Below are 49,457 nucleotides of genomic sequence, written 5' to 3'. Positions count from 1 at the left end.
ATTCTCTTCTTATTTATTTAAGTAATAAACCCTTGCATCTAAAGATGTGAGGGTTTTTTTTGCCTTTGCCCCAGCAGAAAGCAAGGAAAAAATGGCCAGGAAAGCTAAACCAAAAGAGGAAGGCATAAAAAAAGCGGCTAAGGCCGCTTTAGGTTAATCAATCAAATTTTTAGCTAAACATTTCCAACCACAACAGTCGTTAAATCTTGCTGTAAATATTTTTTCGCTAATTGCTGTAACTCCTCTGCAGTGACTTCATTGATGTCTTTAATAAAGGCATCGTAATACTCCAGACCTAGCTGATGAAGATAGACGCTCTTGTAGCGGTCTGCCAGGGCAAAAGGGGTGTTAAGGCTGGAAAGGAAAGAGCCGAGCATATAATTTTTCACCGTTTCTAACTCCTCAGCATCTATAAGCTCATTTCTTAAAAGAGCCATCTGGTGATAAATTTCGTCAAGTGTTTGTTCGGTAAACTCTCCAACCACATCAGCTCCTATTACTAAATACCCTGCGCTTTTCATGGGAACTACGCTGGAATAGATACCATAGGTATATCCTTTTTCCTCTCTGATACTCTTCATTAGCCTGGAGCCAAAATAACCGCCAAAAATAGTATTGAGGACACTGAAGCGGTTAAAATCCGGGTGATTAAGGGTAAAAAGAGGTTTGCCGGCACGGATAGAAGATTGGAGGCTGCCCTTCTTTGGAATATTCTCCCTCTCAGGTGCCGGAAAAGAAACTTCTTTGGCACTTTCTTCCTGGATTCCCTTAAATGAAATATCAGCAAAAGTTGCTGTAATGACTTCCTCTATGGCCGTATCAACGGCCCCTGCAACCATTACTTCGAAATTATTGCGTAAATGCCTGTTGAAGAATGTCTCCAGGTCAGGAACTGTTATGGCGGCAATATCTTCTTCATTTAAGAAATTGCCATAAGGGTGGTTCTGAAAAAGTTTGCTCCTGAAGAGCTTTGAGGCAACAACCGAGTTCTTATTGTTGTCAACCCGCAGCTTTTGGGTCTTGATATCTTTTAATGAATCCAGTTCTTTTTCCGGGAAAACAGGTTCGGTAATAACAGACTTTAGTACGGGTAGGAGAAGGGGAATATGTTTGGTGAGGGAGTATAAGGAAAGCGTACAAAAGTCAAAGCCAGGGCTTAGATCCAGGTGTACACCATAGCTGTCTAATATATTGGCAATCTCTTTGGCAGAGTATTTCGCAGTACCCTCCGATAACATTTTCGTCGTAAAAAAAGCCTGTGCACTTTTTTCTTCCATCACATTACCCGCCCGAAAAACAATTTCGATACGGATAACTTCCTGTTTGCCTGCATTAATAATGTGCAACGGCACCCCTTTTGGAAGGTGCCGTTGTTTTGCATTTTGTAATTTTATATCAGTTACCTGCTGGTAGGCAGGAGGTGTTCTTCTATCCAACATCTAGTACTTAATCTTTTACTGTGTAACAGAATTTTCCTGTTGCGGTGATTTTTCAAAATTAACTCCTAAGGTAAACCGGAGCGTCTCTGCCAGAGGGTGCTGCTGTTCCTGTGGAACAAGGTAGGCAAAGTCCATAGAGAATAACTGGTAGCGGAGTCCGACCCCGAGGGTAAAGAACTGCCGCCCTCCCTTATCTGCATGCTCAAAGAAGTAACCGGCCCGTCCTGCCACTATTTCATTGTACCAGTATTCCATTCCCACCCCAACGTTAAATTCCTTTAATTCCTCACTAAATCCGTCAGGAGCATCTGCAAAAGAGCCGAAGATGCCCTGTATGGTTGAAGGCTCCTGAATAATATTGCCATCTGAATCGAACTCGTACAGAGTGCCGAATGGTGTCGGTACCATCAGTTTGTTAAGGTCCACCGCAAATGTAAGACTGTTGTATGGGTCCAGCTGAGTAGTATAAGCAGTTCCTAGTCGAAGGTTAGTAGGAACAAAGCTTTCCGTTTCATCATTTAAGTAGGTAATCTGGTTACCAATATTGGAGATAACGGCTGCCAGGGCTAAGCGGGACTCCTGTCCGTTCACCGCTAGTTCTGAGTTAAAATACAGACCAAGATCTGCCGCGACACTTCTTCCGGGGCGGGAAGGTATTCCATTAGGTCCATAGCCCCCCGTAAGGTTGGAGTGGATATATTTGGCTGTAACACCAAGCCCCAGTTTTTGAGATAATTTCCGGGAATAGCTAAGGGCAGCAGAATATTCCTGAGGGTTGTGTGTACCAATGATATCTGCAAACTCATTGGTAAAACTGATATTTCCTAAATCGAAATAACGTAAAGAGGCAGATACGGCCTGCTCATTATCTATTTTGTAATAGCCGGTTAAATAAACAATCGCCATATCATTGAATATCTTTCCTAACCATGGAGTGTAAGACAAACTGGCTCCATAGTCCTGGTCTATAAAAGCAAGCTTTCCGATGTTCCAGTGGGTGGCTACAGCATCAGGTTCAAGGGCCGCTCCAACGTCGCCCATGGCACCGCTTCGTGCATCGGGAGCAATTAACAAAAATGGAACTGCAGGGGTAATGGCCCTGCGGGTACTGTCCTGGCCAAACAATGTTTGGGCACAAAGAGAGCCAGTTGAAAAAAGCGTGAGCGCTAAAACAATTATACTTCGCATTACACTATTTATAAATAGACAAAATTTACCTCAATTTAGATAATTAATTCAAGATAACTAACTTTTCTGTTTTTTCCGTAGTACTCCCGTCGCTTAAGGAACGTAGCAAAACTTTAAACAGATACACTCCCTGTGGTAATTTTTGACCTCCGTTAATTTTGCCATCCCAATCCGGTAGGCGGATTGCCGGCAAACTATGGGGAACCACCGTCTTCTGACTGAACAACAAAGTTCCCTTCATATCATACACACTCAGTACAGCTTCAATAGACTCTCCGGCCCTGCTATGCTCCGCCACAAATGCGGTTCTGTCGCGGAAGGGGTTTGGATAATTATACAGGCTGTATATATCGAACTCTTCCTGATTGCTTACCACGAATCGAATCTCCGCCTTACTCATGTTATTATAGGTATCCCTACCGGTTATGGTAAGGGTATGCGGTCCGGGTGACAGGGCCTGGAGAGGAAACTGCAGGCTTCCGCGCCGGTAATTACCAGGTTCTGACATATAGTAATCGTTTAACAGGAAAGTTGTTTTACCATCCAGACTGGCTTTTATGCCCTCTCCTGGACCGTTTCGGGTAATATTGATGCCGCTTTCATCTGTAAACCAGGCATGAAGAATACTTTCTTTACCTACCCTGTCCCCATTGCGGAAGCTGCTGTCATTCAGGAAAAGAGTAATTTCAGGTGCTTTCTGATCTGCCTCCGAAGGACTGCTGCTTCCACCGATATAAAAGTTGCTGTACTGGCCACCGGCATCTGTTCCGGAAAGGGAGTCGACTGCATAAAGGCTTACTTTGCCATTGCCAATGGTGTAGCGAATGCTCTTTGGAACGACAAAGCTAAATGAGAAGCGGCCTTCCTCCACCTTTGCCTGCCCCCGGAAAATAATGTCGTTCTGAAGAGAATACTCCATTACAGAACTCTTGCTGTCGATAGTTTCATATAAAAGAGGTTTTTCATACACAACGGCTTCCAGTACACCATTGAAGTTTACATTTCGCAGGCCATTATTGGTATTGGAGATGATTCCACTGACATTTACCTCTTTAAGCGCACTTAAAACCGTATCGGCGGCGGAACCACCGGTTTCGGATAATTCGCTTACCTGAGCAGTATTTCGTGGAAAGGCAAGGGGCATGGACGGATCGCCCAGGAGGATAAAATTACGATTCCAGACTCCGGTGCCGGGCACTCCTTCATTTTTTGTATGGCGGATAATATCTCCCAGCCGTTTGGCCTCCTGCCCTTCTTCCGGAAATACATTCTGGTAAAAGGCACTGTTAATTGTATAATTGGTATGCGAGTATACCGGTCGCGCGGTCGTTAGCAGGGCGATCGCCCCGCCGGTAGGGTGGAGGAGCATGGTTTCCCCGCCGCTCCTGATGGTATTGTCGTGCTGGCCAAACTCACAGGTAGCCGTTACCACTACCGGAAGCCTGTGTTGATTTTTCCAGCCTGCTATGCTTGATTGGGTAATGACATACTCGTTGGTTAGCAGGTTTTCACTGCCGTGGCCAGTATAGTTAAGTAGGAGTACACCCTCTTCTACAGCCTTGTTAATGGCCCCCATTGCTTCAGGGGCTCTTTCACCATTCGGAACCGTCTGCTGGGCAAAGGCACCGAGGTAAATTTTGCTGATGTTTCCGGCAGGCCAGTTTTGCTGCACAATATTCGCTAATTTTTCTGCATCCTGCTGGTGGATATTCCCGTCCTCATCGTCTGCTACGAAAACTATCTTATTGCGCCAGCTGCCAAGGGTGGCGGAGCTGGCCTGGTAATGAATAAGCTTATCGACCAGGGCCCTGGCTTCTGTTGCATTTACCACCGGGAATCGACCAATGCCAATATCAATAGAATGATTACCCGCTTCTGATTCGCTCCACTCTCCTTCATGTTCTTCGAGGAAGCCAAAAAAATCATCTGACACAAAGCTGGCGACCGGATCAGTAAAATTATAGGATTCATAAACCGGCACCAGGTTATACTCATGCTCAGTTCGCTTTTTGTAATCAAAATAGCCACGGCCAAATAAAAGCAGGTATTTTAATGAATTGCCATTGGTATACAGATATCGCATATAGTCGCGAATGGCCGTAATATCCTGTGCGCCCGAAGAGAATTCGTTATATACCTGCCCGGTGGTAACTACTTTTATACGAAGGCCGCTTTGCTGCTGGCGAAAGGCTGCCAGTCTTTGTGCCTCAGCCAAAAGGCTGGGGTGGGTAAGGATGACCATCTCAGGCGACAGGTCGGCCCGTAAGTTTTGGTTGGCAATTTTTCTTACAGAAACCGGCTCCTTTGTGTCGGACAGGCTAAACGCAACAAATTCCTGCAAGCCTGCTACGGTCGAGCCAAAGGAGAGCTTTTCGCCCTGCAATCTAAACTGCTGGAGTGCCGGTGCCTGAGGATTACTGATATTCCAGATAAATAACTCATCGGTTGCTCCGCTTACACTATACCTGACCTCTGGGTGCTCCAGGCTTTCGGTAGAACGGAAAAAGAGCGCCTCCCCCTGGTACCGGAGGTGCGCAGTGGCAGTAACAAAAACATAATCGAGGTAAGCAGAGCCGCTGCCACCGCTATACTCCAACTTCAGCTGTAGCTGATCAAGAGAAGCCAGCTGGTTGGTATTGAGCATACTTTCCTGTTCAACCAGCTTTCCTTTTTCGGCATAAGGATTGGCCTGAGGATCTTTAATGGTAGGAAGGGAGACTTTTTGAGCAAGCGCTCCATTGATAAGCAGCTCGAAAGACGATGGTTTAGTGGAGGCAGATACAAAAGCAGAACGGGTATGAAGAGGAGTGCCTGCAACTACATTATGGATAGGTAATGGGTAGGACTGAGCAGTGCCATTACCAAAGCGTTTGCCTAACCAGCGGCGCCCTGAGTTGAGCAGGTTGTGTTTTTCTTCTTCGAGGGCTGCAACAGCGGTATACTGGCTAATAAGGGGCTGGCTAACGGGCAGGTCGGGCTTTTGTGCCATACGTTTGCCTTTCTCATCATCTACCGTAATAAAATAAAAAACGGTATCAGAATAAAGGTTTTTCTGGTAGCTAAAGCCTGCACTGTCTTGCAGGTATTGGTAATAATCCGGACCCTGCCCGTAGAAAAGGATAAAATCATCGGAGTCGAAACGGCCATCAGCTTCTCCGGGTATATAGAGAGCATTTTCCTGCAGTCCATCAGGTCGGGCAGTGCTGTTGGGCTGTGGAAGCATACCACCACCCTGTCCGTAAATTCGAATATGTTGAGGATTGGTAGAAGAGCTGATAATGCCGTTCTTTTTGAGGAAGCTGGCATCCAGGCGGTAAACCCCCTCCTGTGTTATGCCAATTTTATGCCACTGCCCTTCGGCTAAAGGGGGAGCGGTTTGGGCGTTTGCCTGAGGAAGCAGGAAGAAGGCGTATAAAATAAAAAATAAGCACGCACAGCAGTTCCTGGCAAAACGTGTTAACATAAATTCTGCTTAAGGTGTAATTACAGTCTTTCAACGCTACAACAGCAGGGCTTATTGAAAGTTCCCAAAAACAAATTTAAGCAGAATGGGCTGTAAAATACTACTCCTGAGTTATTTTGTAGGAGTAATCTTCCATTACCAGGTTGGCCAGCAGCCTCTTGCAGGCTTCTTCTACTTTAGCGGCAGCTGCCTCTTCGCTATCCGCTTCCAGTTCCAGTAAAATGTGTTTGCCTATTCTTACATTGCTCACTTCTTTGAGGCCAAGGTTGGTGAGGCCCAGTTTAACGGCTTTGCCCTGTGGGTCCAGTATTTCTTTGACAGGCATTACATCAATTTCTGCTCTGAATTTCATTGCTTTCTGTTAAAAAGGGATACTAAAATATAAAGAATGATGACCAGTGGAATGGCAACAAATTTGAATAAAATTATTAAAACAACCGAAGCTATCAGGAAAATATATTTGAGTTTATTGTCCTGCCAGCGGAAGCTTTTAAACTTCAGGGCAAAGAGCGGAAGCTCTGCCACCAGTAGAAAAGAAAAAATAAAGGAAGTTCCTAACAGGAACCAGGGCTCTGCTATAAAAGCAAGTGGTAAATCGCTTTTAGCCAGTATAAGGGGAAAGGAGCTGAAGAAGAGGGCATTGGCAGGTGTGGGGAGCCCGATGAAATGCTCTGCCTGCCGGGTGTCCACATTAAATTTTGCCAGCCGAAGGGCGGAGAAAACAGCAATAACAAACGCAAGGTAAGGCACCCATGCCGGAAGCCCTGCCTCCTGGAGCATGGCGTAAATAATGGAAGCCGGCAAAAGGCCAAAGGTCACATTGTCGGCCAGCGAATCCAGCTCGCCACCGATAGGGGAACTTACATTCAGCAACCTTGCGGCAAAACCATCAAAAAAATCGAAAATAGCGGCCAGCCACACCAGGTAAGGAGCTAACAACAGGTTGCCATTAAAAACGGCCACAATGCCAATACAGCCACATAAAAGATTACAGCAGGTGAGGGCGTTAGGAATGTGCTTTTTTATGTTCAAGAGTTTTGGATTAGGGATGGAGTAGGAGGTATCAGAGCATATATTATCCGGTACTTCATATCTTACAAAACGGATTGAACTTCTTTTCCTGCCCAATGGTAGTGCTGGGGCCATGTCCGCAGTAGACTACCGTATTATCCGGAAGGCTAAAGAGCTTTTCTTTTATGCTCCGGATGAGGGTATCGAAATCGCCACCCGGCAAATCAGTACGGCCTATGCTTCCGTTAAAAAGGCAGTCGCCATTGATGCAGAACTGCTGGCCGGCATGATAGAAGGCGACATGGCCTGGGGCATGGCCGGGAACAAACAGAACCTCAAGGGCCGAATTTCCGAGGCTGATGTTTTCCCCTTCCTTTAACTGTTCATCGGCCTGAGCGGGAGTATACCTAGCGAAGCCATAAGCAGGCGCATAGGCCTCTACAGATTTAAGGGTAGCTTCATCGGCAGCATGAACATACAGCTTTACCCCGTATCTTTCTTTTACCCAGGCATTGCCCAAAACATGGTCAATATGGCAGTGGGTGTTCAGGAGCTTGCTTACTTTTAAATTGTGGCTGCTGATATACTGGTGCAGTTGTTCCTGTTCAGCCTTTTCGTAGCAGCCCGGATCAATAATGACTGCCTCCAGGCTTTCTGTATCGTGCAGTACATAGGTATTCTCCGCAAAGGGATTAAAAGTAAAAGTTTTGATTTCAATCATGCCAGCGAGCTTTTTGCAAAAATGTGTGTTTATTCTACAATATTCAATATTCTATTGTTTTATTTGGGCGTATGAAAACAGACTATCTGATTATTGGCCATGGCATAGCCGGGGCCGTTCTTTCCTTTCAGTTATTGCAGGCGGGGTTTCAGGTAAAGGTTATTGGTAAAAAAGGAATAACGGTATCGAGTGAGGTGGCAGCAGGGCTTTTTAACCCCGTTACCGGAAGAAAAATGGTAAAAACCTGGCATGCCGACCCGCTCTTTGCGGAAATAGAGCCGGTATACCGGAAAATGGAAGCATTGAGCGGTTCCCGTTTTCTGCACTTTCAGCCAATTTACAGGCCTTTTACCGACAGGGCAGAACAGAACGACTGGGCCAGCCGGCAGGGGGAACCTGCTTATGCCCCTTACATAGCGGAGGTGTTCGATAAGCCGAGGCACCAGCCTTATGTAAAAAATCCTTTTGGCGGCCTCCTCCTGAAGCAATCGGGCTGGCTGGATATTCCCACCATGCTCGCCGCCTGGAAGCAGTACCTGATGGTACAGGATAGTTTTATAGAGGAAGAGTTTAATGAGACTGAGCTGCAGGTAGAGGAAACCTTTATTCGTTATAAAGGCACAGAAGCAAGGGGAATTATATACTGTAATGGTACAGGTATAATGGAAAGCCGTTACTGGCACTGGGTACCCCTGCGGCCGGTGAAAGGGGAGGTGCTTCATTTACACTCCTCCATTCAGCTGGATGAAATAATAAACAGGGGCGTTTTCCTGCTCCCGCAGGGTAATGGGCGTTATAAACTTGGCTCTACCTACGACCAGCGTAACCATGATCTTAATCCTACCGAAGCGGCTCGTAAAGAGATGCTGGAACGTTTAGCTTCTCTTATCGATATGCCTATTAATGTGGAGGGACAGGAGGTTGGAATCCGGCCGGCAACCAAAGATCGGCGGCCGGTAGCGGGACAGCATCCGCAGCATCAAACTTTACTTATTTTTAATGGTTTAGGTACAAAGGGCGTTAGCCTGGCCCCATACTGTGCAGGTATACTGGCAGCTTACCTTCTTCAGCAAAAGGAAATACTGGCTGAAATAAATATTAACAGGTTTTTTTCGTTATATTATTCTTAAAGAAAAAGATTTTTATCCTATGCCCAGCTCGCTCAAAACGCTCCTGCTTGCGCTCTGCCTAGCTATACCCTTACTGGCGCCTGCGCAGATAACTAAAAATGATTTTGGTAAAAACAGGCTACAGTATAAGGTATTCAACTGGCGCTACTACAGTACTAATAATTTCGATATCTACTTTTACGATGACGGGCAGCAGCTGGCAAGGCTTACGGCCGATTTTATGGAAGATGAGTACGACCGCATCACCGACCTGCTGGGTTATGCTCCTTACTCCAAAACCAAAATCTTTCTCTACAACTCCATTGCCGACCTCCAGCAAAGTAATATAGGAGTCAATGAAAATAGTTTTACGGTTGGCGGGCAAACTAACTTTGTAAAATCGCATGTAGAGGTGGCTTTTCCCGGAACCCTGGAGGAATTTAAAGAAGAGTTGGTCTACGAGGTTTCGAACATGCTGATTATGGATATGATGTTTGGCGGCAGCCTTACCGATATTTTTCAGAGCACCTACCTGATGACCCTCCCGGAATGGTTTATTAATGGAGCAGCGCGCTACGTAGCCTATGGCTGGAATGTGGAAATGGACGATTTTATGCGGGACCTGCTGCAGGATGGAAAAATCCCTAAACTGAAAAAGCTGGACGGAGAGGAAGCCGCTCTGGTTGGGCAGTCTATCTGGAATTATATAGCCGAAAAGTACGGGCGCTCCAATATTTCCAGCGTACTCAATTATACCCGCATTATTCGCAATGAGGAAACAGCAATTGCCAACACACTGGGTATCCCGTTTAAGTTCTTCCTGGCAGATTGGAAGAAGTATTACCTGGATATGGTGGAGGCAACGAAAGAAGGATACAGACAGCCCGCAGCAGATGCAATGGTTACAGAGAGTGGAAACGAAAAGGGGATTTATAACAGCCTTGCTCTTAGTCCCGATGGCCGGTACCTCGCCTATGCCGAAAATTACCGTGGCCGCTACAGAATTAAGCTGAAGGACATTGAAACAGGAAATGAGAAAACAGTTTTACGAAAGGGCTACCGGGTAATTGACCAGGAGATAGATGATACCGTTCCGCTCGTGTCTTGGCAGGATAATGGAACTTTGGGTGTTGTAGGGGTGGAGAAGGGCCTGTACACCTTGTATCTCTATAATTTGGAGACGGAAAATACCAGCTCACAGGTCATTGGTAAAATCAGCCAGGTCAATGATTTTTCTTTTTCACCCAACGGAAAAGTAGTGGTCATGTCGGCCGAAAAAGAAGGGCAGAACGATATATACCTCTACAGCATTAGCCGCAATACACTGCGGGCCATTACCAGCGATTTGTACGACGATGTATTCCCTACCTTTATGCCGGGAACCAACGACATCATCTTCAGCTCTAACCGTACCACCGATACCCTCAACACCCGTGGTATTAGCATGAAGGAAATAAGCGACAACTATAACCTTTTCATTTTTAATGTAGACACCACCCGTCAGGTGCTGACCCGGGTTACCAATACCATCAGTAAAGATATAAAGCCAATAGCAGACAGCCTGGGGAATATTTATTTCCTGAGCGATCAGAAGGGAATCTATAATCTTTTCCGCTATAATCTGCACGACAGTTTGTACAACCAGATTACCTCCTATAACACCAGCATCCGGGATTATGATCTTGATACAGACAAAAATTTACTGGCCTTTATTAGCCTTTACGAGGGAAATGAGGAAATCTTTCTTGAAAAAGGGATAGACCTGAATACCAATAATTTTACGATGCCCACCCAGCGTCAGACCACGCGCCAGGCTCGTTATGTTTTCCGGAAAAGGGAAGAAAAAGCGCCAGTGCCGGTTAAGGCCCCGGATACACTTGCTGAAAAGGAGTTACCTGTGCTTGATTTGCCGGACAGCCTACCGCCCGATTCGCTGATAGCAGTAGATACATTGACGGCAGACACTCTCCTTGCAGATACCCTGGTAGCTGACACCCCGTCGCTGGTGGAGGAAGAAGATACACGCCTGATCGATACCGATAACTATGTTTTTGAAGAGGAGGTGGAAGAAGAACTGGAGGTGGAGGAAGAGGTGGTGCAGCCGGCTCAAAAGTCTTTTTTAAGTACCTACCGTAAATTAAGGCGGGAAAACCCGGTTCGAGGGCCCTTTCCGCTGGAGCCCCGCTTTATGCTGAGCAGCCTGGTTACCTCATGGACTATTGATCCGCTCCGTAGCAGTATTGGCGGAAGCGGGGTGGGCTTTATCCTGGAAGGGCAGATGAGCGACATGCTGGAAAACCATAAAATTTATGGAGGCGTGCTGGCCATGACCGATTTGCGAAGCGGGGACCTTTTTCTGGAATATGAATTCCTGAAGTACCTGCTCGACTTTAATGCCCGCTTTGGCAGAAGGGTGATTTTCCAGCCCTTAGGTAATTATGAAAAGCATAAATATGTGCTGAATGAATTGTCTTTTGGGGCTTCCCTGCCTCTCAATGTAAGTACCCGAATAGCGGCAGGGCCTGTTTTTGCCACTTCGCGCTTCCTCGAGGTAACCTATAATTCTCTGGTGAATCCTACTGCAGGAGCGCCGGGCAGCGCCCAAACATTTTATGCAGGGGGCCATGTGGAACTTGTGTATGATAATACGCTGCTCAAAGGCTTTAACCTGTACAATGGTACCATGGGTCGGCTGGAGTACCAGCACCTGTTAGGAATAGGCCAGGCCGAGATGGGCTTTGGTAAACTTTCGGCAGAGCTGAAGAATTATTTTCCCATTAGCCGCGAATTTATCCTGGCCACCAGGGGGTTCTTCGGGAATTTTGTTGGCCACACTCCGCCTAAATTCATCATGGGGGGTATGGACAACTGGATTCTCAATAAAACCGACTCACCCGAAGGTGATGTACTGCTGGAGGCTGCTGAAGGAAGAGATAACCGTAACTTACTATTCCACGAATTTGTAACGCCCATGCGGGGCTTCAACTACAATGCCTTAAACGGACGAAGTGCACTGGTATTTAACGCAGAGCTCCGGTTTCCGCTTATCCGGTATTTTTACAGAGGACCTATTTCTTCTAACTTCTTCCGTAACCTGCTGGCCGTTGGTTTCTACGATATAGGTTCTGCCTGGACAGGGCAGCCTCCTTTCTTTCGGAATAACAGCGTCAATACGGTTGTTAAAGATGATGGGGAAGGGCCGTTTAGGGCAGTTATCCAGAATTATAAAAACCCCTGGCTTACCAGTTTTGGTTTTGGTGTTCGTACGGTACTGCTTGGCTACTACTTAAAGTTTGATGTAGCCTACCCGATGATTGACTACCAGGTAGAGGACCCTAAATTTTACCTGACCTTCGGTTATGACTTTTAAGCCTCCCCTTAGCATTTTCCTATAAGGATTATCAGTAAAAGAAAGAGCCCATGTTTAATGAGAAACATTGGGCTCTTTTAATTTTATACTTAGTGGAAAGCGGCTACGGGAGCTTATACCATCTGGTTAGTAAAATTGAATAAAGATTTAAATATAGCGATGCCATCGGTATTTCCCAGCTGGCGGTCAACTGCCCTCTCGGGGTGAGGCATCATACCAAATACATTCTTTTGTTTGTTACAAATACCGGCAATATTTTCGGCCGAGCCGTTAAAGTTACCTGCCTCATTCCATTCGCCCTTTTCGTCGCAGTATTTAAACAATATCTGGTCATTATCATGGAGCTCTTTTAGTAACTCATCAGAGGCAAAGTAACGGCCTTCGCCATGAGCCACAGGAATTTTAAATACCTGCTCCGTATTTAAACCGGCTGTTAAAGCAGCTGTGCGGGAAACCGGCCGGATGTAGGCATTTTTGCATACAAACTTCTGCGATTTATTATGCAGCAGCGCACCCGGTAAAAGACCCGCCTCCGTTAAGATCTGGAAACCGTTACAGATACCTAATACATAGCCTCCTTTTTGTGCATGCTCCACCACCAGTTCCATTACGGGGGAGAAACGGGCAATGGCGCCAGATCGAAGATAATCTCCGTAGCTAAAGCCACCAGGCAACACAATAAAGTCGCATCCATGCAAATCTTTATCTTTATGCCACAGCTTAACAACATCCTGCTTCATGGCATCTTTTAGTGCATAAAAGATATCTTCGTCGCAGTTAGAACCCGGGAATATTACAACGCCTATTTTCATAGACACAAAATTAGAAAATTAATATTAGTTTTGTGTTAGTGAATTTTAAAATTTTAGCCGTAAGGCCATTTGCTTATGATAAAATCTATGACGGGTTATGGAAAGGCCCAGGCAGAGCGTAACAATACCATTGTAACCGTAGAGGTGAAGACCCTCAACTCTAAATTTCTGGAGGTAAACCTTCGGCTGCCCAAAGCTTTTTCAGAAAAGGAAATAGAAATCAGAAACCAGTTAAGTCAGCAGCTCGAAAGAGGAAAGGCCAGCGTGGCGATAGAGGTGCAGTCGGCCGATGCTACCGAATCCAAAATTGAATATAATAAACCTCTGTTCCTGTCTTACTACCGTCAGCTCCAGGAGCTGGCAGTGGCTGCAGGAGCTCCATCGTTTGATGACCTGTTCCGGATTGCCATGCAGCAGCCCGATGTGGCAAAAGTAGTGAGCAATGAGTTAAGTGAAGATGAGTGGGACCTGGTATCAGAACTTATTGCAGAAGCCATCCGGGCCTGCGATGCATTTCGGGAGCGGGAAGGAGCTGCTCTTCAGGAAAAGCTCAGTTCCTACCTAAGTGAAATAAAAAGCCAGCTGGAGGCTATAGAGCAGAGAGACCCTGCCCGTGCCGAAAATGTGAGGGAAAGGCTAAACAAAAAGCTGGAGGAACTGCAGCAGATAGATAAAATAGACCAGAACAGGCTTGAACAGGAGCTGATTTACTATATCGAGAAACTGGATATTAATGAGGAGAAAGTACGCCTGCTTACGCACCTGAATTACTTTGAGCAGGTGTTGAAATCGCCGGAGTCGAATGGAAAGAAGCTTGGCTTCATTGCCCAGGAAATAGGACGTGAAATCAACACCATCGGCTCAAAAGCCAATGATGCGGAAATTCAGCGTTATGTGGTAAATATGAAAGAGGAGCTGGAAAAAATAAAGGAACAGGTGCTGAATATTATCTGATTTCTTCTGTAAATTTAAATTTATTCATAAAAAGAGAGCAGGTTCCTAACAGGGCCTGCTCTCTTTTTGCTAATTATACTGCTTTTTTACTGCAGATTAAAGCTAAAGGGAATGCTGTGCTGAGTGCGCACCTTCTGGTAACCTTTCTGGGCGGGTATCCATGCCGGTGCTTCTTTCAGGATTCGGATAATTTCTTTTTCCAGCTTTTTATCAAAGCCCTTCAGGATTTCAATGTTGGTGATATTTCCTTTTTCATCAACCACAAAAGAAACCTCTACCCTCCCGCTGATATTGCGTCCCTTCAGGTGTTCCGGGTATTCAATATTCCTGTAAAGATATTGGTAAAAACTCTCCATTCCCTCTTCAGGCACTGCAGGTATAAGGTCATACTCTTTTATCTCATCAGCTTCCTCCACAGGTTCTGCCTCTTCAAAAAGATCTCCTAAGGAGGGGAGGGGGGAAGTTTTTTCGATGTCTACTGGAGCGTCTATAATTTTAGTCTTCGTTGAAAGAGATTCGCTATCGGGTACCTCAATAATTTTTGCTGGCACTTTGGGCCTGGGCGGCACCGGCATTATTACCGGCTGCATATCGGGTACAGTGGTTTTAGTTAACTGCTGAATGGTGATGGGGCTATCGATGCTGGTGGTTCGGAAGCTCCACTCAAATGCGGTGATAACCAGGGTAAGGCTAAGCAGCAGGCCAACACTAAAACGGAATGAGGTGTGTCTTGCCCAAACAGGAGAGGAATTCTTATTTCGCTTGCTCATAGAAAAATGGTTTGGTGATGAAATAATATATAAAAATTTCGTATTAAATAAAAATACCCATTTATTATATCGTTTAATTGGCGTAAAGCAACTTATATTTTAATAAATGACCATATATCAGAATTGTTTAAACTGAGAATAAAAAAAGGCCTGACTTTGCGAAGTCAGGCCTTTGAAGATTTCTATTATGTGAGATTAGTTACTTAATCTAAATAGTACCGGCATTACCATCCGTACCTTTACCGGGCGGCCCCTTTGCATACCAGGGTTCCACTTGGTTTGTTTAATAACCCGAACGGCTTCCTCATCGGCACCGGCACCAATTCCTTTTACTGCCTTTACGTCCGATACATTACCTTTCTCATCCACTACAAACTGAACGAATACACGTCCTTCAACGCCCATTCGCTGAGCCTGGGCAGGATATTCCAGCTCTTCGGCAATGAATTTATAGAATGCCTCCATGCCACCTTCCGGCGTTGGTTGCTGCTCCACTACCTCAAAAATCTGTTCTACAGGCTCTTCCTCAGGGGCTTCTTCAAAAACGATTTCTTCTACTACATCTTCCTCTACTACTTCAAGGTCAATATCGAGTTCAATCTCTTCTTCAATTACCTCTTCATCCGGTACTTCAATAATTTCAGGCTGTTGGATTTTTGGTGGTGGTGGTGGTGGCTGTTCCGTAATCGGAATGTCTATCAGCTCTTCAAAATTATCAGCGGCCACACCCATGTCCACGGCAACCACCTCATCATAGCTTTTCCACTCAAAGGCTACAATAACCAGCATAATGCTGACTACCAGGCCGATGGCAAAAAAGAGATTTGATTTACGCGTCAGGTCGGCTTTAGGATTTTTCTTTGGTTCCATTTTTTGACTCCTTAGTGTAAAAGTGAAAAATACTCTTTCTTTTTTATTACAGAATTTAACAGAATATAGTTGCTACAATTAAGAAAAATATTTCGAAAGTAGCAAATTAATCAAAATTTATAGAGCAGATAAAACAGGCCAAAACCAATAAAACAGCCTGTTGTGTTGGCTAAAAGATCGGCGAGCTCAAAGTGCCTGTCTGGTATTACCATCTGGATGGCTTCGATCAAAAGGCCATAGCCTATACTTACAGAAAGAGAATACACCACTGCTTTTCTTCTGAGGAGTTCATAGGAATACTGCTTAGTGAGTCCTACAATCATCAAAAGTACCAATAGGCTGAAAACAAAAAAGTGGGCTACTTTATCGAAGCTGAGTAACTCATCCCATAAGTCTGTTTCTGGCATGCTCTCTCCCGGACTAAGGGTGAGAAGCAGAATAATAAGAGCCCAGCAAATGGTAAAAGCATTATACCTTAAAAACATGTGGCGGATTTAACTATCTGCTCAGCCCAATTTACTGACCAATTACTTCAGCATATTCATCGGCACTTAAAAGGTTGTCTGCTGCCGATTCATCTGCCACTTCAATTTTTATCATCCAGCCCTGGCCGTAAGGATCAGTATTTACCAGTTCAGGCTCTCCTTCGAGTGCTTCGTTTACTTCGCTGATGGTGCCGCTCAGGGGCATAAAAAGATCAGACACGGTCTTTACCGCTTCCACTGTCCCAAAAACTTCGCCTTCTTCTACCTCGTCACCTTCAGTTTCAATTTCTACATAAACAATATCGCCCAGTTCGCGCTGTGCAAAATCGGTAATACCCACAGTAGCTACATTTCCATCAATGCGCACCCATTCATGATCTTTGGTGTATTTAAGTTCCTTTGGTAGGTTCATAGTGCTTGTATGTTTTAGTTTAAAAATCAAAAATACATCGGTTTTCGGGATTGCAAAAGCTTATTGGGTAATATTAAATCGAATTTGGGTGCCAAAGCGGGTTTGGGTATTTCTGAACGAGGTCAGTACAAGTGGGTCGTTGATGCTGGTACTGTAGTACAGCTGTATGCTTAGGCGCTGGTTAATCAGGTAGTTAATAGTAGGGTTCAGCTGAAAGTTTACACTGCCCATGGTAATATCGTCGGGCTCATCAAACTTGCGCTGCACGGTTTTGCTGCTGCGGAGCGACATACCCATCCGGAAGGTAATATCATTTTTAAGAATAACCTCCCGACCTTTAGAGCGGAAGGGCAGCTTTAAGTTGGAGGTCGTATAACCTACATCCAGCCGTAGCTCCTCATTGCGCTGCTCGGTTACCTGGGTGTTGGACAGGATAAGGGCCAGGTTTCGCTCCCTGTTGTAATTGACCTGGAAGTTAAAACGCGATTTGGTCCGGAGGTTTACTCCAATCAGCGGGGCAAACTGCTCCGTAATTACTACCTGATTGGCCACGTATAGCGGCACCAGGTTATTTTCGCCTGTTTGGCTGCTCCGGATTACATTATCTTCCGAGGTATATTCTTCAATGTTATTGTCGAGTGAAAGCTGCCTGCTCAGCTGGTACTGGGAAGAATTGATATAGCTGTTTACAGAGTAACGCGACACATAGCTGTGCGATAGGGTAATAGCAGAAAACCGCTCCCGTATCGCCGGAATTTTCGACAAACCGGCATAGTCGACTCTCCAGTTCGGCATTGGCATGCTTGGGAAAGGCGAAAGTTTTACCTTGCTGGGGTCCCTGCCGGTATAGGCCGCAATAAAGGCCGGAATTAGCACATCCTGCGAACGCTCAGAGAATACTCCGCCATTCTCGTTCTCAATGGGCTGCAGGCGTTCTTCGATTAGATCCCGGTAAGCTGCAAAACGCTCAAAGTTTTCAGATCCTCCCTCTGCCGATAAACCATCGAAAGTGGTGGAAATAGGAAGGTAAGAAATGCTGTAACTACCACTACGGGTGGGGGTAAAGGAATCAAACCATTCTTCCGTAATGTCGTAGCGGAAAAGCTCCTGGTAATTGGCTGTTTTGGTCTTTTTCCAGTCGAGCTGTATCCTGAAGTCCTCTAATGGCTGTACATCAGCACGGAGGTCGATGTTTTCGTTATTGGTCTGGGTAAAAGGAGTACTCAGGTTAACGGAACGCACCATCCAGTCGTTTTCCACCGCCCTAAAACGTATATCGGGGTCCTGGCTACCTAATAGGAATGGCAGCCCGGGTGCTACAAAGCCGGAGTCGAGGCCAAAAAGGAACACCCTTGGTTCAAAGCCTGGCAGAAGAGTGCCCTGGGTACGGCTGTAGTTAAAGTTTACCGAACGCACCGACATGAGCAGGCGGGTTATGCCGCGGGCAAGGCCTGAGCCGTTACTGGCAGCTGCTTCCTCTTCCTCAGCGGGTTTCTGGCCAGGCCGTAAAGGCCCTCTTGGTTGAGGCCTGCCTTCATTTACCTTTTTGAGGAAGGCAACTTTATTGTACAGCTTTACAAGGTCCATCCGGCCCGTAAGCTGGTAATTTCGGCTGTTCTGAATAGTATTTCCAAATTCCTCAATCTGTCCGAGCGAGCCGGCAGTCCAGCTAAAGTTGGTTTCGTAGCGGGTTTCAGCACTTAGCCAGTTGGTAAAGGGGGTCTTATCCAGTGGCAGCTGGTAAGTGGCTCCCAAGCTTTGGTCAAAGTGCTTCATGCGACCGAATTCCGCCAGATTATCGAGCACTTCATCGCGCTTGATTTGCGTATCGAGGTAGCCATCAGGTTCATCTACCACCGCATTGGCCCTGGCACTATAATCAATCGACAGCGAGTTTGCCAAATCCCAGCGGAAGTTGTAGAGCCTGTTAAAAGTAAACAGCTTCTCGTATTGAGGGTCAATGCCTACAGTGGTAAGGTCGGAATTACGCAGTTGGGTAGCCACGAACCTACGGTCGAGATCCCAGCGGAACGACAGGTTGGAAGGCACAGGGTTAAAGTTAAAGTCGCGGAGCAGCTGCAGGTAAGGCGACTGGAAAGCCTTGGTATTGGCAAAAGGCTCTATAGGGTTGACAATCGGGGAGAAGTTATAGCCGATTGCTGCTTTTTGCGTTACAAGCTCATATTTGGCGCGCTCCCAGCTGCTGTTCATTACATCGCTGTAGGCATAGGTGAGGGCAAAGTTCTCCAGGTCTATCAGCCCGGGCTTGTCGCCTTCTTTTCGGTTAACCCTGATATTGGTAAAGTTGAAGCTCCGGCGGGTGGCCCTGTCTTCCACAATAGCACGATAACCGAGCCGCTCTTCTGCCGTTTCAAATGCATCCAGAGAAGCAGTAAGGGGCAGGTCGGGGTTAGCCGGATCGTAATAAGGCGTAATGATACTCTTTTCATAAGACACAAAGAGAGGAACCTGCAGTCTTGCCTTTTCGGGCAGGAACTTATCCAGGGCTACACTTGCCGAAATGTCATAAGAGAGGTTTTTATCGCGGCTCCGCTGAGCAATCTTATCGCCAATATTGCCAAAGCCAACAGTGGTTAAGCGGGTGCTGGCGGTAATATTGGCCAGGTCGGCAAGTTTGGTATTAAGCCTTGCATTGGTCGCCCATCCGGCCCGGGAGTCGAAATCGGTAACGCGTAGCTCATTCGTCCAGAGACAAACCGATTTGGCACTCTTATCTCCAGGGTTATCCGGGTTGCGGAGTCCAATCATCAGTACCTGGATAGCACTCAAATCCGGGTTTCCTTCGACATAAATATTATGCTTTCCTACTTCGGCACCAAAGCGGCTGTCCAGCGGTTTATTCAGGCGGTTACGGAGCGCCTTTAGCTGGAATAGTTCGTCGATGGCAAGGTTGATTTCATTCTGCTCAGGCCATATCTCCCGCGGGTCGGTGGCTCCGGGAGGGGTAATTTCGAGCGGAATTTCTATTTCGTAATAGTTTTGGGTGTAGTCGGTACCCAGGCGCAGAAAGGCTGTTACTTCACCATCCTGCAGCAGAGGGTTATTATAAGCCTGCGCATGCATCAGCATTTTAATGGTACCGTAGTTCACCAGGTCGAGCGAAACATTTTTATAGACGGCCCGGGCATCTTCATTTTCCAGGTCTTCCACGCAAATCTGCAGCGATTGTTCATTCAGGCGTACATCCTGGTTGTAGGCGGTATTGTCCCGGTCGCGTATGAAACCAGGAGGCACCACATAGGGTATGTCTCCGGCGCCGCCTCTGCCATTGTTCTCGTAACTAACAGCCGATATGGTTAAATCTGTTTCATCTCCTTCCTGAATGAGCCCCAGTCCGTCATCCTGAAGACTTTCCGGGAACTGCCGCCACTGGCTTCCCACCAGCTGCATATTGGCAATACGGAGGGCAACCGGATTCTCGAAACCAGTAAGGTAGGTGCGGAGGAAACGGATAGATTTAAAGCTGTTGATGTTCCCGTACTTTTCTTCATACTCCCTGATAGGAATACGGAAGAGGTACCAGCTTACCTTCTCACTTCCTTCGAAAGGAGTGGTGGTTACTTTGTCGACTACATAGTTTTTACCCACCTCCAGCTGGTCGGGGCTCAGTTCAATTTCGTACTGGAAATACTCTTCCAGCACATTAACGGCATTATCCTCATTCAGGTCTTCATTGTCCGGCTCAGGGCTGCCTGTTTGCCTGTAATCAGAGTTATTATCAAAAATAGGGGTGTTGCCTTCCTGGTTGTTAAAATCTTTGTAGCGGGTAATGATGTTGGCATCGGCCGCATTCAGTTCTTCGCCAAGGAAGTAGCGGAAATCATCGGCAGAGATGTCACCTGCTATGGCAGCCCTTGCTTCTGGTGTAATGGCACGGATAAAGTCCTCAAAATACTCTGCTTCATTTTCGCTGCGGAGACCGTCCATACCTATATCCTGGTGGAGACGGGCGGCGGCGTCTACGTCAAAAGCATTGTTCAGGAACTGGCGGTTCGTTACACGGCCCCATTCGGTGGTATCTATCTGAGGGTCGACAAGGCTTTCGTTGGGGGGCAGGCCATTTTCAAAGCCGTGCTTGTTGTCTTTGATGTAATCTTCGGATATACTCCCCAGGTTGAAAATAAGCTTTCCTCCTTCTCTTTCATTCACAATCTCATATTCTTCAAAGGCCGCATCGCGACCATTTTCCCCGGTAATGAAAGGGTCGAGCATCCAGAATTCAATATACTCAATGTTGGCCTGGTCGAAATCTACTTCAGAAGTAATTGCCCGGGTTATACCGCCCCAGTTCTCCTCCGGGTTTGGGAGAGTGGCATCATCTTCTAATAGAGGATTATAGTTGTAGGGTCCTCTTTCGGCCGGGAAATACACCAGGTCGAGTATAGGCTCATAAGGGTTATACGTATTGGCATCGCGCTGGAAAATTTCCTGCTGGGTTACCGGGCGGAAGTAGTGGTTCTGGATATCGGTCTTGCTCAGGTTAGGTGCCAGTCGGCTCCGGTCTCTCTCGCTGTAGAAAACATCATCTACATTATACCAGGCTAGTTTGGCGCGGCGGGCACCGAAGAGCAGGCCGTCTTCCAGTCCAAAGAAACGGTTATCGTCTGTTTCAGGGGTAGCTGCCAGGCTCCATGCCAGCGGGTTGCTGGAGATATTATAAGGAGAAATGGCGGCTTCAAAATCGTCGATATAGGAAGTGCCTTCACCGTCTACTTTATTGGAGGTGCCGGAGAGAAGCTGCGCAAATTCGCTGTTAAAGGTAAGGGTAGAAAGCTCCTTGGTTTGGATAAGGGGCAGCATATCCACCATTTTGGTAAGAAAGCGCGATTCGGTGCGATAGCTGAGGTCCAGACCCCATTTCGTGTTTTTGCTGGGCTCTTCACCTATACCGGTACGGGTGGTATTGGGCAGCTCGTTAAGGTAAAGAAGGGTGCCGCCGATGCTAAAGTCTTCATTGATAATATAATCGAACTGCGTACCCAAGAAGCGGCGCGTCTGGAAGTTGAGCAGGGAAGCCTTTTCGTAAGTAATGCGTAATTGCTTGCCGGAATTAATAATTCCTTCGTTCAGTATTTTTACCCGGCCGAAGCTATAGTCTACCTGGTAATCGATACCTTCGGTAAGCGGAGTGTTACCGGCAAAGACCCGCACAGAACCTTCGGCAATATTTATTCCCGGCAGGGCAATGTCAGTGGTAGAGCCGGCAGCAAAGCTCCCTTCGAGGAAGAACTTATTCTTGCCAGCTACCAGCTCTGCATCGGAACGGGTGGTTTCGTAAAGTGTGTCATACACGTACTTCTCGATCAGATTGTCTTCGGAAGGGAGAAACTGCTCTTCCAGGTGGTCGCCAAAAGGCTCCAGCACCGGGAATATAATATTGCCGCGCTCCAGGTTAATGGTTATTCCTTCGATAAAGTCGAAATTGCCGTCGGGCTGCGGGTCGTTGCTTTGGTTAAGGCGGTCGAGGCCCATTACCTGTACCAATGGAATGCTTTTGGTATTTACCCCTTCCTGCAGGTTCGGGTTATCGATATTAGTGCGGTCGTCGCGGTAGATAATCCGGAGCTGAAAGCCTTCGCGGCTTACCTGGTTGGCATTGAGGTTGTAAATGTTCTTCATCATGAGCTCCCAGGTAGGAATTTCGGTATTTACCCGGTTAGGGCGGAGCAGTTTCATGAAGATAACATCTGAAGCAGGGCGGTCCTGGTAATTTTCGGTAAGCTCACCTACCTGGTAACGCTGCCCGTTATAGGTATATTCAAAAGCTACCGCCAGGGCCTCGTCTGACTGAAGCTCCCTGTTGAGGGAGAGGTAACCCAAAGCAGGATGATAGGTGTATTCGCGGTCGCTGAGCTTGCGGGCGCTTTTAATTACCACATAATCGGAGCCTGGGACAAAGCCAAGGCCTTTGAGCTCCCGATCTATATTGTCGAGGCTGCGGAAATCAGGGTCCTCCAGAAGGTTTTCGAAAAGCCCGTTGGCCCCGTTACTGGTGGGGATATTCTGTAGGTTGCCTATAAACGGGTTATCGGGTTGCTGCAGGTTTTCTGCCTCGCCTTCTGCCAAATCGGTAAAGGCGGCAATATTCCGCAATGTCTGGGTATCGTTATTTCGGTTAATGACATACACTTCCATACGCGTAATATGGAGGCCGGAGGTAATCTGGGGGAGGTTGGCGAGCCATTCTCCCTGCTCTATACCGTAATGCTCGCGGAAGAAGTGCCCCAGGAAAAAGTGCTGGTTCTCGTCATATTCTGAAGCGCGGATAGCGAAAGTGCTGGACTGGGACCCTCCTTCAATGACAATGGCATCACTTTCGCCTCGCTGCGTAGTAGCTACCCCTGTAATAAAGAGCCGGCCAAACTGGAGTTGTGTTTTTACACCAAATAAGCTTTGGGAGCCGCTCAACAGGCTGTTCCTTACCGGCAGGTTTACATTACCAATTTCAATTTTCTTGATTATTTCCTCTTCGAAGCCTGTGTATTCTACCCGGAAGTTGTTTTCGAAGTCGAAGGAGTTGTTGCTGTCGAAGTTGGCCATTACTTCGAGCTTCTCGCCTATTTCGCCCACCACACTCATGTTAATCTGCTGGTCGAAGTTAAACTGGCTGTTGCGCTGTGCCCGAATAGGCAGGGCAGGGTTCTCGATACGGTCGATAAGAGCGCCAAAATCGAGGTTTACAAAGCCATTGGGGCGGATATTTACAAAACTTCCGCCAAAAATGCGGTCAAAAACAGGGCTGGTATAGATCGGAGGTATCAGACTGCGGCCACTCACGGCACTTTCACCGTCCAGCCCGGCCGACTGGTTTTGCCAGTACTCCGAAATGGCCCGCTGCTGCATGTAGCGGTTGTACTCCTCAAGCGTCATGGTGGTCATGGGCCTGTAAGGAACGCCACCGCCAAGGGACTCATAAATGGTATAATTAAAACCCGTATCTATTTCGTATTCCAGCTGGGTGGGAGGAGCAGGATACAAGGGTGAGCGGGAGCCCTGGTACAGCAGGGGAGAGCCAAATCGGTCACGGGGCTGATAGGTGGGGCGCCTGCTGGGAGTATAAGGTTCCGTAACAGTATCCTGGGCATTTTGAGTAGTATCAGGCGGATTTACCTGCTGGAAAAAGCCAATAGCATATGCCTGTCTCGGAGAAAGAGACATGAAGCCTGTAAAAAATCCTAATACGGTAAGAAAAAAAGCTAAATTGCGTATTTCTGTCCTCTGTGCCAAGGTGTAGGTCAGTTGGTTATGAATTCTTTAGTGCCAGCTTAATTAATTCCTCCAGCGAGATGTTTTCCGACCTGCTCTTTAAAATAGTATTCAGGTTTTTTTCAGCCACACTGCGGTTAATTCCCAAAGTCACTAAAGCGGACAACGCTTCGTTTCGGACGGTATTGTGTGAAGGTGCTGTAATACTGCTACTTGCCATTAAACTATCGCTCTTACCTATCTTATCTTTAAGCTCCAGGATAATTCGCTGGGCAGTTTTGGCGCCCACTCCTTTAACAGCCTGTATGGTTCTCACCTCCTCATTGAGGATTGCCTGCTGTAGTTCTTCAGGGTTGAGAGAAGAGAGAATCATTAAACCAGTGCCGGGCCCTACACCACTGATCGAAATCAGGTCGAGGAACATCTTTTTTTCGGCCAGCTCCTTAAAGCCAAAGAGCGTGTGGGCATCTTCCTTAATATGGAGGTAAGTAAACAGCCGGCAGTTTTCCTCCTCCTTTAAAGCAGCATAGGTATGAAGTGAAATTTTCACTTCATACCCAATGCCCTGCACATCCATAATAAGGCGTGTAGGTTCTTTATATGCCAGCTTGCCCTGTAAGTAAGCAATCATACCGCTGCTGTGGTTTTAACGGAGTGCAATTGTGCATCGACTACTGCTATGGCAACCATATTCACAATTTCGCGGATAGAACTACCCAGCTGTAAAATATGAACAGGCTTCTTCATTCCCAGCAGCACCGGACCAATGGCTTCGGCACCACCAATTTCCATTAACAGTTTATAAGCAATGTTTCCGGAGGCAAGGTCGGGGAACACCAGGGTATTGGCTCCTTTTTCTGCCAGTTCGGAGAATGGGTAATTCTCCTGCTGCAACTCGGTATTAAGGGCAATGTTCGCCTGAATATCGCCTTCGATCACCAGTTCAGGATACTTTTCCTTTGCCAGGCGTGCTGCCAGGGCTGTTTTTTCCGGTACACTTCCTTTCGAAGAGCCAAAGTTGGAGTAGGAGAGTACGGCAATACGCGGGCTGAAATCGAAGAACTTCACTCCACGGGCTGTAAGGCCGATAATATCCACTAACTCTTCGGCACTTGGGTCGCGGTTAACGGTAGTGTCGGAGAAGAAATAGGTGCCACGCTTATGGGTAATAATATACATGCCGGCTACCCGCTTCACACCTTCTTCAACACCTACTATTTGCAGGGCCGGGGCTATCGTTTTTGGATAATCCTTCGTAAGGCCGGAGATAAAAGCATCTGCTTCTCCATGCTCGAGCATCATGGCGCCGAAATAGTTGCGGTCCAGCATCAGCTTGCGGGCTTCGTGGAGGGTAACACCTTTACGCTTCCGTTTTTCAAAGAGTATCTGGGCATACTGGTTTACCTTCTCTTCCTGCGAAGCATCATATACATCAATAATTTCGCAGTTATGAAGCTCGAGCTGGTGCTCTTCTATGAGCTGCTGGATTTTTTCCTTATTTCCGAGCAGGATTGGAATACCAATTCGCTCGTCCTGTACTGTTTGGGCTGCTTTCAGGATTTTCTGGTTATCGGCCTCGGCAAAGATTACCCGCTGAGGGTTCTTCTTGGCCTGGCTGATGAGGCGTGACATGAGCTTCTGGTCGATACCTATTCTTTCCTGCAGCTCAAGACTGTATTGATCCCAGTCAGTAATCGTTTTGCGGGCTACGCCGCTATCGATGGCGGCTTTTGCCACTGCCGGTGAGATGGTGGTAATCAGGCGAGGGTCGAGTGGCTTAGGAATCAGGTACTCACGTCCAAAGGCAATTTTCTGGTCTCCATACGCTTTATTAACCGCCTCCGGCACCGGTTCTTTGGCCAGTTTTGCCAGCGCATGTACCGCAGCCAGCTTCATTTCCTCATTAATGGCAGTAGAACGGACATCGAGTGCACCACGGAAGATGAAGGGGAAGCCCAGTACGTTATTTACCTGGTTAGGATGATCGGAACGACCGGTAGCCATAATAATGTCATCACGGGTATCCATTGCCAGATCGTAGGCAATTTCAGGGTCGGGATTAGCCAGGGCAAATACAATGGGATTTTCGGCCATGGAGGCAATATGCTCCTGCCCGATAATATTGCCTGCCGACAAACCGAGGAATACATCGGCTCCTTTAAGGGCATCGGCAATAGTATTTAAATCGGTACGGCTGGTGGCAAACTGTGCCTTAATTTCGTCGAGATCGGGGCGGTCCCGGCGAATGACACCGTCTTTATCGCACATGACAATATTTTCGCGGCTGGCTCCCAATGAAAGGTATAGTTTGGTACAGGTAACAGCCGAGGCTCCGGCGCCACTTACTACAATTCTAACCTCTTCAATTTTTTTACCGGCTATTTCGAGTGCATTAATCAGTGCGGCAGAGGAGATAATGGCGGTGCCGTGCTGATCGTCGTGCATCACCGGTATGTTCATCCTCTTCTTCAGTTCCTGCTCTATCTTAAAGCACTCAGGTGCCTTAATATCTTCGAGATTGATGCCACCAAAGGTAGGCTCCAGGGAGCGAACAATTTCAATGAATTTGTCAGGGTCTTTCTCGTCAATTTCAATGTCAAAAACATCGATACCGGCAAACTTCTTGAAGAGAACCCCTTTACCTTCCATCACAGGCTTAGAGGCTTCAGGACCTATATCGCCCAGTCCTAAAACGGCTGTTCCGTTAGAGATAACCGCTACCAGGTTGCCCTTGGCGGTATATTTATACACATCTTCGGTATTGGCTGCAATTTCCTTACAGGGCTCCGCAACACCGGGTGAGTAGGCAAGTGCCAGGTCGAGCTGGGAGCTGAGCATTTTGGTAGGAACCACCTCAATTTTTCCGGGCTGTCCCTGGGTATGATAATTTAATGCGTCTTGTTTTCTAATTTTAATTGGCATGTTTCGTCTTCTTAATTCACACAATCATCTGTACTGCTACAGCCGGCAAAATTAGTGATATTTTTCGGATAAGAAGAGCAGCAGTGGAGTATGTGACAGGCTATTTAGCGGCAGGTTCTTCGGCATTTGCCTCCCCGGCAGGAGCAGTAGACTTAAATGTATGAAGAATGGCTTCCAGTTCGCGAATGGGTTCTCGTTTATCAGTGCTAGGTGCATAGGTAAAACCTTCGATATAGTACAGCCTGTTGGTGGCTTCATCTACAAAAGTATAGCTGATAAAAGGGCCTCCCATCACAACCCCGTTCAGGCGCCACAGACCCCGCATTTCAACGGCATAGTTTCCGTTAAAGTTCACCTCCCGGGTAACTACCGGCACATCTTCGGTTACCGTTTTCATATAGGTGGTGCTGTCGCTCCCCCAGATGTAAGGGCGGGCCAGTTCGTTGCGGAGCTCTATCAGGTTTTCTTTCTGGAACACATCTGCATCTTCATATTCCTTGTAAGCCACCCAAACACTTCTGTCTATTTCTTTATCCAGGAAGCGAACCCACACAAACTGGTCTTTTTCAATAGCTACCTCATATCCTATCGGGAAGATCAGGCGAAAGCCATATTTCTTTTGCAGGTATTCTGTTAAATTTTCATTCGGAAGACCCGTGAACAGCTTTTTGCTGAGCCGCTGGCGTTCGATATCCAGAAAATACTTCCGCAGTGCCTCTTCTTTCTCTTCCAGCTTTTCCAGTAGTTCCTCTTCCGTCATGGAAAACAGGTGAAGTACCTCCTGGCCTCGTGCAAATACATTTTCGCGGGCGAACATAAACATATCCCTGTTTTCGCGAATTTGCTCCAGCGAATTATCCGTAAAATAAGTCCGCATAATGCGGCTGTCCCTGCTGTCATCATTGAGCGTGGTAACCAGGATGATGTTGGGGTAGAGCTTAAGGAAGCCCTGGAAATGGCGGGGACTGATAAAGCGCAGGTTAAAAGCCGGTTCCTGCTGAGGAAGACCGGGTATGGAACTGGTATATATTTCGCGTAACTGTTCACCAAGGGGGCCTTTCCATTGTGCAGAATCCATTACCACCAGTATTTCGTTTTCTACTGTACTGGCGCTTGGAAGGTCTGAATTATTCTGGCCTGCCTGCTCGCCATCGCAGGACCAAAGCAGCGGGATTAACAAAATAAAGATATAGCGAAAAACAGGGTTCATGGAAAAGTTAGCAAGAGAATTCATATATTAAAAAAGGGTCTTTTTAAAGAAAATGTAATTGAAGGATAAAAGTTATTATCCAAAATAAAAAAAGCTTTGCTGTTTACACAACAAAGCTTTATGAATTTATGCTTTTAAGGGCATTTATTTTGAAAGTACCAGCTTTTGGCCTGGTTTTATGTCATTTGAGGTTAAATTGTTCAATTGCTTGATTTGGTTAATGCTCAGGCCACCATGCTTCTTTGAAATATCCCACAGTGTATCGCCTGGCTGAACATAGTATACTTTGGCACCCTGAATGCTTACTGCTTTACTGCTGCTGCTGCCGGCCTGGGCCAGCTGGTTATTGATGGAAGCCTTCTGTGTAGGGAGTACATAAATAGACAGTTGCTGACCAATGCGGATGGTATTTCCCTGAATGCGGTTCCAGTGGCGAAGATCCGAAACTCGTACATTATGCAATTCTGCAATTTTTCCTAAGTAATCGCCACGCTGCACACGGTAAGTCACCTTTTCGCGGTTAAACGTGCTTCCAACTTCATTTCTGGTGAAGTAAGCAAGCATTTGCTGGTTCTGCTCACGGGTCGAGTCGTAGATGGCATCGCGGCGGGCCGTAAGGACAGGTGCTACCTGCGAAGGAACTTTTAATGCGTAATGGTCGCCCACATTTTCAGGCACTGCATTGCGGATAAGCTCCGGATTGAGACTGGAGATTTCTCCTTTGCATAAATTAAGTTCTTCTTCCAGCGCTTCCAGGCTAATGAATTCGGCCAGGTGAACGGTTTCTACCTCAGTAGCGTATTGTAGCTCATGTTCCTCCATATGAAAATTATGTTCCTCCAGGTGGTTCATCAGGTAAGTGATGGCCGCAAACTGTGGCACATAGGAGCGGGTTTCGCGGGGGAGGTGGTTGTATACTTCCCAGAAGTCATCTTTATAACCGGAGCGGCGAATTGCTTTGCGAACATTGCCGGGGCCTGCATTATAAGAGGCCAGGGCCAGTTCCCAGTCGTCGAACATGCCATGTAACTGCTTAAGGTATTTGCAGGCTGCTTCTGTCGCTTTTTCCGGATCCATACGTTCATCGATAAACCAGGTTCGGTCGAGGCGGAAAATACGGCCCGTTGCAGGCATAAACTGCCATAAGCCTGCCGCACCTGCGTGGGAGATGGCTGTAGGATTAAGGCCCGACTCAACAATGGAGAGATACTTGAGATCATCGGGCATATTGTGCTTTTTGAGGTATTTCTCAAAAAGCGGGAAGTAGATGTTCATGCGCTTTATGACCATTCGGGTATACTCCCGGTCGCGAATAGCAAAATAATCAATAAAGGCTTTTACCCTCGGATTAAAGGTAATATCAATATCCGTGTCCATGCACGAAATGCGGTCGGCTACTTCTTCGTAAGTATAGTCCGGAACATGTTCATAAAAAGGACGCTCCACCTCTATATAAACCTGCAGGGTATCAGAAAGCTGCACATCTTCCTCTTCCTGGGCAAATGCAGGTAAACTGCAAACACTTAACAGCGCCGTTGCCAGAATGGCAGGGGCTTTCCAACAGTTCAAATTCCGGGACATTAATTTCATACGCGCAAGTAGGTTAAGGCTTATGCCTCCATCAAATATTTGGAGAAGGCAAACATTTTATCTTCAGCAAAAGCGCTTGCAACAACCTGCAGGCCTATAGGAAGCCCTTCTTTATCGGTGCCATTCGGGAGTGAGATGGCAGGCAATCCGCATAAATTGGCCTGTACGGTAAATAAGTCTGCCAGGTACATTTCGAGCGGGTCGGCGGTATGCTCCCCCAGCCTAAATGCCGTTGTAGGGGTGGTAGGCAGTACTATAAAATCGTACGAAGACAGTAATTTGTCTGTTGCATCTTTAATGAGCCTTCTTACCTTCTGTGCTTTGGTATAGTAGGCATCATAGTAGCTGGCGCTTAAAACAAAGGTGCCCAGCATAATGCGGCGCTTTACTTCCGCTCCAAACCCTTCGCTACGCGTTTTCTTGTACATGCTCTCCAGATTGGTAGCATTGGGTGAACGGTACCCATACTTAACGCCGTCGAAGCGCGAAAGGTTTGAACTTGCTTCGGCTGTAGATAAAATATAATAGGAGGGGAGCAGGTAATCCAGCAGCGGAAATTCAACAGCTTCCACCGTATGTCCTTCGCTTTTAAGCCATTGTAACTTTTCTTCTACGCTGGCTTTAATTTCACTATTGAGCCCTTCGGATTCGAGTGTATTGCTGATGTAGGCAATGCGGTAAGGCTTATCCTGCTTTTGCAGGGCCTGGCTGTAAGCAGGCACCTCTACACGGGCGGACGTACTGTCATACTCATCTGCTCCGGCGATTACTTCCAGCACCAGGGCACTATCTTCCACACTTTTGGAGAATACCCCAATAGAATCGAAAGAAGAGGCATAAGCTACCAGACCGTGGCGCGAAATACGGCCATAGGTAGGCTTTAAACCAACGATGCCACAGAAAGCAGCGGGCTGGCGTACAGAACCTCCCGTGTCGGAACCAAGCGATACCAGGCACATATCGGCCTGTACGGCAACGGCCGATCCTCCTGAGGAACCACCGGGCACACGCGTATTATCTGCATCGTTCAACACAGGGCCAAAGGCCGAATTCTCGTTAGAGGAGCCCATGGCAAACTCATCGCAGTTCTGGCGGCCAATCACAATGGCATCTTCCTCCAGTAATTTTTGAACGGCCGTGCCACTGAACTGGCTGATAAAGCCCTCCAGGATGTGGGAGCTGCTTTGCAGACCATGGTCCTGATGACACAGCACATCCTTAAGGCCTACAACCATACCGGCAAGCTTACCGGCGGTGCCATTCTTTAGCTTCTGGTCTACCTGTTGGGCCTGTTCGCGGGCTTCGTCGGTATATACTTCCAGAAAAGCATTCAGATGCTTCTTTTTTTCTATGTTTTGCAGGTAAAACTCTACCAGTTGCTGGCAGGAGGTTTCCCCTTTTTGTATGGCGTCTTTAACTTCGGAGAGAGAGGTGTAGGCTTTCAACTTTACTGGTTATTTGTGGTAGAAGCGTTGGTGTTCGTTACAGGAGCATGATTATTGGCAGAGGCAGCTGAATTGTTGCTTACCGGCGCATTGTTATGCTTGTTCTTTGGACGATCGTTTACGCTGTCTTCCAGTTCATCAGTAATTTCTCTTGTCGCATCTTTGAATTCGCGGATACCACGGCCCATTCCGCGTGCCAGTTCCGGGATTTTCTTAGCGCCAAAGAAGATGAGGATCACTAATATAATGAGGAGAATTTCGTATCCTCCCATGTTCAGAAATAATAGTTGAGTTTGCATTGTTTTCTCTGTTTATTAGGTCGTTGTAAAATTACATATTTATTGGTATTGCTCAAACCCAAAGGCCCGGGTATTTAGTTCAGAAGGTAAACCTTCTTTCAAAAGTTCAAAGTTTTAGACCAGCTTTTTCGCTTTTCACTTTCTTTTATGAACGGCCTGTCTGCCCGGTAATAGAGCTGCCGCTACCGGAAGAGTGGCTGTTCATGTATAAAAGGGATGTTGAATTATATAATTAGCTGAAAAGCAAGGGTATGTGATTGATTTTCCTTTCTGGTGTAAGGGCTTTTTTGTCAGATAGGGTAGAAAACTTACACTGTTCCTATTTCCCCAATAATCCTTAGTTTTTAAACAGCCATTCTTCCGGATCCAGCTTCTGGTTATTTTTCCAGATCTCGAAATGTACCTCCGAGGTACCGTCATTATTGGTGTAGACTTTGCCCAGTACATCTTTGGCTTTAATTTTTTGCATGGGCTCGACATTCACCTCCTTTAGGCGGGCATATACAGTAAAATACTGTCCATGCTGAATCATGACAACGTTGTTCATGCCGGGCATAAAGAACACGCGTCGTACCTGCCCGTCGAAAACAGCCCGTACATTTTCATTTTCTTTGGTTTGAATTTCTACGCCGCTACTTTCCAGCTTCACCTGCTTGTACACCTGGTTAGTGCCAAACTGCGTGGAAATAAAGCCGGAAGCTACCGGCCAGAGGAGCTTTGAGCGGGCGCCCTCAAAAGATGTGCTGAGGGAAGCCACCTCGGGTGTAAGGGGTACATCGGCTGCCCCACTGCTTTTAGTGGCCTTTTTCCTGGCAGCCTCTGCAGCGGCTGCTTCTGCCCGGGCTCTCTCAATCTCTTCCCTAACCAGCTTGGCAATAAGGTCATCGAGGCGCTTAAGGTTGGACTTTCTTTCAGCTATATCGCTCTTAATTTTATTTTCCCTGGCGTTAAGCTGGCTTACCACCTGGCTTTGTTCCTGCTTAAGTGCCAGTAGCTGCTGACTCTGGTTAAGCTGCTCGGCCAGTACCTCTTCCTGTTTCTGCCGTTTGCTTTGTACATTTTTTTGCTGCTGCTGTAAAGATTCCCGTACCTTGGTAATTTGCTCTACCTGCATGCGCCTGGCTTCTCCATATTGCTCCATCCAGTTGAGGCGCATAAAGAGTTCATTAAAGGTGCTGGCCGAAAAGATAAAGGTGAGTTTACTAAAGCCTTTGTTAGCCTTATAAGCTGTGTAAACCATTTGGGCATATTCGTCCTTGAGCTGCTCAAGGTCTTTCTGAAGAGCTTTTACGATGCCACCCAGCTGGTTTATTTCTCCGTCGAGCATACCTACCTCCTTATTAAGGAGCAGGATGAGTTCCTGGCTGGCTTCAATTTTATTGTTGAGTGCCGACAGTTGTCCGAGTGTGGCTTCCTTTTTGTCTCTGGTTTGTTCAAGGATTTTTTCTGCTTCCTCTATTTTTTTTTGGTTTTCCTGTTTTCTCTTTTCCAGTTCTGCCTTCGTCTGGGCGGCAGCAGGTAGTACAAACAGGAAAAACAGGACAAAAACGACACTACCGGCCCCTCTAATTTTTGCGGTCATATCTTTCAGGAATATCGAAAGGAAAACTCAAAGCATTTGCGCTAAACTCGGCTTTATTATGCTCAAATCCAACAGTAGTGGTTTTTAATTCTCCTCCTTCCATATAACTGGCGGTAATAGTGCTGGAATAGGGTATTACATTGATGTCCAGTGGCTTAAAGTCGTTGTAGTCCATGGTAAGGGTATTGCTGGTGCCCTGGTCCTGTAGTATTACCCTGGTCAGCTTAAGGTTTTCTTTGCTGATATAGTTAAGGATGTCGATTCGAGGGGCTTCCTGCTTTATTAGCACCTGGCTTTCCTTACGTTCTATCTTATCCCGGCGGCCAATGGGCTGCAGCATTTCACCCAGGAGGGCAGCCTGAAGCACATCATAATCGACAGGCACATTAAGTTTACGGCTTAGTTCATTAAAGCTGTAGGCGTGGTAACTTTTTTCCAGTTTGTTCATCAGGAATACAGAATCGCGGGTAACCAATGCACGGGCCGCTTCTATTCCAAAGCCGGGGCTAACCGAAAGCCAGATAAGGCTGTCGTCCTTGATTCGGATAGTGGCGGTGGCGCCAATGCGGCGATCGCCATCGTCGTAATTAATTTTACTTCTGGTGGTCAGGTAGTCAAAATCAACTTCTTTGATCGCCAGGTTTTTGATGTCTTTATCGCTGACGGTAGGTATACTTTCTCTCTTACAGGCTCCCAGCAGAAGAAGCAGGCAGAGTGTTAGTTTAAAATAATTACTCATATAAGCTTTGGTCTTTTATTTTTTTATCCAGCTTTTCCGATGCACCAGGCAGGGCCCGTGCTTTTTTCCACTGCTCCAGGGCCTGTGCTTTTTCATTTAGCTGGTATAATACATCTCCATAATGCTCAAGAATCGTGCTGTTCTGGTCGCCTCCTTTTTGTATGGCCTTTTCCAGGTGTTTTCGCGCTTCCTTGTACTGCTTTAGCTGGTAAAGAACCCAGGCGTGGGTGTCGAGGTAGTTGGGGTTATCGGGATTCTGCTGAATGAGCTGTTCGGATAATTTTCGGGCCAGTCCGAGCTTTTCCTTTCGCAGCGAAAGATAATAGCTGTAATTATTCAGGATATAATCATTATTCGGATCGATTTCAAGGGCAGCCTGGTAAGCCTCATCAGACTTTTTAAAATCCTTCGCACCATTGTAGGCATCGCCGAGGTGGCTGTAAAAAACACTTTGCAGCTCAGGGTTATTATAAGCCATTTCTTTGCCCTGCTCCAGTGCAAAAATGGCTTTCTGGAATTCTTTTTTGCTCAGGTTGGCTGCCCCGCTAAAATAATAGAACGCCGGCTGGTTCGGGAACATGACCAGTGCTTCCTCCGCCTCGCGGGCTACGCTGTCGAAGCGCCCCAGCTCCAAGCCTAAAGAGAGTGCATTTTGCCACGCCTGAAAATTGTTCTGATCCAGCGCAAGGGCCTGAAGGTAAGCTGCGCGGGCAGCTTGTTTTTGCTGCAGGGCAAAGAGGTAATCTCCTCTCACCACATAGGCCTGGCTTTGGTGCGGATGGGCCTCGAGGAGGGCGGTGGTAAGTGGCTCCAGCAGGGCGGTAATCTCAGGCTCATTTACCTGTTGGAGTAGCTGGGCTATTTCCTGTACTTTTAGCTCCAGCTTAAGGTCGGGGCTCTGGAAAGCCGCCTGAAGGTATTTTTCGGCTGCGGCAAAGTCGTTCTGTTGTAGATAAGCCTTGCCTAAGAGGTAGGAGGCCTGGGGCTGTCCTGGCTGTTTACTTAGGTAATCCTCCAGGAAGCGGATGGCTTCCTGTTGCCGCTGGTTATTCAGCAGGAGCTCTGCCTGATATATCACATAAGCAGGTTCTCCGGGAAAATTATTAATTAGCCTTTCCCCTTCGCGAAGGGCATCTGCCAACTGGTTTTGCTGGAGGTGAATTTTTTGTTTTTGCAGAATAATTTGCTCATTAACGCCTAAAAATTTTTCTGCCCGCTCGAAAGTCTGAAGCGCTTTATCGTAATTGTTGAGGTGAAGGTAGAGAACGGCCAGTTCCAGGATGTGCTGCGGACTGGCATTGGTTTTTTTGAGCATGTCCTCATAGTAGAGGGCGGCTTTTTCATACTTCCCCTGCTGTGCCTGTATATCGGCAGCGAGCTGGTAGTAGTACTGGTTACTGTCGCTGAGCTGAATGGCGCGGCTGATACTTTTTTCGGCTTCGGGAAGGTTGCCGGTATCAAAAAGCAGCTCTGCCAGCTTAAAGTAAGCAGCCGAATTGGAAGGGTCAATCTCCAGGGAATGTTGCAGATAGCTGATGGCCTTGGGATAATCTTCTAAAATAGCACTTTTAATGCCGTCAGTAAACAGGCTCTCGGCGCGGGCCCGCTCCGCGGTGCTAAGGGTTTGCCCACTGCTTTCCTGCTTTTTGTTTTTCTTCTTCTGCCCGTACGAAAAAGACATACCTACTCCAAAGAGTAGGTATGTTGTTATCAGAAGCAGGTAAGTAAAGTGGCGTTTACCGTGCATATATTCTTGTATAAATAATTTAGTCTTTGATGGTGGTAAAATCGCCGATACTGAAATCGCGCGCCTTTCCTTCGTACACAACATCATTGCCCACCATTGAGTTCTTCAGGTGGGCATCCTTCAGCTGACTATTCGTCTGGATAATAGTATTCTCTATCCTGGAGTCACTTACTTTGCTGTTATCTCCCAAAGAAACGTGCGGACCTATCACACTATTGTGGATTTCGGCATTTTCGCCAATATAGCAGGGAGGAATAATCACCGAGTTTTCAATTCTGGCACTTTTAGCTACCAGGTCTTTGTTTTTGATAAACTCAAGATAGCGCTGGTTGGTATTGACTGTAACTTCCTTGTTGCCGCAGTCCAGCCACTCTTCTACTTTGCCCGGTACCAGTTTCTGTCCCTTGTTCTTCATATTTTCAAGGGCATTGGTAATCTGGTACTCCCCCTTATCACGGATATCATTGTCGAGCAGGTACTGCAGCTCGCTTCGGAGGTTGGTTCCATCCTTAAAGTAATAAATGCCAATGATAGCCAGGTCGGAAACAAATTCCTGGGGTTTTTCTATAAAGTCGGTAATGGCGCCCTGTTCATTTACTTTCACGACTCCAAAAGGGCGGGGGTCTTCTACTTTCTGTACCCAGATAATGCCGTCCTGTTTGGCATCGAGGGTGAAATCAGCCTTAAAGAGGGTGTCGGCAAAAGCAACAATTACGTGCCCGTCCAGTAGTTCCTTGGCACACAGAATAGCATGGGCGGTGCCGAGGGCTTCATCCTGATAAAAAATGTGACCTTTGGCGCCTAATGATTCGGCTACTTTTTTAAGGTGATTTTCTACATCCTTTCCGAAGCTTCGACTGATGATGAACCCGATATTTTCAACTTTTTCCTCGCAGACTCCGGCAATATCTTCGGCGAGGCGCTGTACGATAGGCTTTCCTGCAATAGGAATGAGGGGCTTAGGTACTGTTAAAGAATGTGGCCGCATGCGTTTGCCCATACCGGCCATTGGAATTACAATGTTCATATCTTACGGTTTAAAAAATGTTTTATTAATTGTTGTTTGTTGCTGGTTGTTCGTAGTGCAAAGTGTCAGGTGTCAAGCCATCTCCCATGTAAACTGTAATGCAAGGAACGTGGTGACGAAGTATTCTCCTGCCTATGGGTGCCTTCTCAAGATTTTCTCTTTTCTACTCCCTTTCAAGTCGTTAGAGATTGCTTCACTCCGCTATGGCTCCGTTACTTATGACAGTTGTTTATGAGCTCCTCCTATCCTGATTCTTATATCTATTGTCTCACGTCTCCAGTCTCCACTACCCACTACTTCGTTCCTGAATGGCCAAAACCACCGGCGCCTCTTTCCGTTTCACTGAGGGCATCTACTTCCAGCCACTCGGCCTGCTCGTGGCGGGCAATTACCATTTGGGCAATGCGCTCACCGTCGTTTATAACAAAGGCTTCCGCCGAAATGTTAACCAGCAATATTTTAATCTCTCCGCGATAATCCGCATCGATGGTGCCGGGGCTGTTTAGTACCGTAATGCCATGCTTAAAAGCCAGGCCGCTCCGGGGCCGGATTTGTGCTTCGTAACCTGCAGGCAATTCCATAAAAAGCCCGGTAGGAATGAGGGTCCGTTCCAGTGGCTTTAAAGTTACAGGCTCCTCCAGGTTGGCGCGAAGATCCATGCCAGCCGAGGCGATTGTCTGGTAAGCAGGAAGTGCGTGTTTCGATTGGTTGGTAATCCGTACTTGCATCAGTTTTTTTATCAAACTTAAAAAAATTATGTGGTTTTTACAGGGAAGTGCCTTTTTTCATAGAAAAACACGAAGATAAGATAAAGGAGTGTAAGGCCCATTGAAAGAGCTGTCTTCAGCCAGAAACGCTCTATTTCAAGGACTAAAAAGCCAAATACCAAAGCTGAAGTGGCCAGAATATACCCCATGGAGTGGCCCAGGCGATAAGGGATTGGGTAGTGCCGCTGACCATAGTAGTAGCAGATGACGGCCATGTAAAAGTAAACAGCCAGGGTGGCCAAGGCTGCGCCCATCATGCCCAGCCAGGGAATAAGCGTATAGTTGAGAATGATGGTTAAAACTGCCCCGCTGATGGTAAACCAGCTGCCGTAGCTGTTTTTATCGGCCAGCTTAAACCAGATGGCCAGGTTCATGTATATCCCGAAAAAGAGATAACCCAGGAGCAGAACCGGCACAATTTCCAGCCCCCGCAGGTATTCGGCATCGCCCAGCACCAGCGGTCCCAGCCAGTGGAGGTTAACGGAAACGCCAAACAAAATCAGACAGCAGGCAATCACGAAATACTGCATCACCTGGGCGAAAAGTTTCGGGCTGCTGCGGTCGCTGGCCCTGGAGAAAAAGAAAGGTTCCGAGGCGAAGCGAAAGGCCTGTATGGCCAGGTTCATGAAAATGGATAACTTATAGCAGGCACCGAATATACCCAGTACGGCTGCATTGCTGAGGTCGGGATAGAAGTTCTCCGGCAGTATATACTTTAGTAAGCTGCGCGACATCATTTCGTTGGTAGCACCGGCCAAACCCATAAACAGCAGCGGATAAGCATATACCAGCATCTGTTGCCAGTAATCCTTATCGAGCTGAAAGCGCGCCTGCATCAGCTCCGGGAAAAGAATGAATATCCAGAGGGCATTGGCAATGAGGTTGGACAGGAATACATAATCCACCCCCCATTCCGGCCGGAAAAAGCTGGCAACATAGGGTTGTAAGGACTGCAGATATTCGCCTTCGAGGATGTCGTAGCAGAAGACCAGAAAGAAAACATTGAGGCCGATATTTAGCACGATATTTCCCAGCTTGGCGGCGGCAAATTTAACCGCCCTTCCCTGCAGACGCAGGCGAGCAAAAGGAATAGCCATAATGGCATCGATGCTCAGAATAGCGGCAAACCAGTAAACGTAATGTTCCTTGCCGGGAACATCCAGGGCATCGGTAATAGGGCCTGCAAAAAGGCAGAGTGTTCCGGAAAGGAGCAGGCTGCTGCAGAAAACAGAGGTAAAGGCGGTGCGAAAAATACGGGGCTCGTCCTCGCGATAGCGATTGGCAAAGCGGAAATAAGCAGTTTCGAGCCCGTAGAGGTAAAGGACGTTCAGAAAAGCGACGAAAGCATAGAGCAGGGTTACAATACCATATTCCTCGGTTTCAAATACTTCAGTATAGAAAGGAACGAGCAGGTAGTTCAGTAAACGGCCCCCGATGCTGCTCACGCCATAAATGGCAGTATCGGAGGCCAGCTTTTTAAGATTACTCATTGATTAGTCTTGAGTCCTGAGTATTGGGTAGCGAGATTGAAATATTGGACCCTGCGATTGAGCAGCAGTCTGTCTGGTTTTGGTTTCATTTTAAGTCAATAAACCACGGTTATTGCAGCCGGGGTACTCAGTCTGCTTTGCAAGTATCTCCAATGGAATTGCTCTGCGGAGCGTGCAGTCGTCCGCTGCCGCAATCTGCCAATAGTCAGCCGGGGAGAGTTGTAAAGGGAAACTGTTCGGCTGGTTCTATCTGATATTTGTGGCTTTTTATGATCAGGAGCAAAAGCAAATCGGCTGGAGACTGCTTCAGACTCCAACCGCCTCCGTCGCAATAACAGCGACTATTTAAGAATATTGCCTAACCATCAGCGAACAACCAACAACTAATCCCCAACAACTATATCAGGCTCCCTTAAACTCAGGTTTTCTTTTTTCGATAAAAGCCGAGGTGCCTTCACGGAAATCATCTGATTTGCAGCAACTGGCGAAGTTATTAGCCTCCGTCTGGTAGCCATTCTCTTCGGGTCTGAAAACAGCGTTTACACAATCGATTACCATGCCAATGGCCAGGGGTGCTTTGGAGGTAATCTTATTAATCAGCTCTCCCGACTTTTGCTTCAGTTCTTCTTTATTATGCACCACGTAGTTTACCAGTCCCAGGTCTTCGGCCTCATCGGCAGTAATCATGTCGCCGGTCATCATCAGCTCCAGGGCTTTGCTCTTGCCAATAAGCTGGGTAAGGCGCTGTGTGCCCCCGTAGCCCGGAATAACACCCAGATTTACTTCCGGCTGACCGAATTTGGCGTTTTTAGTCGCTACCCGCAGGTGGCAGGCCATGGCCAGTTCGCAGCCGCCGCCAAGGGCAAAGCCGTTGACTGCGGCAATGATGGGTTTATGGCAGTTTTCGATGAGGGCAAACACTTCCTGTCCGCTTTCGGCAAACTTTCGGGCATTTACCTCATTGAGTTCGGCAATTTCTTTTATATCGGCGCCGGCTACAAAGGCTTTTTCGCCCGCACCGGTTAATATGACTCCCTGGATTTCTGTATCGTCGTACACTCGCTGGATGGCAGTACGAATTTCCTTCACTGTTGCCACGTTCAGGGCATTCATCTTCTCGGGCCGGTTAATGGTGATGGTGAGAATACCACCATCCAGGCTCAATTCCAGGTTATTAAATTCGCTCATTGATCCATTTTTTAAGTTCAGCTCAAATATAACAAGCCGGGGCTCAATCTCAAAAAATCCGCCGCCCGAAAAATGAAAAGCAGGAATAGCACTGGAGAGAAGGAAATCTTTCTTAAAAAGAAAAACACCATAACATCAGCTACTTATAGACAGAGGGTTAGTGTGCTGCGTGCTTTTTGTAGGCAGAGGGTTACCTTCTAGGTAAAATTCGTATATAGATAAGTAAGGTATGTAAAGGAAGTCTACGGATTTAGGCAGAAACTATAGGGGAAACGGGAAAATCTTCGAATAATCTGGAATTGCTTAAAGTAATATTTTAAAATTCCCGGATTTGTTTTTGATATAAAAGGTTTTGTAACTTTGCATATACTTGCTGTCGAATAGGAAAAATTACTACTCCCTCCATATGAAAAATATTTACTTACCTATTTTAATGCTTTTGACCTTATTGTCCTTTGATGCAGTAGGTCAGGGGTTTCCAGCTATAACAGAATATCGAACAGTTGGTGGAGAAAAATCTTGGCAAGATGTTGATAGTTGGCAGGCTTTTGTAAAGACTAGTAATGCTGATCCTGGTTCTTGGCAGGAAAACATTGCTCCTGGCAATACAGATATTGGTGCCAGTGGTACTATTTATGGCTATGTAGCATCGAGTTTGTCGCTTAGCTTTCAGCAAGGTGCCTCTCTTACAATAAATCCTGCTTGTACTCTTGTTGTAATAGGGGATCTTACCTTTTTAGGAAATAATAGTAGTATTAATATTGGTGAAGGGGGAATACTTGTTGTTTCAGGTAACCTTACCACAGATTTAAATAATTTAGCCGTAGGTAATAATGGTAAGGTTGCAATCGGCGGAGATTTAATAACTGGAACTGGTAATACGGGGTCGGTTGATACAAGCAATGGAGACTTGTATGTAATTGGTGATACTGATACCCCATCTACTACGGGAACTATTGGTGATGGAGATGCTCTTAGGACGGATGTTACTTTTGCGGACTTTGTAAACCAGGTTGCGCCAGCTATTCTCCCGGTAAATCTCCTCTACTTTACGGCCACAGCCCAACCGCAGTCAGTTGAAATCAAGTGGGCGGCTTCCAAAGCATGGGACTTTAGCCATTATGAACTGGAGCGGTCCAGAGATGGACAGCACTTCAACTATATTGCCACCATCGATGCGGAAGAGAATACTGATTACCTGACTGAGTTTTCTTATACAGACCTGCAGCCGGTTTCAGGCACTTCTTATTACCGCCTGAAAGCAGTGGATATTGATGGTCGTTTTGAGTATAAGCAAATAGCAGTAGTACAGTTTGCTGGTACCGCCCAGCTTAAGGTATTCCCGAATCCTTCTAGTACCGGAAGCTTTCAGGTGGCTTACGGCGGAGCATCGGAGGGCGCCATAGTTACGCTGAAAGATCAGGCAGGCCGTACAGTGCGTACCCAGGAAATAAGCGATGGGCAAAGAAGTATCTCCACTAAAGGGTTACCTGCAGGCTTGTATATCCTTACCGTTCGTAGTGCATACGAAAATGCTCAGGAACAGGTAATTATTAAGTAATTCCTCCTGTTGCTTTTCGTGTATTTTGAACCTTTTGTTTGGTTTAAAATCCCTTTCATCTGAAGTAGGTGAGAAGTTAAGGTACCTTCGGTTCTGCACAAAGCCCAGATGAATACCAGCGGATGACAATGATTATTTCTGAATAAGAAGAATTAGAAGCATAATAAAAGAAGCCCGGCCTGTTATTTACAGGTCGGGCTTCTTTTATGGAGTAAATTCGGTAGATTACAGCATCAGAAAGACTAGTGGACCCAAAGAGCAGGCTTTATAAAATTGCTGAACCTGCCTTTTGGTGCTATGCAAAATGGCCTTCTTCCTTCAGTGCTTTCAGATTTTTCAGGATATCTCCTGTCATGCCATCCAAATCATATGCAGGCTTCCAGCCCCAATCCTGCTGCGCCTGGCTGTCGTCAATGCTGTCCGGCCAGCTATCGGCAATCTGCTGGCGGAAGTCGGGTGCATAGCTGATCTTGAAATCAGGAATAGATTTCCGGATAGAAGCGGCAATCTCTTCGGGTGTAAAGCTTAGTGCCCCTAAATTATAGCTGGTATGTACGCTGAGTTGTTCTTCGGGGGCATCCATTAACTGCAGAGTGGCCCGAATAGCATCGGGCATATACATCATGGGGAGGTAAGTGTTTTCACTCAGGAAGCATTCATAGGTCTGGCCTTCGAGCGCCTTGTGGTAAATATCTACGGCATAATCGGTAGTGCCGCCGCCGGGAAGAGCCTTGTAGCCAATCAGGCCCGGATAGCGAAGGCTGCGAACATCTACACCCCACTTGCTCCGGTAATAATCGCACCACTGTTCGCCGGCAAGTTTGGAGATGCCATAAACCGTGGTAGGATTGCAAATGGTATACTGCGGCACGTCTTTTTTAGGAGTGGTAGGGCCAAAAACCGCAATGGAGCTGGGCCAGTATACTTTATTTAGTTTCAGATCTTTTGCAGCCTCCAAAACGTTAAATAACCCTTCCATATTCAGCTTCCATGCAAAGTGAGGCTTTTTTTCCCCTACAGCCGAAAGTACTGCGGCCAGGTTATAAACCTGTGTAATTTTATACTCCTGAATAACTGCATATATTTCTTCTTTATCCAGGACATCCAGCTTAATAAAGGTATCTTTCGCCTGTTCAGGACGGGGATCGTTAATGTCGGAGGCTACCACATTTTCCGTTCCCCATTTTTCTTTGAGGGCTTCTGTGAGTTCACTACCCAGCTGTCCGCCGGAACCTATCACTAAAATTCTTTCCATAAATAAGATTTTGCCCAAAAGTAATAATTTCTGCAGATGGATTAAAATACCGCTCCCTTATTCTTCCATTTTCCCTCATTCTTATAACCAGACGCCCAACTATTGGTTAAGCAGTAAGGCAAAAGAGGGGGATGTTTGTATGCCGATTTTTATATATTTGCAGGGGAGAGATTGGAGGTGATAGACTATGGACAATAGATGGAGGAACCGGGAATCAGGCAAGAGGAGCCTCTAAGCCGCTGTCATTTCGGCCTCGGCGGCCCGAGCGGTGGGTGGTAACCTCAATCGATTTAGAGGGGAGAATCAAAGAGAAAAATGAGTTAGTACTAATGTGCGGGAGATTGCCGCGCTACGCTATGCTCCCCTACCAATGACAATTTCCATTGGGCTTAATATTGTGTACCTAATACCTATCATCCACCCCTGATACCTAATACTGAAAAGAAATAAGTAGCAACTAACAATAAACAACGAAAGATATGTACGATACCTTAAAGCCGGTTCTGGAAAAAGAACTGGAAGCTATAAAAGAAGCGGGCCTTTATAAGCAGGAACGTGTAATTGTAACCCCTCAGGGTGCCGATATAAAAACCACTGCAGGCAAGGAAGTGATTAACTTTTGTGCCAATAACTACCTTGGCCTCTCGGCCCACCCAAAGGTAGTGGCCGCAGCCAAAGAAGCCATCGACACACATGGCTATGGTATGTCATCTGTCCGCTTTATCTGCGGTACGCAGGACATCCATAAAGAGCTGGAGCGGAAGCTGGCAGAATTCCTCGGGACGGAAGACACTATTTTATATGCTGCCGCATTCGATGCCAACGGGGGCGTTTTTGAACCCCTTTTTGGTCCGGACGATGCCATCATTTCCGATGAGCTCAACCATGCCTCTATTATTGATGGTGTGCGCCTGTGCAAGGCAAAACGCTTTCGCTACAAGCACAACAACATGGAAGACCTGGAAGCGCAGCTTAAAGCGGCCGATGAGGCCGGTGCGCAGCAGAAGATTATTGTCACTGACGGGGTTTTCTCCATGGATGGGACCATCGCCCAGCTCCACAAAATCTGCGATCTGGCTGAAAAATACAAGGCCCTGGTGATGTCGGATGAGTCGCACTCGACTGGTTTTATGGGCAAAACCGGTCGTGGCGTGCATGAGTACTGCAACGTTATGGGGCGTGTCGACATTATTACAGGCACACTTGGTAAAGCCTTAGGCGGTGCCCTGGGTGGTTTTACCAGTGGCCGCAAAGAAATTATCGATATGCTGCGCCAGCGTTCCCGTCCGTATCTTTTCTCTAATACACTTGCCCCGGCCATTGTGGGTGGCTCCATTGCCGTGCTGGACATGCTCAGCAGCACCACCGAACTGCGCGATAAGCTGGAAGAGAATACAAAGTACTTCCGCGAAAAAATAACAGCTGCAGGTTTTGACATTAAACCGGGCGAGCACCCTATTGTGCCTATTATGCTCTATGATGCGCCCTTAGCGCAGCAGATGGCCGAGAAGATGCTGGAAAGGGGCATTTATGTTATTGGCTTCTATTATCCCGTAGTACCAAAAGGGCAGGCGCGTATTCGTGTGCAAATTTCGGCAGTACATGAAAGGGAGCATCTGGATAAGGCCACCAATGCCTTTACTGAAGTGGGTAGAGAGCTGGGAGTAGTGAAGTAAATCTTAGCCTTTCAGTAAGAGCTGAGCCATATAAAAAAAGTAAAATGCCTCCGGAAGATTTTCGGGGGCATTTGTTTTTTAAGGGCTCGGGGCAAGCGTAAAATAAAATACAGGATGTTTTTTTACAGACTGCTCTGATCTGCTGCCTTTGTTTTGCCTGTAGTGGCGGCAGGCTCTTCCTTGGCCTTTTTAGGAGGCTTTACCTGTTCCTCATCTTCATCTTCTTCGTACAGATAAGCATTAATTTTCTTGCGAAGCTCCAGTGGCGAGAGGTTATGGTAAATGAAGCCATTCCGCACGGCCGATATTTTACCCGTTTCCTCCGATACCACAACAATTAAAGTATCAGTTACTTCGCTCATACCAATGGCGGCTCGGTGGCGAAGGCCAAACTGTGCTGGCAGGTTTTCGCGTTCTGTTACCGGCAGAATACAGCGGGCGGCCGAAATGCGCTTGTTGTGTATAATAACCGCTCCATCGTGGAGGGGGCTATACTTGTTAAAGATAGAGGTGAGCAGTCGCTTACTGATAACAGCATCAATAAGGTCGCCTGATTCTACATAGAATTTAAGCTCAGAGCTTTTGCTTAATACAATAAGTGCACCTGTATTGGTGGCGCCCAGGGATTTGGCAGCCTCAATAATGGGGGTAATGTTGATGTCGCTGGTCTGGGCATTTTTACGCCAGGGGAGGCCTTTAAAAATATTATCGCGGTTAAAAGCAGTGGTGCGGCCAATTAAGAGGAGGAATTTCCTGATTTCCTGCTGAAAGAGAATAATAGCTGCTAAAAAACCAACCCCCATAAACTGCCCCAGAATATTGGTAAGCAGCTCCATCTGCAGGGCTTTTACTACCAGGTAAAACAGGTAGAGCGATAGAAAGCCCAGGAAAATTTTTACCGCCACACTTCCGCGCATGAGCTTGTATACCTGGTACATAAGTACACTTACCAGGATGATGTCGATAATATCTACCCAGCCAACTTCAAGAAAGCCGATATTGAACAATAAGATCAATGCGCAGAAAAGGTTAGTTTAAACAGTTTAACGGCTTCGACCGCTTCTTTCACATCGTGTACCCGTAACAAAGAGGCGCCCTGCATCAGGCTAATCGTATGAAGAACGGTAGTGCCGTTCAGTGCTTCTGCCGGGCTGATGTTCAGCTTTTTGTAAATCATTGATTTTCGGCTAATACCCACCAGGACCGGAACCTCAAGCGCACTAAAATAGCCCATATTTTGCAGAAGTTCATAGTTCTGGGCGATGTTTTTTGCGAAACCAAAGCCGGGGTCAATCACTATATCATTTACACCCAAAGCGCTTAATTTGTTGAGCTTTAAGGCAAAATAATCATAAATTTCGTGCAGCAGGTCATCGTACCCATTCAATTCCTTCATGTTTTGAGGTGCTCCCCGCATGTGCATCAGTATATAAGGTACCTGCAGTCGGGCTATTGTTTTGAACATGGCAGGGTCCAGTTCACCGCCGCTAATATCATTAACCATGCAGGCTCCTTCTGCTACTGCTTTTTCAGCCACACCGGCACGAAAGGTATCGACCGAGAGATAAGTTTCGGGGAAGTATTGTAAAATGGACCGGATAGCAGGCTGTAGCCTGCTCCACTCTTCTTCCGCGGAGATGTCAGCTGCACCAGGCCTGCTGGAGTAGGCTCCTATATCAATAATGTCTGCGCCTTCCTGCAGCATCTTTTCCGTCTGTAATAAAATGCTCTTTTCACTCTGTTTCCGGCTGTTTTCATAAAAAGAATCAGGGGTTATGTTGAGTATCCCCATTACCCGGGGCTGCGACAGGTCGAGTAGATTTCCGGCCAGATTGAGTGTTTTTTTTATTGAAAATCCTGTATCTTTCGCTTTCAAAATTTCAGATTTAAAGACTTGAGAAGGAAGACGTGAGGCTGTGAAGAAATGTTGCTTTCCAGCTATAAGTCGCCAATCATTAACCATTTAATACCTTGGTAGAAAAAACCATCAGCGAATATAAAGAAGTTATAGAGGCTTGTAAAGCCATCTTTAAAAAGAAAACACAGGATTATGGTACCGCCTGGCGAATTCTTCGGCTGCCCTCCATCACCGACCAGATTTATATTAAAGCACAACGCATTCGCTCTATTCAGGAAAAGGGCACCCAAAAAGTGGCCGATGATATACCAGGGGAATTTGTTGGCATTATAAACTACTGCATTATGGCCCTTATACAGCAGGAGTTGCCGGCAAACGAGCAACTGGAAATGGAGTATGAGGAGCTGGAACCCCTTTACGATAAGTGGGTAAAGCAAACCATTGAGCTGCTGAGTAATAAAAACCACGATTATGCCGAAGCCTGGCGTAACATGCGCGTAAGCTCTATTACCGATATTATTTTAATGAAGCTGCTGCGGGTAAAACAGATAGAGGATAATCAGGGTCGTACGCTAATCTCAGAAGGAGTGCAGGCGAATTACCAGGATATGCTCAATTATGCTGTTTTTGCCCTTATCCTTCTAAACTTCAATCATCATGAATAAAGTACTGCACCTTTTTCGCTATCTGGTAGGGATATTATTTATTATTTCCGGCCTGATAAAGGTGAACGATCCGGTTGGGACGCAAATAAAGCTCGAAGAATATTTTCAGGTATTCGCCTCGGACTTCTCCGATGCATTCCTGATGCTGGTGCCATATGCTCTTATCCTTTCAGTCTTTTTGAGTGTGTTAGAGGTTGTGCTGGGTGTGGCGCTGCTGGTGCGGTTTAAAATGAAGCTGACCACCACTGTGCTGCTGCTCATGATTGTCTTCTTCACCTTCCTTACTTTCTTCTCTGCCTACTTCAATAAAGTAACTGACTGTGGCTGTTTTGGCGATGCGCTAAAACTAACTCCATGGCAAAGCTTTACCAAGGATATTGTGCTGCTGATCATGATTGGTGTGCTCTTCTTTTACCGGAACAGGCTGGAAAAACCTGAAGGGGAGAAAAAGGGGCTTTCGGCAGCTACTATTGCCGTTGTAGTTACCGCCATTCTTTGCACAGTTATTGGCTGGTATGCAATCGCCCACCTGCCATTTATCGATTTCCGGACGTACAAAGAAGGAAACAATATTGGAGAGCTGATGCAGCCAAGCGAGCCTTACCGCTATACTTATATTATGGTGAAGGACGGAAAGGAGTATGAGTTCGAAAAATACCCTGAGGCAACCGAAGGTTATGAGTACAAAGCCATAAAGCTTCAGAACCCGGAGGCACAGCCGGTAATTAATGATTTCTCGGCCTGGAATGAGGAGGGTGATTATACAGCCGAGCTGTTAAAGGGTAACAAGCTGCTGGTAATTGTGCATGCTGTTGATAAAGCCGAAACAGAACCCATGGCCGATATAAAGCAGCTGACCCAGCAGTTAGAGGGAAGTGCAGAGAGCCTGGTGCTGACCTCTTCCGGGGCGGCCTCTTTTGATGCCTTTCGGCACGAACAGCAGCTGGCGCTTCCGTATTACCTGGCCGATGCCACCCTGCTAAAAACCATGATTCGCTCCAATCCCGGCTTAATACTGCTGAAAGATGGGGTGGTGGTAAAGAAATGGCATTATAATGATGTGCCGGAAGCGGCCGAAGTGAAAGAACTCCTCCAGTAGTATGCTCAGATTTATTGCGAAGCGTTTAGGATATGGCTTCCTGGTTTTACTGGGAGTAGTGGGGGTGGTGTTTTTTCTATTTCATGCCCTGCCGGGCGACCCGGTAGCCATGATGGCCGGCCAGCGGACCGATGTGGCCACACGGCAGGCCATTGAGAAGGAACTGGGCCTGGATCAGCCCCTGGCGGTTCAGTTTTACCTTTACCTGAAGGATTTGTCGCCGCTGAGTATTCATGAAGATACGGCAGAGGAGCAGGAAAAGTACAGCTATATTCCCCTGCTTTCGCTTGGAGAAGATGAGGTGCTGGTGCTGAAAGGTCCATACCTGCGGCGCTCCTTCCAGACTAATAAAAAGGTTGGGGAGATACTCCTGGATAACCTGGAGGCGACGCTCTGGCTGGCACTTGCGGCCATGGTATTTGCTACTTTTTTCGGGGTAATTTTCGGGATGCTGGCTGCCTTGAGCCAGAACACTTTCTGGGACCATTTTCTGGTGATTATTTCCGTTTTGGGTATTTCCATTCCCTCTTTTGTATCGGCTATTATTATTGCCATGGTTTTTGGATATTACCTGAGCGACTATACCGGGCTTAATCTTACAGGCCAGTTATGGGTAAACCACCCGATTTATGGCAGAACGCTCCATATCGAGAACCTTATTTTACCGGCCTTTACTTTAGGGCTGCGCCCGCTGTCTATCATTACCCAGCTAACCCGTAGCTCCATGTTAGAGGTGCTTTCGCAGGATTACATCCGTACCGCCCGTGCAAAAGGGCTGCAGTATTACAAGGTAATTGTAAAGCATGCACTCAAAAATGCACTTAACCCGGTAGTAACGGCCGTTTCCGGCTGGCTGGCATCTCTTATGGCCGGTGCCTTTTTTGTGGAGTACATCTTCGACTGGAAGGGTTTGGGTTTTGTAACCTTAAAGGCGGTGCAAAGTCTGGATTTTCCGGTGGTAATGGGTGCAACTCTTTTTATTGCCTTAATTTTCGTACTGGTAAATATTGTAGTAGACATCTTTTATGCCTTGCTCGACCCACGCGTTCATTTAAGCTGAGAGGGAGAGAGGTATTTCATCACCATGCCTTATTAAGGCACGAACTACAGTAACGTCAATTCACAACCAAAAACAAGATTAAAGCCTTGACCTTAAAGCCTGCACATATTGTTTTAGTAGGAATGCCCGGAAGTGGGAAGAGCACGCTAGGTAAAATACTGGCTCGCGAACTGCACCTGCCCTTTCTGGACCTGGATAGTCGAATTGAGGAAAGGGAAGGTCAAAGTGTGCCGGCAATCTTTGGGGAGAAAGGAGAGGAATATTTCAGAAAGGTAGAACGGGAGTGTTTGCAGGAGGTGCTGGATTGGCCGGAGGCTGTTGTACTGGCAAGTGGGGGTGGAGCGCCCTGTTTCTTTGATAACATGGAGCTGATACGGAAGCAGTCGGTAAGCGTTTACCTGAAGGTTTCTTTTCCTGAGCTGGCCGAAAGGTTACTGACCGAAGGG

At 46.8% G+C, this 49,457-nt stretch carries 37 protein-coding genes (1 of these 37 only partly in view); 9 read left to right on the top strand and 28 right to left on the bottom strand.

The genetic code is table 11. The features are described 5' to 3' along the window. Positions 1 to 173: 173 nt before the first annotated feature. The 6 genes from F752_RS0112375 to F752_RS0112350 all read right to left on the bottom strand — a co-directional run bounded on the left by F752_RS0112375 (position 174) and on the right by F752_RS0112350 (position 7,822). Positions 174 to 1,439, bottom strand: coding sequence for a M16 family metallopeptidase (locus tag F752_RS0112375; protein ID WP_017732064.1), 1,266 nt, complete (start codon positions 1,437 to 1,439; stop codon positions 174 to 176). Between the two features lie 15 nt (positions 1,440 to 1,454). Beyond that, complete coding sequence (porV, locus tag F752_RS24030) at positions 1,455 to 2,627, bottom strand: type IX secretion system outer membrane channel protein PorV (RefSeq protein ID WP_040664555.1); 1,173 nt, start codon at positions 2,625 to 2,627, stop codon at positions 1,455 to 1,457. Positions 2,628 to 2,670: 43 nt separating this feature from the next. Beyond that, positions 2,671 to 6,090, bottom strand: a complete 3,420-nt coding sequence (gene porU / locus F752_RS24025) for a type IX secretion system sortase PorU (protein ID WP_017732062.1) — start codon at positions 6,088 to 6,090, stop codon at positions 2,671 to 2,673. A 100-nt stretch (positions 6,091 to 6,190) separates the two neighbouring features. Next, positions 6,191 to 6,442, bottom strand: coding sequence for a phosphoribosylformylglycinamidine synthase subunit PurS (purS, locus tag F752_RS0112360; protein WP_017732061.1), 252 nt, complete (start codon positions 6,440 to 6,442; stop codon positions 6,191 to 6,193). After that, positions 6,439 to 7,122 carry a CDP-diacylglycerol--serine O-phosphatidyltransferase gene (gene pssA / locus F752_RS0112355; protein ID WP_017732060.1) on the bottom strand — a complete coding sequence of 228 codons (684 nt, stop codon included), beginning with the start codon at positions 7,120 to 7,122 and terminating at the stop codon, positions 6,439 to 6,441. Before pssA ends, purS begins: the two co-directional genes overlap by 4 nt. 55 nt (positions 7,123 to 7,177) lie before the next feature. Beyond that, the gene (locus F752_RS0112350; RefSeq protein WP_017732059.1) at positions 7,178 to 7,822 is read right to left on the bottom strand and encodes an MBL fold metallo-hydrolase; all 645 of its coding nucleotides are present in this window, start codon (positions 7,820 to 7,822) and stop codon (positions 7,178 to 7,180) included. A gap of 71 nt (positions 7,823 to 7,893) precedes the next feature. Between F752_RS0112350 and F752_RS0112345 the strand changes: the two genes are divergently transcribed. Further along, a complete protein-coding gene (locus tag F752_RS0112345; protein WP_017732058.1) occupies positions 7,894 to 8,952 on the top strand; it encodes an NAD(P)/FAD-dependent oxidoreductase in 1,059 nt (352 codons plus the stop codon). Between the two features lie 19 nt (positions 8,953 to 8,971). Then, positions 8,972 to 12,301 carry a PD40 domain-containing protein gene (locus F752_RS0112340; protein WP_017732057.1) on the top strand — a complete coding sequence of 1,110 codons (3,330 nt, stop codon included), beginning with the start codon at positions 8,972 to 8,974 and terminating at the stop codon, positions 12,299 to 12,301. Positions 12,302 to 12,414: 113 nt separating this feature from the next. Here F752_RS0112340 and purQ read toward each other — a convergent pair whose 3' ends face one another. Beyond that, positions 12,415 to 13,113 (bottom strand): phosphoribosylformylglycinamidine synthase subunit PurQ, encoded by a 699-nt coding sequence (purQ, locus tag F752_RS0112335; protein ID WP_017732056.1) that lies wholly within the window; start codon positions 13,111 to 13,113, stop codon positions 12,415 to 12,417. A gap of 75 nt (positions 13,114 to 13,188) precedes the next feature. Here purQ and F752_RS0112330 point away from each other — a divergent pair, with 75 nt between their 5' ends. Then, positions 13,189 to 14,067 (top strand): YicC/YloC family endoribonuclease, encoded by an 879-nt coding sequence (locus F752_RS0112330; RefSeq protein WP_026135709.1) that lies wholly within the window; start codon positions 13,189 to 13,191, stop codon positions 14,065 to 14,067. A gap of 86 nt (positions 14,068 to 14,153) precedes the next feature. Here F752_RS0112330 and F752_RS0112325 read toward each other — a convergent pair whose 3' ends face one another. The 18 genes from F752_RS0112325 to F752_RS0112240 all read right to left on the bottom strand — a co-directional run bounded on the left by F752_RS0112325 (position 14,154) and on the right by F752_RS0112240 (position 39,837). Continuing rightward, positions 14,154 to 14,837 carry an energy transducer TonB gene (locus tag F752_RS0112325; RefSeq protein WP_017732054.1) on the bottom strand — a complete coding sequence of 228 codons (684 nt, stop codon included), beginning with the start codon at positions 14,835 to 14,837 and terminating at the stop codon, positions 14,154 to 14,156. A gap of 195 nt (positions 14,838 to 15,032) precedes the next feature. After that, positions 15,033 to 15,707, bottom strand: a complete 675-nt coding sequence (locus tag F752_RS0112320) for an energy transducer TonB (protein WP_017732053.1) — start codon at positions 15,705 to 15,707, stop codon at positions 15,033 to 15,035. Positions 15,708 to 15,817: 110 nt separating this feature from the next. Next, positions 15,818 to 16,192, bottom strand: a complete 375-nt coding sequence (locus F752_RS0112315; protein WP_017732052.1) for a VanZ family protein — start codon at positions 16,190 to 16,192, stop codon at positions 15,818 to 15,820. Between the two features lie 31 nt (positions 16,193 to 16,223). Beyond that, a complete protein-coding gene (gene gcvH, locus F752_RS0112310) occupies positions 16,224 to 16,604 on the bottom strand; it encodes a glycine cleavage system protein GcvH (RefSeq protein WP_017732051.1) in 381 nt (126 codons plus the stop codon). Positions 16,605 to 16,664: 60 nt separating this feature from the next. Then, complete coding sequence (gene sov, locus F752_RS0112305) at positions 16,665 to 23,783, bottom strand: T9SS outer membrane translocon Sov/SprA (protein ID WP_152425127.1); 7,119 nt, start codon at positions 23,781 to 23,783, stop codon at positions 16,665 to 16,667. 85 nt (positions 23,784 to 23,868) lie between these two features. Next, positions 23,869 to 24,462 carry a Holliday junction branch migration protein RuvA gene (gene ruvA / locus F752_RS0112300; protein ID WP_017732049.1) on the bottom strand — a complete coding sequence of 198 codons (594 nt, stop codon included), beginning with the start codon at positions 24,460 to 24,462 and terminating at the stop codon, positions 23,869 to 23,871. Next, on the bottom strand, positions 24,459 to 26,753 hold the full coding sequence (locus F752_RS0112295) for an NADP-dependent malic enzyme (protein ID WP_017732048.1): 2,295 nt from the start codon (positions 26,751 to 26,753) through the stop codon (positions 24,459 to 24,461). Before F752_RS0112295 ends, ruvA begins: the two co-directional genes overlap by 4 nt. Positions 26,754 to 26,853: 100 nt before the next feature. Further along, positions 26,854 to 27,987, bottom strand: a complete 1,134-nt coding sequence (locus tag F752_RS0112290; protein WP_017732047.1) for a DUF4837 family protein — start codon at positions 27,985 to 27,987, stop codon at positions 26,854 to 26,856. A gap of 120 nt (positions 27,988 to 28,107) precedes the next feature. Continuing rightward, entirely contained in the window at positions 28,108 to 29,532 is a 1,425-nt protein-coding gene (locus F752_RS0112285) for a lytic transglycosylase domain-containing protein (protein ID WP_236614006.1), read from the bottom strand. A 41-nt stretch (positions 29,533 to 29,573) separates the two neighbouring features. After that, positions 29,574 to 30,998 (bottom strand): Asp-tRNA(Asn)/Glu-tRNA(Gln) amidotransferase subunit GatA, encoded by a 1,425-nt coding sequence (gene gatA, locus F752_RS0112280; RefSeq protein WP_017732045.1) that lies wholly within the window; start codon positions 30,996 to 30,998, stop codon positions 29,574 to 29,576. A gap of 2 nt (positions 30,999 to 31,000) precedes the next feature. Beyond that, complete coding sequence (locus F752_RS24020; protein ID WP_081604559.1) at positions 31,001 to 31,297, bottom strand: twin-arginine translocase TatA/TatE family subunit; 297 nt, start codon at positions 31,295 to 31,297, stop codon at positions 31,001 to 31,003. 337 nt (positions 31,298 to 31,634) lie between these two features. Further along, positions 31,635 to 32,879 (bottom strand): murein hydrolase activator EnvC family protein, encoded by a 1,245-nt coding sequence (locus F752_RS0112270; protein WP_017732043.1) that lies wholly within the window; start codon positions 32,877 to 32,879, stop codon positions 31,635 to 31,637. Next, positions 32,863 to 33,618 (bottom strand): DUF4292 domain-containing protein, encoded by a 756-nt coding sequence (locus F752_RS0112265; RefSeq protein ID WP_017732042.1) that lies wholly within the window; start codon positions 33,616 to 33,618, stop codon positions 32,863 to 32,865. The genes F752_RS0112270 and F752_RS0112265 overlap by 17 nt, the downstream gene beginning before the upstream one ends. Continuing rightward, positions 33,611 to 35,299, bottom strand: coding sequence for a tetratricopeptide repeat protein (locus F752_RS24015; protein WP_160164111.1), 1,689 nt, complete (start codon positions 35,297 to 35,299; stop codon positions 33,611 to 33,613). Before F752_RS24015 ends, F752_RS0112265 begins: the two co-directional genes overlap by 8 nt. An 85-nt stretch (positions 35,300 to 35,384) precedes the next feature. Continuing rightward, positions 35,385 to 36,392, bottom strand: a complete 1,008-nt coding sequence (locus F752_RS0112255) for a sugar nucleotidyltransferase (protein ID WP_017732040.1) — start codon at positions 36,390 to 36,392, stop codon at positions 35,385 to 35,387. Between the two features lie 293 nt (positions 36,393 to 36,685). Continuing rightward, positions 36,686 to 37,120, bottom strand: coding sequence for a dUTP diphosphatase (dut, locus tag F752_RS0112250; protein ID WP_040664563.1), 435 nt, complete (start codon positions 37,118 to 37,120; stop codon positions 36,686 to 36,688). Between the two features lie 26 nt (positions 37,121 to 37,146). Next, positions 37,147 to 38,649, bottom strand: coding sequence for a lipopolysaccharide biosynthesis protein (locus F752_RS0112245; RefSeq protein ID WP_017732038.1), 1,503 nt, complete (start codon positions 38,647 to 38,649; stop codon positions 37,147 to 37,149). Positions 38,650 to 39,051: 402 nt separating this feature from the next. Continuing rightward, on the bottom strand, positions 39,052 to 39,837 hold the full coding sequence (locus F752_RS0112240; protein ID WP_017732037.1) for an enoyl-CoA hydratase/isomerase family protein: 786 nt from the start codon (positions 39,835 to 39,837) through the stop codon (positions 39,052 to 39,054). 406 nt (positions 39,838 to 40,243) lie between these two features. Here F752_RS0112240 and F752_RS0112235 point away from each other — a divergent pair, with 406 nt between their 5' ends. Next, positions 40,244 to 41,398 carry a T9SS type A sorting domain-containing protein gene (locus tag F752_RS0112235; RefSeq protein WP_017732036.1) on the top strand — a complete coding sequence of 385 codons (1,155 nt, stop codon included), beginning with the start codon at positions 40,244 to 40,246 and terminating at the stop codon, positions 41,396 to 41,398. 295 nt (positions 41,399 to 41,693) lie between these two features. On the opposite strand, the gene F752_RS0112230 is transcribed toward F752_RS0112235, so the two are convergent. Then, positions 41,694 to 42,653: an NAD-dependent epimerase/dehydratase family protein gene (locus F752_RS0112230; protein ID WP_017732035.1), complete on the bottom strand. Its 960-nt coding sequence runs from the start codon at positions 42,651 to 42,653 to the stop codon at positions 41,694 to 41,696. Between the two features lie 479 nt (positions 42,654 to 43,132). Between F752_RS0112230 and kbl the strand changes: the two genes are divergently transcribed. Beyond that, positions 43,133 to 44,329 carry a glycine C-acetyltransferase gene (gene kbl, locus F752_RS0112225; RefSeq protein ID WP_017732034.1) on the top strand — a complete coding sequence of 399 codons (1,197 nt, stop codon included), beginning with the start codon at positions 43,133 to 43,135 and terminating at the stop codon, positions 44,327 to 44,329. 122 nt (positions 44,330 to 44,451) lie between these two features. Here the strand turns inward: kbl and cdaA are convergent, their stop codons facing one another. Next, positions 44,452 to 45,345, bottom strand: a complete 894-nt coding sequence (gene cdaA / locus F752_RS0112220) for a diadenylate cyclase CdaA (protein ID WP_017732033.1) — start codon at positions 45,343 to 45,345, stop codon at positions 44,452 to 44,454. After that, complete coding sequence (gene folP, locus F752_RS0112215) at positions 45,342 to 46,205, bottom strand: dihydropteroate synthase (protein ID WP_017732032.1); 864 nt, start codon at positions 46,203 to 46,205, stop codon at positions 45,342 to 45,344. Before folP ends, cdaA begins: the two co-directional genes overlap by 4 nt. 95 nt (positions 46,206 to 46,300) lie before the next feature. On the opposite strand from folP, the gene F752_RS0112210 reads away from it, so the two are divergent. The 4 genes from F752_RS0112210 to F752_RS24010 all read left to right on the top strand — a co-directional run. Beyond that, a complete protein-coding gene (locus F752_RS0112210; protein ID WP_017732031.1) occupies positions 46,301 to 46,852 on the top strand; it encodes a DUF1599 domain-containing protein in 552 nt (183 codons plus the stop codon). After that, on the top strand, positions 46,845 to 47,951 hold the full coding sequence (locus tag F752_RS0112205; RefSeq protein WP_017732030.1) for a BT_3928 family protein: 1,107 nt from the start codon (positions 46,845 to 46,847) through the stop codon (positions 47,949 to 47,951). Before F752_RS0112210 ends, F752_RS0112205 begins: the two co-directional genes overlap by 8 nt. Before the next feature lies 1 nt (position 47,952). Beyond that, entirely contained in the window at positions 47,953 to 49,011 is a 1,059-nt protein-coding gene (locus F752_RS0112200; RefSeq protein ID WP_017732029.1) for an ABC transporter permease, read from the top strand. A gap of 86 nt (positions 49,012 to 49,097) precedes the next feature. Then, positions 49,098 to 49,457, top strand: the 5' portion of a protein-coding gene (locus tag F752_RS24010) for a shikimate kinase (protein ID WP_017732028.1). The gene runs 189 nt beyond the window's last position; only the first 360 of its 549 coding nucleotides appear in the window; the start codon lies at positions 49,098 to 49,100; its stop codon lies off the right edge, out of view.

This window comes from Nafulsella turpanensis ZLM-10 (assembly GCF_000346615.1).
In the GTDB taxonomy this organism is placed as follows: domain Bacteria; phylum Bacteroidota; class Bacteroidia; order Cytophagales; family Cyclobacteriaceae; genus Nafulsella; species Nafulsella turpanensis.
This window is presented reverse-complemented; position numbering and strand designations above follow the sequence as displayed.

Excerpts from the sequence above, each read along its gene's own strand:
- F752_RS0112205 (WP_017732030.1), top strand. The coding sequence starts at position 46,845 with ATGAATAAAGTACTGCACCTTTTTCGCTATCTGGTAGGGATATTATTT.
- porV (WP_040664555.1), bottom strand. The coding sequence starts at position 2,627 with ATGCGAAGTATAATTGTTTTAGCGCTCACGCTTTTTTCAACTGGCTCT.
- F752_RS24015 (WP_160164111.1), bottom strand. The coding sequence starts at position 35,299 with ATGTCTTTTTCGTACGGGCAGAAGAAGAAAAACAAAAAGCAGGAAAGC.
- F752_RS0112200 (WP_017732029.1), top strand. The coding sequence starts at position 47,953 with ATGCTCAGATTTATTGCGAAGCGTTTAGGATATGGCTTCCTGGTTTTA.
- F752_RS0112295 (WP_017732048.1), bottom strand. The coding sequence starts at position 26,753 with ATGCCAATTAAAATTAGAAAACAAGACGCATTAAATTATCATACCCAG.
- F752_RS0112315 (WP_017732052.1), bottom strand. The coding sequence starts at position 16,192 with ATGTTTTTAAGGTATAATGCTTTTACCATTTGCTGGGCTCTTATTATT.
- F752_RS0112240 (WP_017732037.1), bottom strand. The coding sequence starts at position 39,837 with ATGAGCGAATTTAATAACCTGGAATTGAGCCTGGATGGTGGTATTCTC.
- F752_RS24020 (WP_081604559.1), bottom strand. The coding sequence starts at position 31,297 with ATGCAAACTCAACTATTATTTCTGAACATGGGAGGATACGAAATTCTC.
- F752_RS0112245 (WP_017732038.1), bottom strand. The coding sequence starts at position 38,649 with ATGAGTAATCTTAAAAAGCTGGCCTCCGATACTGCCATTTATGGCGTG.
- F752_RS0112325 (WP_017732054.1), bottom strand. The coding sequence starts at position 14,837 with ATGAGCAAGCGAAATAAGAATTCCTCTCCTGTTTGGGCAAGACACACC.
- F752_RS0112230 (WP_017732035.1), bottom strand. The coding sequence starts at position 42,653 with ATGGAAAGAATTTTAGTGATAGGTTCCGGCGGACAGCTGGGTAGTGAA.
- F752_RS0112270 (WP_017732043.1), bottom strand. The coding sequence starts at position 32,879 with ATGACCGCAAAAATTAGAGGGGCCGGTAGTGTCGTTTTTGTCCTGTTT.
- F752_RS0112255 (WP_017732040.1), bottom strand. The coding sequence starts at position 36,392 with ATGAACATTGTAATTCCAATGGCCGGTATGGGCAAACGCATGCGGCCA.
- F752_RS0112340 (WP_017732057.1), top strand. The coding sequence starts at position 8,972 with ATGCCCAGCTCGCTCAAAACGCTCCTGCTTGCGCTCTGCCTAGCTATA.
- kbl (WP_017732034.1), top strand. The coding sequence starts at position 43,133 with ATGTACGATACCTTAAAGCCGGTTCTGGAAAAAGAACTGGAAGCTATA.
- dut (WP_040664563.1), bottom strand. The coding sequence starts at position 37,120 with ATGCAAGTACGGATTACCAACCAATCGAAACACGCACTTCCTGCTTAC.
- F752_RS0112290 (WP_017732047.1), bottom strand. The coding sequence starts at position 27,987 with ATGAATTCTCTTGCTAACTTTTCCATGAACCCTGTTTTTCGCTATATC.
- F752_RS0112265 (WP_017732042.1), bottom strand. The coding sequence starts at position 33,618 with ATGAGTAATTATTTTAAACTAACACTCTGCCTGCTTCTTCTGCTGGGA.
- purQ (WP_017732056.1), bottom strand. The coding sequence starts at position 13,113 with ATGAAAATAGGCGTTGTAATATTCCCGGGTTCTAACTGCGACGAAGAT.
- F752_RS0112345 (WP_017732058.1), top strand. The coding sequence starts at position 7,894 with ATGAAAACAGACTATCTGATTATTGGCCATGGCATAGCCGGGGCCGTT.
- F752_RS0112375 (WP_017732064.1), bottom strand. The coding sequence starts at position 1,439 with ATGTTGGATAGAAGAACACCTCCTGCCTACCAGCAGGTAACTGATATA.
- F752_RS0112235 (WP_017732036.1), top strand. The coding sequence starts at position 40,244 with ATGAAAAATATTTACTTACCTATTTTAATGCTTTTGACCTTATTGTCC.
- F752_RS0112330 (WP_026135709.1), top strand. The coding sequence starts at position 13,189 with ATGATAAAATCTATGACGGGTTATGGAAAGGCCCAGGCAGAGCGTAAC.
- sov (WP_152425127.1), bottom strand. The coding sequence starts at position 23,783 with ATGTCTCTTTCTCCGAGACAGGCATATGCTATTGGCTTTTTCCAGCAG.
- ruvA (WP_017732049.1), bottom strand. The coding sequence starts at position 24,462 with ATGATTGCTTACTTACAGGGCAAGCTGGCATATAAAGAACCTACACGC.
- purS (WP_017732061.1), bottom strand. The coding sequence starts at position 6,442 with ATGAAATTCAGAGCAGAAATTGATGTAATGCCTGTCAAAGAAATACTG.
- gcvH (WP_017732051.1), bottom strand. The coding sequence starts at position 16,604 with ATGAACCTACCAAAGGAACTTAAATACACCAAAGATCATGAATGGGTG.
- F752_RS0112320 (WP_017732053.1), bottom strand. The coding sequence starts at position 15,707 with ATGGAACCAAAGAAAAATCCTAAAGCCGACCTGACGCGTAAATCAAAT.
- porU (WP_017732062.1), bottom strand. The coding sequence starts at position 6,090 with ATGTTAACACGTTTTGCCAGGAACTGCTGTGCGTGCTTATTTTTTATT.
- F752_RS0112350 (WP_017732059.1), bottom strand. The coding sequence starts at position 7,822 with ATGATTGAAATCAAAACTTTTACTTTTAATCCCTTTGCGGAGAATACC.